This window comes from Nonomuraea monospora, from assembly GCF_039531895.1.
Classification (GTDB): Bacteria; Actinomycetota; Actinomycetes; order Streptosporangiales; family Streptosporangiaceae; genus Nonomuraea; species Nonomuraea monospora.
Window position 1 is genome coordinate 299,081 of sequence record NZ_BAAAQX010000001.1, and the last position, 56,114, is coordinate 355,194.

A 56,114-nucleotide genomic window follows, 5' to 3' on the forward strand; every position below is an offset into this window, starting at 1 on the left:
ACGTCTCCGGCGTGCACGAGGACGCGTTCAAGTGCTATCCGCTGCGCGGCGACTCGCTGTCCTTCTACAGCCAGCTCTACGCCAAGCGGCTGCGGATGAAGTGGCTCTACCTGACGCCTTCCGAAGCGTTGTGCATGATGTCGGAGCACATCAGGAACGAACCGGTCAGAAGCCCCACGGGGCCCGTGAAGATCACCCGGCGGATGCGGTGGGCGGCGCGGCTGCTCGGGGGCTGGCCATGGCCGTTCCGGCTGCCGGTCGACAAGGTGTTCCACCGCTTCCTGTCCGAGTTGTCCGACTGGGACACGCCGCCGTTCTTCAAGCAGTTCCTGCACGCCACCGTGACCCCCGGGGAGCTGACGTTGCGGTGCTTCGCGGCCACGGGGTGCCTGGCGCAGGAGCTGGAGCCGCCGCTGGAGGACGAGGTGCGGATCAGCCTCGCCTGACCTCGTGCTTTTTTGTCGGACGGGTTTGGCACCCTTGACCACGTGTATGTCGTGGTCGCAGGGGAGACGGTGCTCCCGGTCGGCGCCGCGGGCGGTGGCCCCGGCGACGGGGAGACGGCGCTGCCGGTCGATGACGCGGGCGGCCGGGAGACGACCCCTCCGGTCGGCGGCGCGGGCGGCCGTCCCGGCGATCGGGAGGCGGGGCTGCCGGTCGGTGGCGCGGCCGATCGTTCCGGCGGCTTGGGGGCGGGGCTGCCGGTCGGTGGTCCTGACGGACTCGCGCGTGCCGTGAGGGAGCTGGAGGAGGCCGAGGGGCCGCGGTGGGTGTGGGCGGACGCGCGGGAGACGTACCCGCCGCTGCTGGAGCGGGGCGTGCGGGTGGCGCGCTGCCACGACCTCGCGCTCACCGAGGGCCTGCTGCTCGCGTACGAGGGCCGCTACGGCGAGCCCCGCTCGGCCAGGGCCGCGCACGCCAGGCTGCACGGCCTGCCGGTGCCCGACGAGCAGCCGAACGCGCCTGGCACGCTGTTCGCGCCCGAGCCGCTCGGCGCGCGGGAGGTCGCCGAGGTGCTGACCGACCAGCTCAGGCGCATCGCCGCGCTGCCCGAGCCCGGCCGGTTCCGGCTGCTGGTGGCGGCCGAGTCGGCCGGTGCGCTGGTCGCCGCCGAGATGGCGCACGAGGGCATGCCGTGGCGCAGGGACGTGCACGACGCGCTGCTGACCGAGATGCTCGGCCCGCGCCCGGTTCACGGCATGCGCCCGGCCCGGCTGCAGGCGCTGGCCGACGAGGTGGCGGCCGCGTTCGGGCACCAGGTCAACCCCGACTCGGTGCAGCAGCTCGTCAAGGCGTTCAAGGGCGCGGGGGTGGCGCTGAAGACGACCAGGCAGTGGGAGCTCAAGCAGATCGACCATCCGGCGGTGGCGCCGCTGCTGGCCTACAAGGAGCTGGCCCGGCTGTTCAGCGCGCACGGGTGGACGTGGGCCGACCAGTGGGTGCGCGGCGGGCGGTTCAGGCCCGAGTACGTGGTGGGCGGCGTCGTGTCGGGGCGGTGGGCCACCCACGGGGGCGGGGCGCTGCAGATCCCCAAGGTGATGCGGCGGGTCGTGATGGCCGACGACGGGTGGATGCTGGTCGTCGCGGACGCCGCGCAACTGGAGCCCCGGGTGCTGGCGGCGATGGCCGGCGACGTGGGGCTGGCCAGGGCGGCGGGGGAGATCGACCTGTACTCCGCGCTGGCGCAGTCGTTCGGCGGCGAGCGGGCCAACGCCAAGATCGCCATGCTGTCCGCGATGTACGGCGGCACCAGCGGCGACGCCTCCAAGCTGCTGGCGGTGATGCGGCAGCGCTTCCCGAAGGCCTACCAGTTCGTGGAAGACGCGGCCAAGGCGGGGGAGGAGGGGCGGCTCGTGCGGTCCTGGCTCGGGCGCACCAGCCCGCCGCCGTCCGAGCGGTGGAAGGAGCTGGTGTCAGGGCCCGAGGGCGGCAGGGCGGCCAGGGATCGCGGGCGGTTCACGCGGAACTTCGTGGTGCAGGGGACGGCGGCGGAGTGGGCGCTGTCGTTGCTGGCCGTGTTGCGTGGGCGGCTGCCGGAGCCTGCGCGGCTGGTGTTCTTCCAGCACGACGAGGTGATGGTGCACTGTCCGGCCGAGCTGGCCGACGAGGTGATCGCGGCCGTGGCGGGCTCGGCTGCGGAGGCCAGCCGGTTGTTGTTCGGGGGGACGCCGGTGCGGTTCCCGATGGAGGCGGTGGCGGTCAAGTCCTACGCCGACGCCAAGTGAGCCCGCCCACCGCGCGGGGTGCGGGCCGGGCGGTCGGCATGGCGTGCGGGCTGGGCGGTCGGCATGGCGTGCGGGCCGGGCGGTCGGCATGGCGTGCGGGCCGGGCGGGCGATACGGCGTTCGGCCTAGGCGGTCGCTAAGGAGTGCGGGCTGGGCGGGTGGTACGGCGTTCGGCTGGGCGGTCGCTAAGGAGTGCGGGCTGGGCGGGTGGTACGGCGTTCGGGCTGGGCGGGGGTCAGGGGGTGCGGTGGCGGACGGTGATCAGCCAGAGGCCTGACAGGGCGACCATGATGCCGACCATGAGCCCGAGCATGCCGTAGCCCAGAAGCCCCACGATCGCGCCCGCGACGATCGTCCCCGTCGCGCCGCAGACGTTCATCAGCAGGTCGGACAGCCCCTGCACGGCAGGGCGGCGCTCGATCGGCACCGACTCGGTGACCAGCGCCGAGCCCGCCACCAGGCCGCACGACCAGCCGAGCCCGAGCAGCACCAGCGCCGCCGTCACCTGCCACACCCGGTGGCCCGCCGTCCCGGCGAGGGCGGCGGCGCTGAGCAGCAGGGCGGAGCCGAGCACCAGCACCGGCACCTTGCCCGCCTTGTCGGCGAGCCAGCCCACGACGGGCGAGAGCACGTACATGCCGGCGATGTGCAGGCTGATGACGAGGCCGATGACGTCCAGGTTCGAGCCGTCGTGGTGGAGTTTGACCGGAGTCATGGACATGACGGACACCATCGCCGTGTGGCTGACGGCGATCATGACCAGGGCGCGGCGGGCCATCGGGGTGCTGCGGAGCGTCTGCCAGGCGGTGCGGATGGTGCGGTTGCGTCCCGAGTCGGCGGCGGGCGCGCCGGCGCGGGCGAGGGTGAGCGGGTCGGGGCGCAGGAAGCAGAGGATGACGACCACCGCGAGCGCGAAGGCCAGGGCGGCGAACGCGAACGGCCCCGCCTTCTCCACCAGTCCGAGGCTCATGCCGATGCGGTCGGCGGGCTCGGCCAGGTTCGGGCCGGCCACGGAGCCGATGGTCGAGGCCCAGACGACCAGCGACAGGTGGCGGGCCGAGCGGTCCTTCGGCGACAGGTCGGTCGCCGAGTAGCGGGCCGCCAGGCTGCCCGCGCTGCCGCCGCCGACCAGGACGAGGCCGGCCAGCAGCAGCGGCCAGGTGTGCAGGCTGATGGCCAGCACCGAGATCGCGCAGCCCGCCAGCGCCGCCGTGTAGGCGAGCGACAGCCCGGCCCGGCGTCCGCCCCGGCCGGACGCCTTGGCGGTGGGCAGGGCCAGGAGTGCCGCGCCGAGCACGGTGGCCGTGCCCGCGAAGCCGCTGATGACCGTCGAGCGTGACAGCTCGTCCACGACGACCGAGCTGAGCGCCAGCCCGACGGCCACGCCGACGCCGCCCACGATCTGCGCCGCTGAGAGCACGACCAGGGTCCGGCGTTGGATGCGCTGAATGAGGTCGGGAGGCGAGACAGCGGGCTTGGTGGGGGCACTGGTCACCCGTGAAGTCTCGCATAATCGCTAACAACGCCCCAAAGGGGACGGTGAAATGATTTTTCGGGAAATAGGGATTTTCAGAGCAGGATGACGGGATCCCCTTGAGCGATGCGACCGTACGTGCCCGGAATCAGGTCGGGGATCAGATTGATGCCGAACCACACCTTGCCGTCACGCTTGCGATGGCGGGCGAGCGTCCTGAGCGGCTCCTTGCCTTTGCGATAGGTCGTGGTGTCGACCGTGGTCAGCACGCAGCGATCGCACCCCTTGGTCACGCGGAACTCCACCTCGCCGATGCGCACGCGCTTCCACTCGTCCTCGGCGAACGGCTCCTCCACGCCGTCGATCACCACGTTCGGCCGGAATCTGCGCATGGGGAGCGCCTGCGGCTCCTCGCCCAGCTCCCGCGCGGTCTCGGCGATCCAGTCGTTGAGGCGGGCGAGCGAGGCGGTCGTGGTGAGCAGCAGCGGGAAGGCGTCGGCGAGGCTGACGCGGTCGTCGGGGCGGCCGTAGAGGGGGTTGACCGGGCGGCGGGTGGGGTCGTCCAGCCACATGAGCCGGACGGGGCGCTCCACCAGCGCGCTCAGCCACCCGGCGGCGGCGTCGCCGCAGTCGGTGAGCCGCACCTCGGTGCTCGGCAGCCGCACGGTGGACAACTCGGCGGCCGGGCCGCTCACGGGGGCGTCGGCAGGGACTCCGACAGGGGCGCCAGCAGGGGCGCCAGCAGGGGCGACGGCGGGGACGCCGGCGCGGGTGACCGTGAGCGGTGCCGCGTGCGGGCCCGTCAGGGTGAGCGTGTCGCCGTCGAGCACGGGCACGCAGGCCAGCAGGCGCGGCTCCTGGCGGGCGGTGAGCACCGCGCCGCGCTCGTCGGCGACGAGGTAGCGGCGGTCGCCGGCCAGCCCCCACGGCTGCACCTCGGCCGCGGCGACCTCGTGCCCCGAGGTGGACTTGACGGGGTAGTAGGAGATGCTCGCCAGCTTCATACGGCAGACCGTATCTCACGGGTTTCGGCCGGTTCGCCGGCCACCGCGCCCCTGCGGTGCAGGCTCGCGCCGAGCGCCACGGCGGCCAGGCCCGCCACGCCGATCGCGGCGCCGATCCAGGCGACGGAGGCGTAGCCGAGCCCCGCGCCGATGGCCAGGCCGCCCACCCAAGGGCCGGCGGTGATGCCGACGTTGAAGGAGGCCACGTTCATGCCGGCGGCCAGCGTGGGTGCGTCCTTGGCGAGGGCGAAGGGGCGGGCGTTCAGCGCGGGGTTGGTGCCGAAGCCGAACGCGCCGAGCAGGAAGATCAGCGGGACGGCGAGCAGGGCCACGGAGGCGGACGCGGCCAGCGCCGCCGAGGTCACGACGAGGCCGGTGACCCCGGCGAACAGCAGCGGGTACGGCCGCGCGTCGGCGATCCGGCCGCCGATGGTGATGCCGATGAGGGCGCCCACCCCGTACAGGCCGAGCACGGCCGGCACCCAGGCCGGGTCCAGGCCGGTGACGTCGGTCAGCAGCGGGCTGAGGTAGCTGAAGGACGACAGCAGCGCGCCGGTGGTCAGCGCGGTGGTGCCGTAGGCGAGCCAGAGCGCGGGCCTGGCCAGCGCGCGCAGCTCGTCGGAAACGCGGGGCGTGCTCGCCCCGTCGGGCCGGCCGCCGGGGATGGTGGCGAACACGCCGATCCCGGCCAGCGCCGACAGCGCGGCCACCGCCCAGAACGCCGCCCGCCAGCCCAGGTGCTGCCCGATCACCGTGCCCGCCGACAGGCCGATGACGGTGGCCACGGTGAGCCCGCCGGCCAGCACGCTCATCGCCTTGGCGCGGGCGTTCGCGGGCACCAGGCCGATCGCGGTGGTGGCCGCCACGGCCCAGAATCCGGCGTAGACGAACGCGCCGGCCACGCGGGTGGCGAACAGCACGCCGTAGCTCGACGTCAGCGCGCCCGCGACGTGCGTCAGGGCGAAGAGCCCCAGGAACGCCAGCAGCACCGTACGGCGCGGCCACCGCAACGTGACGACGGCCAGCACCGGCGCGCCCACCAGCATGCCGATCGCGAACGCCGAGATCAGCAGCCCCACGTCGGGCACCGACACCCCCAGGTCGCGCGCCATCTCGGGGAGCAGCCCGGCGAGCATCAGCTCGGACGTGCCCTGAGCGAAGATCGACAGCCCCAGTATGTAGACCGCCAACGGCATGGCGTCCTCCTTTTTAGATTGATCGGTTCAAAACGTGGGCACGAAAAAATCAGTAGAGGGCCAGCGCGGTGTCCGCGATCGACTCGAGCGTGGCCCTGTCGGCCCCACCGCGGGCCGCCACGCGCAGGCCGCTGACCGTGGTGGTCAGGAAGTGGGCCAGCGCGAGCGGGTCGTGGTCCGCGCTCAGCTCGCCGCGGGTGCGGGCGGCCTCGATGGCGGTCCTGACGATCCGGACCCGCGTCTCGGTGTCGCGGCGCAGTATGTCCGCGATCTCCGGGTCGCGCGGGCCCAGCTCGACCAGGGAGTTCACCACCAGGCAGCCGGCCGGGTCGGCGGGGTCGGGCTCGACCGACCACCACAGCACGGTCCTGATCTTCTCCTTGATCGGCAGCCCGCCGTCCATCAGCTCGGCGAGCCGGGCGTTGCGCTCGTCCATGTAGTGCCGCAGCGCCCGTTCGAACAGGTCGCGCTTGCTCGCGAACGTGTTGTAGATGCTGCTGCGACCCAGCCCCGTGGCGGCGCACAGGTCCTGGGTCGAGGTGGCCTCGTAGCCCGCGTCCCAGAACGCGCGCATGGCCGCCTCGACCGCCCGGTCCTCCTCGAACTTCCTCGGTCGCGCCATGACGGGCACGCTACACGTTTTGGAACGGTCAGTGCAATACCGGTCAGGTGGCCTGCCGGAACGTGTTGAGGAACACCTTCCTGGTGTCGGCCTGGTCGTCCCACTTCAGCTCGGGCAAGTCGATCGTGATCTTGAACGCGGCGGTGTCCATGGAGACGTACCTGGTCAGCGCGTGCATGGGGACACCGTTCGCGGTGGTGTAGGTGTACTCCCAGTCGGCGGCCTGCCAGTCGCGGTAGTCGACGGACTGGAGCTGCACCTGGATGTAGCTCTCCAGGCCGCCGTCCGCCTCCAGCCTGCCCAGCTCCGACAGCCCGCCGTCGGCCTGCGGCGCGCCGCGCTCGACCAGGATCCGCATGCCCGAGTCCTTCGGGCCGCTGAACGTGGCCACGCCGCCGGACGTCGCGAGCTTCCAGTCCTCCGGCACGGCGGCCGAGAACCCGGGGCCCGTGTGCTCCTTGTACCCCTCGGGGATGATCGACGGCTCGGTCACGTCCTCCGTCGTGGCGCTCTCCGAGACGGTGGCCGAGGTGGTGACGGGGGCCGGCGAGGAGCCGCCCGTCAGGACGATCCACAGGGCGCCCGCCACGACCACCACGGCCACCAGGGAGCTGACGATCATGAGCACCGTGGGGCGGCCGTCGCGGATCCAGGCGCCGTCCTCGTCCTCCACCCGGCGGCGGCTCTTGCCCGAGCGCGGCGCGCCGGCCGGCAGGGAGGCCAGGCGGCTGCGGGAGATGTCGTGCGACAGGTCCCGCGACTGCTCGCGCAGGTCGTCGGGGGAGGCCAGCGGCCACGGGGTGGCGGCGGACGAGGTCCGGCTGTCCGTGGTCAGCGGCAGGATCGGCTGGGGGTGCGGGCCGCTCGGGTCGTCCAGGTCGTCGAGGCCGCGGCCCATCCGCTGGCCGGGGGGCGCGCCGAACGGCGGCTGCGGGCCCGACGGGGCGGCCAGCGAGTCGTACGGACCCGAGCTGCTGCTCAGTGAGTCGTACGGGCCTGAACTGCTGCTCAGCGAGTCATACGGGCTCAGGGAGTCATAACCGCCTGACGAGCTGGCGAGCGAGTCGTAGGGGCCGCGCTGCTGCTGGGGTGTGGGCGGCAGGGGCGGGAGCTGGTCGGTGCGGTGGCTGCCCGACGGGCTGGTCAGCCCGTCGTACGGCATCGCGTGGCCGCCGGACGGGCTGTTGAGCGGGTCGTACGGCACCCGTACCGGACCGGACGGGGTCTCCACGATGCGCGACGGCATCGGCCCCGACGGCGTGTCCAGCGGCGGCAGCAGCCCGGCCGGGGTCGGGTCGCTCTGGCTGGGCAGCGTCTCGGGGGCGCGCGGCCTGGGCGAGCCGTGCGCGCGCAGCACCGCCTCCAGCATCTCGATCACCTGGACGGCGGTGAGCCGCTCGGCCGGGTTCTTGCGCAGCAGGCCCTCGATCACCGGCATCAGCGAGCCGGCCCGCTGCGGCCTGATCGGGTCCTGGGTGACCACCGCGCCGAGCACCGCCACCGGGTCGGGCCCCTCGTAGGGCGGCCTGCCCTCGACGGCGGCGTACAGCGTCGCGCCGAACGACCACAGGTCGGCCGCCTGCGTGATCGGCTGGCCCGACAGGCGCTCCGGCGGGATGTACGCCGGCGAGCCCATGAGCAGCCCCGTCTGGGTGATCGTGACGTCGCCCTCGATGGCCGCGATGCCGAAGTCGGTGAGCACCACCCGGTCCTGGGTGAGCAGCACGTTGCCCGGCTTGATGTCGCGGTGCAGGATGCCGGCGGCGTGCGCGACCATGAGCGCGTCGAGCACCCGGATGCCGATCTCGGCCGCCTGGATCACCGGGAGCGGCCCGCTCTGGCGGACGGCCTGCTCCAGCGACCACGCCCGGACCAGCTCCATCACGATCCAGGGCCGGCCGTCCTCCTCCACCACGTCGTGCACGGTCACGATGCCCGGGTGCGTCAGCCTCGCGGCCGATCGGGCCTCGCGCAGCATGCGCCGGTGGGCCACCTGCTTGCCCGCGTGGTCGAGGCCGTAGGGCAGGATCAGCTCCTTGACGGCCACGTCCCTGTCGAGCAGCACGTCGTGGGCGTGCCACACCATGCCCATGCCGCCCCTGCCGACGGGCGACATCAGTCGGTAGCGCCTGCCGATCAGGCGTCCCTGGCTCTGCGGAGCGCCCCCCGTGGCACCTCCCTCTGAGCCGGGCCCGCTGAGCAAGCGGTCGGCTGCCATGTCTACGCCCCCATCTCGCCTCATCCGTCACGTGCGTTCTTCACGCTACTTGCAGATTGTGAGGATCGTTACGATATCGGCGACGAATCTGCAAGGGAAGGCGACAAAGTCTTACTTTGCTACTGACATAGGGATATGTCTGCATTAAAATGGATCACTTACTCTCAGCCGCGAGAGCCGCCAAAGCGCTGGTGAACGCCTCGACAGGCGGCTCCACGAGGCCCGCGCCGACCTGACCCGTCCCCGCGACCCGGCCCGCGATGCCCGTGTTCACCACGGGGAGCAAACCCGTCCGGGCCACCAGCGTGACGTCGACGCCGACCGGCGTGCCACGGAAACCGAGACCCGGGATCTGGTAGACGGGGTGCTCGGCCAGCGTGATCTCGTACATGGAACGGGTGGCCCGCACCGCGTCCGACACCTCGCCGCCCACGAAGCGCACGATCGCCGGCGACGCCGCCATCGCGAAGCCGCCCAGGCCCGACGTCTCCGTGATCGTCGAGTCGCCGATGTCCGGGTTGGCGTCCTGCGGGCCGTACGAGCCGAGGTAGAGCCCGTCCGGCACCCCGGCGGGGCCCGTGAACCAGCGCCCGCCCAGCCCCGACACCTGGACCCCGAAGTCGGTGCCGTTCCTGGCCATCGCGACCACCAGCGACGAGCCCGGCACGTCGCGCGCCGCGTCCGTGGCGGCCTTGCCCGCCGCCATCCCGACATTCAGGAAGAAATGGTCGTTGCCGTTGATGAAGCGCAGCACCTCGGCCGCCACACCCGGCGCCGACTCCACCACGGCGGGGGCCAGCTCGCGCAGCAGCAGCGAGGTGGCGGCCCTGTTGCGGTTGTGCAGCTCGTCGCCCATCTGCAGGGCCTGCGCGATCAGCGAGCGCAGGTCGATCGGGCCCGTCCGCTCCAGCGTCGCCGCCAGCGCGGGGCCCAGCACCCGGTCCATCCAGCGCAGCCGCTCCAGCACCTCGGGGCCGTACGCGCCGTACCTGAGCACCTTGCCCAGCCCCTCGTTCAGCGAGCAGTACGCGGTGCCGCCGTGCTCGTCGTCGCGCACCTCGAACAGCCACATCGACGGGCTCACCACGCCCGCCATCGGGCCCACCGCCGCGTTCTCGTGACAGGGACGCCACGCGACCGCGCCCGCCGCCAGCCTGTCCGCGGCCTCGTGCTCGTCGGCGGCCCTGCCCTCCAGGAGCATCGCGCCGATCAGCGCGCCGCGCATCGGGCCCGAGGCGCGGTCCCAGGTGATGGGCGGGCCCGCGTGCAGGAACGTGTCCGCGTCGAGCAGCTCGGACGCGCGCCGGACGCCCACCAGGTGCGGGCGGGCCGAGGTCAGCCTGCTCACGGCCAGGGCGTTGGCCTCCTGGCGGCGGGGGTCGGCCAGCACCGTGGCCAGGGCTTCCGCGGTGCCGGGCAGGGGCGGGCGCCAGGCGACCGGCTCCGTGGGGACGGCCTGGGCGCGCAGGGCCTCGTCGAGCAGGCCCGCGCCTACGGTGATCACGCGTGGGGAGGAGTTCAGCAGGCTCGTCACGATGACTCCGTCGGGCGGGGCTTACGGCGCGCCGGGCTGGGCTCCGCGTGAGGCGGGCGGGGGTCGCGGCGCGCCGGGCTGGGCTCCGCGTGAGGCGGGCGGGCCTTACAGCGCGTTCGGCTGGGCTGCGGGTGCGTCACAGCAGGCTCCTGGCGTGGCGGGCGGCCTGGGCGTTCGAGGTGAAGACGGACGCGCCCGCCTCGCGGAAGGCCGCCACCTGCCGGTGCAGGTCCTGCGGGTCGCCCTCGGTGCCGATCAGGGCGACGACGACCGTGGCGGGCGTGCCGGCGATCGCGGGCGCCAGCGAGGCGGCCGGGTCGGGGTCGGCGCCGTGGCCCAGGACCACGTCCATGAGCGCCACGTCCCGCTCCCCCGCGCGGGCCAGCGCCTCCACCCGCAGTGTCGGGTCGATCATCGGATGGGCCCGGCCCCTGGTGAAGGCGTCGTCGCCGTAGTCCACGAAGTCGCCGTGCCCGGCCAGCAGCGCCGCCTCCACGCCCAGGGTGCCGCCCGAGTACAGGCCCTTGATCCGCTTGGGCGCCGGACGGGTGCCCGGCGGGGCGAGCCAGGACGGCCACTCGGGGACGGGCCTGCCCAGGGCACGCAACGCCTGCTCGGCGGCCTGCGTCAGGTCACCGACCGGTAGCCGGCCGGGAGCCGGTGAAGGGCCCGCAGTGTGGCCGGACGCTTGTGAGGAGCCGCCTGCGGCCGTCCGCGCGTCGGCGGGTGGGCCCAGCAGGACCGGCACCACCGGTTTGCGGAGCGGCTGGCCCAGCACCGCCTGTGCCACCTCGGGCGCGGGCGGCTTGGAGATGAACACGATCAGCTCCGTCGCCGGGTCCTCGTCCAGCATGCGCAGCGCGCGCCGCGCCGACAGGCCGCCCACCTCGGCCGACAGGTCCCTGCCGCCCACCCCCAGCACGTGGCTGACGCCGACGCCGGCCCGGTCGAGCAGGCACGTCACCTGCTGCGCGCCGGTGCCCGACGCGGCGACCACGCCGACGGGGCCGGGGGTCAGGACGTTGGCGAAGCCGAGGCCCGCGCCGCCGATCGCGGCGGTGCCGCAGTCGGGGCCCATCACCAGCACGTCCCTGGCCTCGGCGAGTTCCTTGAGCCGGCGTTCCTGGGCCAGGGTGACGCCGTCGCTGAAGATCATGACAGGCAGCCCGGCCTCGATGGCGTCCAGGGCCTCGAAGAAGGCGTACTCGCCGGGGGTGGAGACCAGGACCAGGTCGGCGGGGCCGCGGGTGGCGGCCGAGCGGGTGGTCAGCGGGGGCTGCTCGTCGGGGGTGGCGCGCGGCCGGTCCACTTCGGTGAGCAGCCGTTCCGCCTGCCCGGCGGCGGTGTCGGTGTCGTGGGCGCGGACGGCGATGAGGAGGTCGCCTGGGTCGGAGGCGGGGACGTCGAAGCCCATCTCGCGCAGGATCGAGACGTTGAGGTCCGTCGCCATGGCCACCATGGCGGCTTGCACGCCGGGCAGCTCCGACAGGGCCCGGCTGACCCGCATCAGCGTGACGGAGTCGTGGTAGGCGCCCCGCCGCACCAGCACCACCTGCGGCACGCCGGTCGCCGCACTTTGCTCGGCACCGCCGGTCGCCGCACCCTGCTCGGCACCGCCGGTCATCGCGCTCCGCTCAGCGAGCGCACCGCCGTCACGCCGATGGCGATGCCCTGGGCCAGGTCGGCGCCCGACGTGTGGCCGAGCCGGTGCAGCCGGCGCAGGGCCGGTTCGAGCGGCTGGCGCCCGGCCACGCCGCGCAGCACCCCGGTCACCTCAGGGCTGGCCTCGCCCCTGGCCGCGCAGTGCAGCAGCGTCGCCGAGATGGGCGTCGTACGCGTACGCGCGTCGAACGTCACGGCCGCCGCCAGCCAGTCGGCCAGCCACACCGCCCGCTCGCAGGAAGCGGCGGCGCCCAGCCGCCGCAGCGTCACCAGCAGCCCCGCCAGCACGTCGTCGCCGCTCGGCGTCAGCCCGGGCCCGAGGCCCACGAGTTGCTCGGCCGCCGTCACGGCCCCCAGCAGCCACCCCTTGGCGCAGCCGGAGGCGAGCATGTCCACCGCGCCGTTGCCCGCGAGCCCCGCGCCGGGCGGGTCGTGGGGCAGGCAGTGGTCCAGCCGGGCGGGGTCGAGCCGGCCGAGTGGCGGGGCGGGATCCCACCAGCGGCGCACGCCGAGGCTGAGGGGGCCCAGCTCGATCGCCCGGTCGCCGACCGTGGCGTCGTCACCGACGGTGAGGTGCGGCAGCGGGCCGGTCAGGAGCACGGAGTTGGGCAGCCGGGTGGCCTCGCCGGTGATGACGGCGATCACCGCAGGCTCCAGGTCGGTCCTGACCTCCAGGTACACGCCCGCGGGGAAGGCCGCGAGCACCCGCGCGGGACGGCGCTGGGACTCCAGGACGGGGCGGACGGCGGTGCTGGCCGCGCCCGTGACGTGGACGCGGGTACGCCGCGCGGATGTACTGACGGTCACCGGACCTCCCAACCGACCTTGGACCTGACCGTAGAACGGCCGCCGAACCCTCCGTACGGGTAAATTTGCCAACAGTCAGCGGGTTGGTTGGCTCTTCCTGACAGACGGCTTCTGGGTTCACAATCTCCCCATGGAGCCCCCCGTCCGTCTCGCCAGCACCGGCACGATCATCCACGGCGTGTCCGTGGGAGAGGTGCTCGGCGTGTCCACGCTCGCGGAGGCCAGGCTGATCGCCGGGGAGAGCGGGCTCGGCCGCATCGTGCAGCGGCTCAACGTCATGGAAGTGCCCGACATCCTGGCCTGGGTCAAGCCGCACGAGCTGCTGCTCACCACCGGCTACCCGCTGCGCAACACGCCGCAGTCGCTCGGCCGGCTGGTGGCCGACCTCGACGAGCGCGGGCTGGCGGCGCTGGCGATCAAGCTGGGCCGCTACGTCGACGAGCTGCCGGGCGAGATGGTGGAGCAGGCCGACCGGCTCGGCTTCCCGCTCATCCTGCTGCCGAACGACGTCGGCTTCGACGACATCCTCAACCAGGTGCTGACCGACATCCTCAACCGCCAGGCCGCCGTGCTGGCCCGCGCCGAGGAGGCGCACCGGGCGCTGGTGCAGGTGGTGCTGGCGGGCGGCGGCCTGGACGAGGTCACCGCGGAGGTGGCACAGCTCCTCGACGTGGCGGTGGCCGCCGTGGACGGCACGGGCCGCGTCCTGGCGACGGCAGGGCCCGGCGACCACGTGGCGGTCCTGCGGGAGTCGATCGGGCGTGAGGGCCCGCCGTCCTCGCAGGCCCGCACGCCGGCGGCGCGCGCCCGCTCGTTCGCCTCGGTGCCCGTGCTCGCCGGCGGCCACCACCACGGCAGGATCGTCGCCTACAGCCCGGCCGCCGCGATCAGGGACAGCGACGTGGGCATCCTGGAGCGCGCCGCCACCGTCGCCGCCCTCGTGGTGACCCGGCAGGAGGCGGTCAACGCCGTGGAGAGCAAGTACCGCGCCGACTTCCTGCGCGACGTGCTCACCGGCCGGGCGGGCACGGCCGAGCGGGTGACCGCCCGCGCGCGGGCGTTCGGCTGGGACCTGTCGCGGCCGGTGACTGTCCTGGTGGCCGAGCTGGACCCGGACGGCGACGAGCGCAGCGCCCAGGACCGCCTGGTCTCCTGCTGGACGGCGGCGATCAGGCGGCACGACCCGCAGGGCGCGGTGGCCGGGTTCTCGCACGAGGTGGTGGCCGTGGTGGACGCCGCCATCGACGCCGCCCGCGTGGCCAAGGACGCCGCCTCGGCCTTCGCCGACGTGCCGCCCGCCACGTTCTCCACCGGCACCTCCCGGCCGAGCCCCGGCGCGGAGACGCTGCCCGAGGCGTACTCGCAGGCGCTGAAGGCGGCCAGGGTGGGGCGGCAGCTCCACGGGCCGGGCGCGGTGGCGCACTTCGACCAGCTCGGCGTCTACCGGCTGCTGTCGCTGGTCAACGACACGGAGGAGCTGCACGCGTTCGTCAGGGAGACGCTCGGCCCGCTCGCCTCCGACGACGACGCCGAGAACGCCGACCTGCGGCGCACGCTGCAGTCGCTGCTGGAGACCAACCTGAACGTGGCGGAGACGGCCAGGCGGTTGCACTTCCACTACAACACGCTGCGCTACCGCATCGGGAAGCTGGAGCGGCTGCTCGGCAACTTCACCGACGACCCGCACCTGCGGCTGAACCTGACGCTGGCCCTGCACGTGCTGCGCATGCGGGGCATCTAGGCTGCTGCCTTGTGGAATCTCTGGAATTCGAGCTGCGCGACGACTACATCCCGCTGTGCGACCTGCTGAAGTACTGCGGCATCACCGAGACAGGGGGGATGGCCAAGCAGCTCATCGACGAGGGCCTGGTCCAGGTGGACGGCGAGGTCGAGCTGCGCAAGCGGGCCAAGATCAGGGCGGGGCAGGTGGTCAGCGGCGACGGGTTCGAGATCCACGTCGCCTAGCCGGTGCGCGTGCACCCCGGGGCACCCTCTATTGTGCTCTCCAGCATCAGACAGGAGACATACCCGCAGTTCAGGCGGGAGATCGAGGTGTGTTCGTGGCGCTGGGGTGGAAGGTGCACGGCGATGGTAAGCGCCTGACGCCGGGTGAGGTGGTCAAGCCGGACGAGCGGCTGAGCTGGCCCAGGATGGTGGGCATCGGGGCGCAGCACGTCATCGCGATGTTCGGCGCGACATTCGTCTTCCCGCTGGTCATGGGGCTGGACGCGAACCTCGCCGTGATGATGTCCGGCGTCGCGACGATCCTGTTCCTGCTGATCGTGAAGGGCAAGATCCCCAGCTACGTCGGGTCGAGCGCGTCGTTCGTGGGCGCCGTGGTCGCGATCAGGGCGGCCGGCGGCGGCGACGCGACCGTCACCGGGGCGCTGCTCGCCGTCGGCGTCGTGCTGGCCGTGTGCGGGTTCGCCATCCACAAGCTGGGCGTCGGGGTGATCCACCGGGTCTTCCCGCCGATCGTGACCGGCGGGGTGGTGATGCTCATCGGGTTCGGCATGGCGTACGTGGCGGCGGACGTCTACTGGCCGAAGGACCCGTGGGTGGCGCTGCTGACGATGGCGGCCACGTTCGTCTTCATCGGGGTCTTCAAGGGCTTCCTCGGCCGGATCGGGGTGCTGCTCGGCCTCGTGTTCGGGTTCGCGCTGTCCTGGGTGTGGGACCTGGTGGGCGGGCCGATCACGGCGCCCGACGACAGCGGGAAGGTGACCGAGCACTTCCGGGTCAGCCTGGACGCGGTCGCGCAGGCCGACTGGATCGGGCTGCCGTCGCTGCACGGCCCCGTGTTCGAGGCGTCGGCCATCGTGCTGGTGCTGCCCGTGGTGATCGCGCTGATCGCGGAGAACGTCGGGCACGTCAAGGCCGTGGGCGAGATGACGGGCGCCGACGTGGACGGCTACATGGGCCGGGCGGTCATGGCCGACGGCATCGGCACCGTGGTGGCCACGTCCGTGGGCGGCTCCGCGACGACCACGTACGCCGAGAACATCGGCGTCATGGCGGCCACCAAGGTGTACTCGACCGCCGCGTACTACATCGCGGCGGTCATCGCGATCCTCTTCGGGCTCTGCCCGAAGTTCGGCGCGCTCATCGCGGCCACCCCCGGCGGCGTGCTGGGCGGGGTGACGACCATCCTGTACGGCATGATCGGCCTGCTCGGCGCCAAGATCTGGATCGAGAACAAGGTGAACCTGTCGGAGCCGGGCAACCTGGTGCCGACCGGCGCCGGGATCATCTGCGCCATCGGCCCCGTCGCGTTCCCGATCACCGACACGTTCGCGCTCAGCGGCATCGCGCTCGGCACGATCGTGCTGCTCGCCGGCTACCACCTGCTGCGCGCCGTGCGCCGGTAGCCCGCTCACATCCGCGGCCCCGCCGTGTGCGCGAGGTTCTCTCTGGTCGGCCGGTCAGATTTGGCAGATCATGCCCGTGTAGGAGCGTGCCAGCGGGCCTAATGTGCCCGCAAACGGCACGTCCAGGCGCCCGGCACAAAAGGGGCTCGCATGGCTTGGGGTTGGACAAAGCACGGTGACGGCAAGCACCTGGCCCCCGACGAGGTGGTCAGGCCCGACGAGAGGCTGAGCTGGCCCCGCATGGTGGGGTTCGGGGCGCAGCACGTGATCGCGATGTTCGGGGCGACGTTCGTCTTCCCGCTGGTCATGGGGCTGGACCCGAACGTGGCCGTGATGATGTCGGGCGTCGCGACGATCCTGTTCCTGCTCATCGTGAAGGGAAAGGTGCCCAGCTATCTGGGCACCAGCGCGTCCTTCGTCGGCGGCGTGTTCGCCATCAGGGCGGCGGCGGGCGGCGACACCGCCGGCGCGGACGCGATCGTGACCGGCGCGATCCTGGTCGCCGGGCTCGTGCTGGCGCTGGCCGGGCTGGCGATCCACTTCCTCGGCGTGCAGGTCATCCATCGGGTCTTCCCGCCCGTGGTGACCGGCGCGGTGGTGATGCTGATCGGGTTCGGGCTGGCGTTCGTGGTGGCGGACGTCTACTGGCCGCAGGACCACTGGGTGGCGCTCGTCACGATGCTGATCACGTTCGTGGTGATCGTGGCGTTCAAGGGGTTCGTCGGGCGGATCGGGGTGCTGGTCGGGCTGGTGGCCGGGTTCGTGCTGTCGTGGCTGCTTGACCAGTTCGCCGGGCCGGTCACGTCCGTGCTGCCGAGCACGAACCTGCGGGACGCGGCGGGCAACCCGTGCCCGGCCGAGGGCACGTACTGCGTGGCGACGGCCTTCCCGCACGACCGGGTGAGCTTCCAGTCGGTGGCCGACGCGCCGTGGTTCGGGCTGCCGAGCTTCCACGCGCCCGACTTCAGGACGTCCGCGGTGCTGCTGGTGCTGCCCGCCGTGATCGCGCTGATCGCGGAGAACATCGGGCACGTCAAGGCCGTCGAGGAGATGACCGGGACGGACGTGGACCCGTACGTGGGGCGCGCCGTCGTGGCCGACGGCGTCGCCACCGTGGTCACCAGCGCCGTCGGCGGCTCGCCCACCACGACCTACGCCGAGAACATCGGCGTCATGGCGGCCACCAAGGTCTACTCGACCGCCGCCTACTACATCGCCGGCGTCATCGCGATCCTGTTCGGGCTCTGCCCGAAGTTCGGCGCGCTCGTCGCGGCCACGCCCGGCGGCGTGCTCGGCGGCGTCACCGTCATCCTGTACGGCATGATCGGCCTCCTCGGCGCCAAGATCTGGATCGAGAACCGGGTGAACTTCGCCGATCCGGTGAACATGGTTCCGATCGGGGCGGGCATGATCCTGGCCATCGGACCTGTGAAGCACGCCATCGGCGGCGATTTCACCCTGGAGGGGATCGCGCTCGGCACGATCGTGGTGCTGGGCGGATACCACCTGCTGCGAGCCATCGCCCGGCGCGACCCCGAGCCCGTCAGGAGCGAGGCCGGGTGAAGCCGCCGCCGTTCACCTACCACGCGCCCCGCGACCTGCCCGCGGCGCTGCGCACGCTGGCCGGGGTCGGCGGGAAGGTGCTGGCCGGCGGGCAGAGCCTCATCCCGATGCTCAACATGCGGCTGGCCGCGCCCGAGCACGTCGTGGACATCAACCGGGTGGCGGGGCTGGACGGCGTCGAGGCGACCCAGGCGGGCGTGACGGTGCACGCGCTGGCCAGGCACGCGGACGTGGAACGGGCCGGGGTGCACCCGCTGCTCACCCGGGCGCTCAAGCTGGTCGCCCACCCGGTGATCCGCAACCGGGGCACCGTGGTGGGCAGCCTCGTGCACGCCGACCCGGCCGCCGAGCTGCCCGCCGTGCTGGCGGTGCTGGGCGGGAGCGTGCGGGTGGCCCGCTGGGACGGCGGCGTCAGCGTGCGGGAGGTCCCGGCGGAGGAGTTCTTCGTCGGGCCCATGGAGTCGGCGGTCGGGCCGGGCGAGCTGGCCGTGTCGGCGTTCTTCCCGGCGCTGGAGGAAGGGGCCGGGGTCGCGTTCGAGGAGATCGCGCGCAGGCACGGCGACTACGCGCTGGCCGGGGTGTGCGCCGTGGTCACCCCCGGCAGCGCCAGAGTGGCCTGCATCGGGGTCGGCGCGCGGCCCGTCGTACTCGATCTGGGCGGGAACGACGACTGGGGCGCGGCTGCGGCCCTCGTGCGCGACGCGACCGAGCCGGAGGGCGACATCCACGCCACCGCCGCCTACCGCAGGCACCTGGTGGGCGTGCTGGCCGAGCGGGCGCTGCGCCACGCGGCGCGGGAAGGGGCGGCGGCCCGTGGAGCATGAGATCACCCTCGTCGTGAACGGCACCGCCAGGCGGGCCCGCGTACCCGGGCGGCGGCTGCTGTCCGACTGCCTGCGCCACGACCTGGGCCTGACCGGCACGCACGTGGGCTGCGAGCACGGCGTCTGCGGCTGCTGCACGGTGCTGCTCGACGGCCGGCCCGTACGGTCGTGCCTGACGTTCGCCGTCACCGTGGACGGCGCCGAGATCACCACCGTGGAGGGGCTGGCGGAGCGCGACGGCAGGCTGTCGGCCGTGCAGCGCGCGTTCGCCGAGTGCCACGGGCTGCAGTGCGGCTTCTGCACGCCCGGCTTCCTGTGCACGGTGACGGCGCTGCTGGAGGAGAACCCCGCGCCCACCGACGAGGAGGTGGTCGAGGGCGTCTCCGGCAACCTGTGCCGCTGCACCGGCTACCAGAACATCGTCAAGGCCGTCCACAGGGCCGCTGAGCTGCTGGCGGAGGAAGCATGACGACCAGGTTGTTCGGCGAGTCCGTCCAGCGGCGCGAGGACCCCAGGCTGCTCACCGGGCAGGGCCGCTACCTCGACGACCTCGGCCGCGAGGCGCTGGCGGCGGCGTTCGTGCGCTCGCCGCACGCGCACGCCCGCGTCCGCGACGTGGATGTGACGGCCGCGCTCGACGTGGAGGGGCTCGTCGCCGTCTACACCTGGGAGGACCTGCCCGAGCGGGTCGGCCGGGCGCTGCCGCTGCTCATCCCGCACCCCGCGCTCACCCACGGGCGCACCGCCTACCCGCTGGCCAGGGACGTGGTCAGGCACGTCGGCGAGCCGGTCGTCATGGTGGTGGCCGCCGACAGGTACGCCGCCGAGGACGCCTGCGCGCTCATCGAGGTCGACTACGAGCCGCTCAAGCCCGTCGTCGGCATCGAGGAGGCCGTCCAGGGGGCGCAGCTCGTGCACGAGGACGTGCCGGGCAACGTCGGCGCGCACCTCGTCCAGGAGGTCGCGGCGGCAGACGGGCGCGGCGCCAGGGAGGCCATCGAGACCGCGCCGCACACGCTCGCCTTCCGGCTCGACATCGAGCGCAGCGCCAGCATGCCGCTGGAGGGCCGCGGCGTGTACGCCCGCTGGGACGGCCGCGACCTGCGCGTCTACTCCAGCACCCAGACCTCCACCAGCGTGCGCATGGCCGTGGCCGCCGCGCTCGGCCTGCCGCTGCCGCACGTCGAGGTGATCGCCCCCGACGTGGGCGGCGGCTTCGGCGTGAAGATCGTGCACCCGTGGCCCGAGGAGGTGCTCGTCCCGTGGGCGGCCATGACGCTCGGGCGGGAGATCAAGTGGACCGAGGACCGCAGGGAGCACTTCATCTCCTCCGCGCACGAGCGGGGACAGGTGCAGTACGTGCGCGTCGGGTTCGACGACGACGGGCGGGTGCTCGGGCTGGACGTGACGATCCTGCACGACCACGGCGCCTACACCCCGTACGGGATCATCGTGCCGATCGTCACCTCCACGCAGTTGCTCGGGCCGTACAAGCCGGGCTCGTACCGGGTCGAGTTCACCGCCGTCTACACCAACACCGTGCAGGTCACGCCCTACCGCGGCGCCGGGAGGCCGCAGGGCGTGTTCTGCATGGAGCGCACCATGGACAAGATCGCCCGCTACCTGGGCAAGGACCGGACGCGGGTGCGGGAGGCCAACTTCATCCGGCCCGAGGAGTTCCCGTACGACCAGGGCATGACCTTCCAGGACGGGCGGCCACTGATCTACGACAGCGGGAACTACCCCGAGATGCTGCGGATGATCAAGGAGTTGATCGGCTGGGACACCTTCGAGCGCAGGCCGGGGCTCGGGATCGGGATCGGGTGCTACGTCGAGGGCACCGGCGTGGGGCCGTACGAGGGCGGGCACGTCCAGATCACCTCCGACGGGCGGGTGCACGTCTCCACCGGCCTCACCTCGCAGGGGCAGGGGCACGAGACGGCGTTCGCCCAGATCGCCGCGACCGAGCTGGGCGTGCCCATCGAACGGGTCAGCGTCGTCACCGGCGACACCCGCAGGTTCGGCTACGCCGTCGGCACCTTCGCCTCCAGAGCGGCCGTCGTCAGCGGCAACGCCATCGCGCTGGCGTGCAGGAAGGTGCGCGAGAAGGCGCTGCGCATCGCCGCCGACGCGCTGGAGGCCGACCCCGGCGACCTCGACATCGCCGAGGGCATCGTGCACGTGGCCGGCGCGCCGTCCGCCTCCATCCCGCTGTCCACGGTGGCCGTGCTGGCCAACCCGCTGCGCTACGCCTTCGACGAGGAGACCGCCAAGGCCACCCAGTTCGCCGCCCCCGCCGCGCCCGACCGGCCGCCCGTCGCGGAAGGGGAGGAGCCGGGGCTGGAGGGGCGCGACTACTACTCGCCGATCAGGTCCACGTTCGCGGCCGGGATGCACGCCGCGATCGTCGAGACCGACCCCGACACCGCCGAAATCAGGATCCTGCGGTACGCCGTCGTGCACGACTGCGGGCGGCTGATCAACCCCATGATCGTGGAGGGGCAGATCCACGGCGGGGTGGCGCAGGGCATCGGCGGGGCCCTGTACGAGCGGATGGTCTACGACCAGCACGGGCAGCTCGTGAACGCCTCCTTCATGGACTTCCTGATGCCGTACGCCACCGAGATCCCGCACATCGAGACCGGGCACCTGGAGACGCCGTCGCCGCTCAACCCGCTGGGGATCAAGGGGGCGGGGGAGGCGGGGGTGATCCCTGTCTCGGCGGTCGTCGCGTCGGCGGTGGAGGACGCCGAGGGGATCGAGATCGACCGCATGCCGATCTCGCCGTCGGAGCTGTTCGAGCTGCGCATGGGATGATCGGCGGCATGCGCGCCCCCGACTCCGGCCCTGCCGCGTCCGATCGCGGCTTGGTCGCCCCCGACCGTGGCCTGACCGGCTTTCCCGACGTGCCCGCCGACGCCCGGATCGTCGACCTGGCCTGGAACGCGATCACCGAGGTGCCCGAGCGGGTGGCCGGGCTGGCCGCGCTGGAGGAGCTGCGGCTCGACGGCAACCGCCTGCGCGAGCTGCCCGCCCTGTCCGGCCTCACCACGCTGCGCGCACTGCACCTCGACGGCAACGAGCTGACCCGCCTGCCCGCCCTCCCCGCCGCCCTGGAGACCCTCTTCCTGTACGGCAACCGCGTCGCGGCCCTGCCCGACCCGCTGCCCCCGGCCCTGCGCCACCTGGCCGCCGGAGGGAACGGCCTCAGCGGCGTACCGGAGTCGTTGTGGAAGCTGACCGGCCTCGAATCACTCAACCTGGCCGAGAACGCCCTCACCGCGATCCCCGCCGCCATCGGCGGGCTGACCCGGCTGCGCATGCTCGACCTCGGCCACAACCGGCTCACCACGATCCCGCCCGAGCTGGGCGACCTGCCGCTCACGGACTACCTCTACCTGAGCGACAACGCGTTCACCGAGGTGCCGGAGTCGATCGGGCGTCTGGACCGGCTGGCCTACCTCAACCTGACCGACAACCGCCTGGAGCGGCTGCCCGACGCGATCGGCTCGATGGCCGCACTGGTCGAGCTGCGGCTGTACAACAACCGGCTGGAGCGGCTGCCCGGCTCGCTGGGGCGCCTGTCGCGGCTGCGCGAGCTGCACCTCCAGGGGAACCGGCTGCGGGAGCTGCCGGAGACGCTGCCCGGCGGGCTGCGGCAGCTCGACCTGCGCAACAACCTGCTGCGTGCGCTGCCCGCGAGGTTGCCCGCCGGGCTCAAGCAGCTCGACCTGCGCAACAACCGGCTGCGGGAGCTGCCCGCCGACCTGCCCGATCTGGACAAGCTCGACCTGCGGTGGAACAAGCTCGACGGCGAGCCCGAGGTGCTGCGCCGCCTGGAGGCCCGGGGCTGCGTCATTCTGCGGTGAACCGGGCCCGGTGGCCCTGCGTACCCTCGCACATGACGACATTTCCACGTCTGGCCACAATTGCGCTGCTGGCCGGACTGGTCGCCGGCTGCTCCTCAGGAGGCGGCTGGAGCGACTACGTCGCAGCAGGCAACTCCCAGCCCCCCACCGCCTCCCCCATGTCGGTCGAGCAGATCTCCAAGAAGGTCGGCTGCAAGCCGAAGATGCAGGTCGACGCCGACGAGATCAGGACGGCGTACTGCAAGACGCAGGACGGCGAGTTCTTCGTCAACACCTTCAAGACCGAGCAGCTCAAGAACGAGTGGATGGACCGGGCACCCGAGTACAACCCGCACCTCGTCGGGCCCAAGTGGACCGTGCTGGGGCCGCTGAAGGTGCTGGAGGCGCTGCGCGGGCCGCTCAACGGGGACCTGCACCTGACCGATCACCGGGTCTCGATGACACCCCAACCGAACTCGTAGGTGTCTGAACTCCCGGCGCGGGGACTGCGTACCTCCGCACATGACGACGATTCCACGTCTGGCCGCTCTCGCGCTGCTCGCCGGGCTGGTCGCCGGCTGCTCCTCAGGGAGCGGCGGCGGCTACCTCGCGGCAGCCGGGCAGGCCGGCGCCGCCCCCCTCACGGTCGAGCAGCTCTCCGCGAAGGTGGGCTGCTCGCCACGCATGCAGGTGAACGCCGCCGAACTCCGTACGGGCTACTGCAAGACCCCGGACGGCGAGTTCTTCGTCACGACGTTCCAGAGCCAGGCAGGCAAGGACGCCTGGATGGACGCCGCTCCCGAGTACAACCCGCACCTGGTGGGACCGCTGTGGACCGTGCTGTCCAGCAGGAAGGTGCTGGATCTGCTCAAGGAGCGGCTCGGCGGGGACCTGCACCTCACCGACCATCGGACGAAGAAGATGAAGGTCGTCGGCTGACACTCCCGCCGTACTTCGGCGAGGTCCCTTGAGGGGCCGGTGTGCCCGGGGCGGGGCCCGGGCACGACGGCGGTCAGCGGTGGCGCAGCAGTTCGTACTGGGCCCTGATCTCGCCTGGGGTGGCGACCCGGTCCAGGAAGAGCAGCCCGTCCATGCGGCAGTCGCAGGGGTTCTGCTCCCTGGTGTTCTGCGGGTAGCTGCCGCCGAGCTTGATGCCCCGGGGGTCGGTGGGTGAGGTGAGGTCGGGCTCCGGGGCGCCCGCCAGGCCCCAGGGGTCGCCGGTGACCGTGTACGAGCCGTTCAGGGCACGCCCGTCGCGGTACAGGCGCATCGCGCCCGTGTCGAAGTCGAAGGTGGCCGCCAGGAACACCCACCGGTCACGGGGCAGGATGCGCTGCCACGGCAGGTCGGCGGCGAACGTCTGCGAGGCGGACCCGTCCACCCTCCTGGCCAGCGCCACCACCCGCAGCTCGCCGTTCACCGTGATCAGCTCCAGCAGCGCCCGCACGTCGTGCCCCTGGGAGTTGCCGCTGAGGACGCCCGCCAGGCCGATCGCGTTGTAGCGGTCGGCCGGGTCGGGGGTGGTGGAGTTGAGCGCCGGGCCGTCGGTCATCAGCTTGAACCAGCCCATGACGGTGGTTCCGGCGACCGCGTTGAGCGAGCGCAGCGTGGGCACGCCCTGTTCGGCGTACACGCCGGCCTTCCAGTCGTCGTTGCCCGCCGTCGCGGGCTCCACCTGGCGGGTCTGGAGGGCGTGGCCGCCGCCCCGGTACGCGGCGTCCTCGACGCGCATCGCCGCTCCGCCGTTGACGAGCGCGAGGTCCGTGCCGGACAGGCCCTGGTCCTGCTCGCGGGCCGGGTCGCCGGGCAGCGGGTGCTCGAAGTCGTAGGCGGCGACCAGGTCGCGGCGCAGCGACGGCAGCACCCCCGCCGGGGCGTAGGCGGCCCTGGTGACCTTCCAGATCTTGCCGTTCGCCTTGGACAGCACGTACAGCTCGCCCGCCCTGTCCATGCCGAAGCGCAGGTCCACGCGGGTGTCGCCGGCCAGGCCCGCCATCGTCACGGCGTTGCCGGCCGCGTCCACCAGGCGGGGGCGGTAGATGGCGGCGCGGCTGAGGCCCTCGCGCAGGTGGGCGGCGGTGGCGGTGAAGATCTGGCCGTCCACGATGTCGCCGAACACGTACGTGCCGGACAGTAGCGGCAGCCGGTCGCCCCGGTAGACGAAGCCGCCGACGATGGCGTGGCCGCTGTCGGCGGTGCAGGGGTGGCCGGGCGGCGGGTCGTGGTCGTAGGCGGCCACCGGGTAGGTGTAGCCGAGGCTGGCGTCGTCGTCCGGCAGCGTGTAGAGGTTGCAGCGGTCGGCCCGGTTGAACACGAAGGAGCCTTCGCGTTCGCTCCAGCCGAGGTTGTCGCCGGGGCCGACGTCGTAGACGGCCTCGATGGCGTGCTCGCCGATGTGGCCGAGCAGCAGGCGGTCGCCGTCCCAGGCGAAGCGGTGGGGGTCGCGCATGCCGTACGCGTAGATCTCGCCCAGTCTGCCTTCCTGGCCGGCGAAGGGGTTCGCGGGCGGGATGTCGTACTTGCGGCCGTCCGTGCCCGCCGGGTCGATCCTGAGGAGCTTGCCCTGGGGGATGGCCAGGTTCTGCGGGTCGTCGCTGGAGGCGCCCCTGCCGCCGTCGCCCGCCGCGATGTAGAGCATGCCGTAGTCAGCGTCGCCGGGGCGGGCGGAGGGCTTGAAGGAGATCTGCTGGATGCCGTGGATCTGGCCGGAGAAGCCGAGCCTGAGCACCTCCCTGCGGGTGCCGGAGAACACGCTCGCGCGCGGGTCGGCGGCCGTCCACTCGGTGATCACGCCGTGGAACCTGGTGCCGGGCTGGGGCGGCAGGTCGGGGGTCTTCGTGGTGAGCGCGGCGCCCCACTCGGTGTGGACGGTGTAGAACCGGCCGTTCCCGCCGAAACCCGGGTGGAAGGCGGCGAAGCCGAACCCGCTGCCCAGGCCGCGCCCGGAGACGAAGTCGGGCGCGAACGCGGCGGCCACGTCCAGGTACTTCTTCGGCTGCCGGTCCCCGCCGAGCAGGTAGAGCCTGCCGTTGAGGTCGTTGACGTACAGGCGGCGGGAGCCGTCGGGGATCTCGCCCAGGTAGTTGATCCTGGCCTGGCGCACCAGGCGCGGGTCGTTGCTCGGCGGCGGGATCGGCTCGCTCTTCGGGAAGGCGGCGAACTCCTCCAGGGTGAGGGTGAGCGGCGACGGGATCGGCTTCTCGGGGATGGGGTCCGCGACGGGCACCGGCTCCGCGAGGGCAGGGGTGACCGGCGTGCACAGCGCGGTGATCAGGAGGACGGCGGCGACGGTGCGAAAGGTCGGCATCGGGGTCCTCCCGCGGGCGCCCCGGAGGGCGAAAGCGCTTTCGGGACCCCCGGATCGTAACCCGGCTCCGGATCATGTCAAGGGGGCGGCGGGGCGGTGGAGGCGCGCACCACCAGCTCGTGCCGGGTACGCCGCCGCCTCGGCCGCGACGCCGGCGGCCTGAGCACCAGTTCGAGCGCCTGCTTGCCCATCCCCACCATCGGCAGCCGCACCGTGGTCAGCGCCGGGTAGACGTCCTGAGCCACCGGCACGTCGTCGAACCCGGCGACCGAGATCTCGTCCGGCACCCGCCGCCCGTGGTTGAGCAGCCACGACAGCGCCCCCACCGCCATCGGGTCGTTCAGCGCGACCACCGCCGTCAGGTCGGGGCGGGCCCGCATCAGCCGCGCGGTGGCCGCCGCGCCGCCCTCCCTGGTGAAGTCGCCGTGCACGACGGGCACGGCCGCCCAGTCGAGCCCTGCCTCGCCGGCCGCCGTGCGCAGCCCGGCCAGCCGGTCCTCGACCGTGGTCAGGCTGGCGGGCCCGCCGAGCACCCCGAGGCGGCGGTGCCCCAGGCCGAGCAGGTGACGCATGAGCGTGACGCCGCCGGCGGCGTTGTCGGGCAGCACCGCGTCCACCGGCAGGTGGTGGCGGCCGATCACCGCGACCCGGCCGCCCGCCGCCGTGAACGAGCGCATCTCGGCCGCGAGGTCGGTCTCCGTGCTCGCCTCGACGTAGCCGGACCCGGCCAGCACGATCGAGGTGACCCGGTGGGCGCGCAGGGCGCGGATGCGGGCCAGCTCCGCGCGCGGGTCGCGCTCGGTCTGGCTGATCAGCGCCAGGTAGCCGCGGCTGTCGGTCTCGCGCAGCACGCCCCTGGCGATCTCGCCGAAGTACGGGTCGCCCACGTCGTGCACGATCAGGCCGACCATGGACGCCTGCCCGCCGGCCAGCGCCCGCGCGTGGCTGTTGGGCACGTACCCGACCTGAGAGGCGATCGCCTGGACGTGCGCCGCGACCCCGGCGCTCACCCCGGTGCTGCCGTTCATGGCCCGTGAGGCCGTCGCGAGGGAGACGCCGGCGGCCTTGGCCACGTCCACGAGCCGGGGCGGGGAGGGCGGGGAAGGCCGCTTCGCCATGTCGTGCGAACCCCCTTGTCCGGGGCGGAAACCCGTGTAATCGTAACCGAAAGCGCTTGCGAAAGCGCTTTCGCTCAGCCTCTTCTGACGGGGGTCTCCTCGATGGCAAGAGTTCGCAAGGGCCTGACGATCATCTCCATCTGCGCACTGGGGCTCACCGCGTGCGCGAAGACCGACGAGCCCGGCGCCGCGCAGCCGCCGGGACAGCAGCAGGGGCCGGTCAAGATCGGCATCTCGCTCCCGCTCACCGGCGACTTCTCCGAGCCGGGCAAGGGCATCCAGGAGGGGTACCAGGTGTGGGCCGACCAGGTGAACGCCAAGGGCGGCCTGCTCGGCAGGAAGGTCGAGCTGATCTTCCGCGACGACGCCTCCGACCCCAACCGGGTCAGCTCCGACTACGAGTCCCTCATCACGCAGGACAAGGTCAACCTGGTCTTCGGGCCGTTCTCCTCGCGCCTGGTGATCCCCGCGGCGAAGGTCGCCGAGTCGTACGGCATGCTCTTCGTGGAGCCCGCGGGAGCCGCGGCCGAGGTGTTCGAGCAGGGCTTCACGCGCCTGTTCTACGCCGCGCCCGCGATCGCCGGCGACCACTACAACTATCTGGCCGACTACCTCGTCAAGCTGCCCGCCGACCAGCGGCCCAGGACGGCGGCGTACGCGAGCCTGGACGACCCGTTCGCCCAGGGCACCGCGTACGGGCTGCGCGACAAGCTGGCCGCGGCCGGCGTCAAGACCGTCGTGGACGAGGTGTACCCGCCGGAGACCACCGACTTCGCCCCCATCGCCGCCAAGATCGCCGCCGCCAAGCCGGACCTGGTCGTGGGCGGCACCCAGTTCGAGGACTCGGTCGGGCTGGTGCGCGCGCTGCAGGAGCTGAAGGTGCAGCCCAGGCTGGCGGCGTTCTCGACGGGGCCGACGCTGGCCGAGTTCCCCGCCGCGGTGAAGGGGGCGGCCGAGCACATCCTCTCGCCCGTCGGCTGGTCCGCCACCGCGACGTTCACCGGCAACCAGGAGATGATCAAGCGCTACAAGGAGATGTTCGGCGGCGACGCCAACGAGGACGCGGCCAACGGCTACACCGTCGGCCAGGTCGTCGAGGCCGCCGTGAACGCCGTCAAGTGCGTCGATCCCACCAAGGAGTGCCAGGACAAGCTGACCCAGCACATCAGGCAGGGCACGTTCGACACCGTCGTGGGCCCGCTCTCCTTCGACGACAAGGGACGCCCCGAGCAGGCGCACATGATCCAGCAGTACGTCAAGGGCAAGATCGAGATCGTCCTCCCCGAGCAGGCCAAGACCGCCGACCTCGTCTACCCGAAGCAGGACTGGTGAGCCTGCTCCTGCAGGGGCTGGCCCTGGGTGCGCTGACCGGCGGGCTGTACGCCCTGCTCGCCTCTGGCCTGTCGCTGTACTTCGGCGTGATGCGGGTGGTCATGGTGGCGCACCCGGCGTTCCTGTTCCTGGCCGCCTACCTCACCTACACCGTGCACACCTCGCTCGGCGTGGACCCGTTCCTGGCGCTGCCGCTGACCGTGCCGCTCTTCTTCTGGTTGGGCGTGGCGGTGCAGCGGCTGCTCATCGCCAGGCTCGCGCCGGACAGCCTGGCGATGATGTCGGTGCTGCTCACGTTCGGGATCGCGCTGGTCATCGAGGGGCTGCTCGGCACGTTCTACACCGGCTCCTACAAGTCGGTCAGCATGGACTACGCCACCCGGTCGCTGACGATCGGCGGCGTGCACCTCCCGTACGACAAGATCATCGCTTTTGGGGTGGCCGCGCTCACCCTCGCCGTGCTGTTCGCGGTGCTGGTCAAGAGCCGGTTCGGGCAGGCGCTGCGGGCCACCGTCCAGCACCGCGAGGCGGCCAGGCTGGTCGGGATCAGGACCGAGCGCGTCGCCGGGTACGGCTTCGGCGCCGGCCTGGCCACCGCCGCCGTGGGCGGCACCGTGCTGGCCCTCATCACGCCGTTCTTCCCCGCCTCGCACTGGGTGTGGATCGGCAAGCTCATGGCGATCATCGTGGTCGGCGGGCTGGGCAGCGTGATCGGCGCGGCGCTGGCCGCCGTGCTGCTCGGCGTGGTCGAGGGCGTCGTGCTGGTCACCGTGGACGCCACCTGGGCCACCATGATGTTCTACGTCTTCCTCTTCCTGACCCTGCTCGCGCGTCCCCAGGGGTTCTTCGGAGGCCGGCTTGCGCACCGTTTCTAGGGGCCTGCCGCGGCTGCTGGCCGGCACCGTCTCCAGGGGTCTGCCGCTGCTGCTGGCCGCGCCGGCGATCGCCTACCCCTGGCTGGCGCCCAACTACTACCTGGTGTACGCGGGCGCGCTGACCGTCATGTACGCCGCCATGGCCACCTCCTGGAACCTCCTGGGCGGCTTCACCGGCTACGTCTCGCTCGGCCACTCCGCGTTCTTCGGCCTCGGCGCGTACGGCACCGGGCTGCTCGTCGTCCGCCTGCACGTGCCCTGGGCCCTGGCCCTGGCGCTCTCGGCGCTGCTCGTCACCGTGTTCGCCGTCGGCGTCGGCATCGCCGCGGTCCGCGTCCGCGGCGCCTCGTTCGTGATCGTGTCCATCGCGCTGGTGTCCATGATGAACCTGATCGTGCAGGGCTGGCGCTCGCTGACCGGCGGCTCCACCGGCCTCCAGGTGCCCTCGCCGTTCCCCGGCCTGCACCGCGGCCAGACCCACATGGTGTTCTTCTACCTGTTCCTGGCGCTGCTCGTGGTCGCGCTGCTGTCCTGGTGGTACGTCTCCCGCTCGCGCTTCGGCGCCGGCCTGCGGGCCATCAGGGAGGACGAGGACAAGGCCGAGTCGCTGGGCGTGCCCACCGGGGCGTACAAGGTGGCGGCCTTCGCCCTGTCCGCCCTGTTCGTGGCGCTGGCCGGCGGGCTCTACGCGCTCTGGTTCGGCAGCCTCGACCCGATCTTCGTCTTCTCCATCCTGATCGCCTCGTACATGGTGCTCATGAGCCTGCTCGGCGGCGTCAGGCACCTGTACGGGCCGCTGCTCGGCGCGCTGATCGTGGCGCCGGCGGGGGAGTACTTCCTGATCGCGCTGGGCGAGACGCAGATCCACCTGACCGCGACGGGGCTGGTGCTGGTGCTGGTCGTGCTGTTCATGCCGGACGGCATCCTCGCCCGCTTCACCAGAAGACGGGCAGGGCCCTCCATCCCCGACGAGACGGCCGACCAGCGACTCGAAGGAGTGGCCCCATGAGCCTGCGGACCGAAGGGCTGACGAAGTCGTTCGGCGGGGTGCTGGCCGTGAACGGCGCCTCCGTCGAACTGCGCGACGGCAAGATCAACGGCCTGATCGGGCCGAACGGTTCGGGCAAGACCACGTTCTTCAACATCGTCACCGGCATGATCAAACCGGACTCCGGCCGCGTCCTCTACCGCGATCGCGACCTCACCCGGCACTCGCCGCACCGCGTCGCCCACGCCGGCATCGGCCGCACCTTCCAGCTCTGCCGGATCTTCCCCCGCCTCAGCGTGCTGGAGAACATGCTGGTCGCCGTCCGCCGCACCCGCCTGCGCGAACTGCTGGCGGGCCTGCGCGACACGGGCGAGGTCGAGCGGGCGCGCCACTGGCTGCGCCGCATGGGCATCGAGCACCTGGAGGACGCCGAGGCCCGCGACCTGTCGTACGGGCAGCAGAAACTGCTCGAACTGGCCGCCGTGCTCATGGCCGAGCCGGACCTGGTGCTGCTCGACGAGCCGGCCGGCGGCGTCAACCCGGCGCTGATCGACCGCATCATCCACCTCGTACGCGACCTCAACGCGGAGGGCCGCACCTTCCTCGTCGTCGAGCACAACATGGACATGGTGATGGGCATGTGCGACCACGTCATCGTCTTCGACCGCGGCGCCCCCATCGCCGAAGGCCCGCCCGGCCTGGTCCGGGAGGATCCGCGCGTGCTGGAGGCGTACCTCGGTGTCTGAGACGGTGCTGACCCTGGAAGACGTCGTCGCGGGCTACGGGCGGGCGGCGCCGGTGCTGCGCGGCCTGTCCGTCACCGTCCGCGCCGGCGAGGTCGTCTGTCTCGTCGGCCCCAACGGCGCCGGCAAGTCCACCGCGCTCAAGGTCGCCAGCGGCCTGCTCACCCCCCGCTCCGGCCGGGTCCTCCTGTCCGGCCAGGACGTGACGGGCCTGTCACCGCAACGCCTGCTCGCCCTCGGCCTGGCCCACGTGCTCCAGGGGCACAGCGTCTTCCGCGAGATGACCGTGGCCGAGAACGTCCGGCTCGGCGGCTTCACGGTCCGCGACCACTCCCGCCTCAACGCGCGCATCGCCGCGGTCAAGGAGCTGTTCCCCGTCGTCGGGGAGCGGTGGGGGAGCATGGCGGGGCTGCTGTCGGGCGGGCAGCAGAAGCAGGTGGAGTTCGCGCGGGCCCTGATGCTGGAGCCCCGTGTGGTGTTGCTGGACGAGCCGTCGATGGGGCTCGACCCGCGCAACACCCAGGTCGTCTTCGAGCAGATCGACCTCATGCGGAGGGCCGGGGTGGCGGTGCTGCTGGTGGAGCAGAACGCGCGCAGGGCGCTGGAGATGGCCGACGTGGGGTGTGTGCTGGACTTGGGGCGGGTGCACATCTCGGGGGTGGCGCGGGAACTGGCCGCCGATCCCCGCCTGGGACGGCTCTACCTGGGTGGCGCTCCGGCCACCTGAACCGGCCGGGTCATGAGCCGGCGACCAGCACCCGCTTCCTGAACACCCAGTACGTCCACCCCTGATAAACCAGCACGAACGGCAACGCGATCAACCCGATCCACGTCAACATGCTCAACGTGTACGAGGCCGAAGCCGCCTCGGCCAAGGTCAGCCCCGGCAGCGGCCGTACCCGCAGCTCCATGAACACCGCCAGCGTCGCCAGCACGATCGAGCCGGCCGTGGCCGCGAACGCCCAGCCCTCCCTGCGCCGCCAGATGAGGGCGGTGGCCGCGGCGAGGGCGGCCATGGAGGCGAGGGCCGGGATGGTGCCGAGGCTCGACAGGGCGGCGACGGCGACGGGGATGGTGACGCCACCGGCGATCATGGCGGCGACGCGGGCGCGGCGGCGTACCGGGCCGGTGGTCTTGAGTGCGAGGAACACCGCGCCGTGCAGGACGCACACCGCCAGTGTGAACGCGCCGCCCACGAGGGCGGCGAGGGGGCTGTTGAAGAGCAGGTCGGCGAAGACCGAGCCCCACAGGAACGCGGGCAGCGCGCTGCCCACCACGATGCCCAGGTCGCACCAGAGCGGGTTGCCGACCTTGCCGCGCCACTCCAGGCCGACGCCGCGCACGATGAGGCCGACGAGGATCAGCGTCACGGGCAGGTAGAAGGAGCTGAAGACGCCCGCGTACCAGGCGGGGAAGGCGGCGAACATGGCGCCGACGGCGGTGATCAGCCACACCTCGTTGCCGTCCCAGACGGGGCCGATGGTCTGCAGGGCGGCGCGCTGCTGGGCGGCGTTCCTGCTGACGAGGGGCGCCAGGATGCCGACGCCGAAGTCGAAGCCCTCCAGGACGAAGTAGCCGGTCCAGAGGAAGGCGATGATGACGAACCACAACTCGATCATTGGGGGCAGCTCCTCAGTACATCAGGGACGGCTCGCGCGGCGCCTCGGCCGCCTGGACCGGCGCCTGCTCCTCGGCGCCCTTGCGGACGTGCCTGGCCAGCAGGACGACCTCGGCCACGGCGAGCGCGCCGTACAGGAGCGTGAAGATCGTCAGGGAGGTGGCGACGGCGGCCAGCGACACGTTCGGCGACACGCTGGAGGCGGTGAGCAGCTCGCCCGCGACCGTCCAGGGCTGGCGGCCGATCTCGCTGAGCAGCCAGCCGGCGATCACCGCGAGGAGCGGGAGCGGCAGGGCGAGCAGCATGGCGCGCGACAGCCAGGCGGGGAACGGCCGTCTGCGGCGGGTCAGCCACAGGCCGAGCACCGACAGGCCGACCGTGGCCAGGCCAAAGACGATCATGACGCGGAAGGACCAGAAGACGACGGCGCCGTCGGGGCGGTAGTCGCCGGGGCCGAACTGCTGCTCGAAGCGCTGCTGCAAATCTTCGGTGCCCTGGACGGGGGCCTCGAAGTCGTTGGTGGACAGGAAGCTGAGCAGCTTCGGGATCTCGATGCCGGGGACGACGCTGAACCCGGCCCCCTCGGTGGTCCGCTCCAGGCCCTCGGCGGCGGCCAGCTTCATGGGCTGCTGCTCGTACATGAGCTTGGCCGAAAGGTCGCCGGTGCCCGCGACGACCGCCCCCGCGACGGCCGTCATGAGCAGCGCCGCGCGGGCGGCGCGGCGCCACATGTCCGCGCGCGTCCGCAGCAGCCAGTAGCCGCACACCGCCAGGACGAAGCCGCCCGCCACCACGAACGAGCCGGCGATCACGTGCGGGACCTGGGCCAGCGCGGTGGAGTTGGTCAGCACCGCCCACAGGTCGGTCATCCTGGCCTTGCCGTCCACGACCTCGTAGCCGACGGGGTGCTTCATCCAGGCGTTGGCGGCGAGGATGAAGTAGGCCGAAAGGTTGGACCCGATGGCCGCCGCCCAGATGGTCGCCAGGTGCGCCTTCTTCGGCAGCCGGTCCCAGCCGAAGATCCACAGCCCCAGGAACGTGGACTCCATGAAGAAGGCCAGCAGCGCCTCCATGGCCAGCGGCGCCCCGAAGACGTCGCCGACGAACGTGGAGTACTCGCTCCAGTTCATCCCGAACTGGAACTCCTGCACGATGCCGGTCACCACGCCCATGGCGAAGTTGATCAGAAACAGCTTGCCGAAGAACTTCGTGAGCTTCAGGTACTGCTCGTTGCCCGTGCGGTGCCAGGCCGTCTGCAGGCCGGCGACGAAGATGCCCAGGCCGATGGTCAGCGGTACGAACAGAAAGTGGTACACGGTGGTCACCCCGAACTGCCACCGCGCAAGGTCAAGTGCGTCCATCTTCCCCGTCGTCTCCCTGAGCTCTACACGCTGTAGTACATCTACTCAAAGTAGTACTACAAGCTGTAGAGCATCGCGATGCGAGCTTGGTCACATCGTCTGTGCTGGTTGCCCTGTCGAGGATCGCGTGCGGGGGCCCGCCGACGCGTCACCCGCCCGGCTGATCGTCGCGTACGCCGCCCGGCGGAGTCAGCGCGGCAGCGCCGCCTGAAGGTAGGCCTGGAGGTCGCCCAGCTCGTAGCCGCGGCGCTTGATCTTGTTCACCAGGACGCGGAAGTCCCTGGCCAGGTTGGGCCGGAAGTGCAGGAGCAGGATGTCGCCCGGGCGCAGCTTCTTGTCGGGCACCTGGTAGGCGATCTTGCCGCCGGGCTGGACGGTGGCGGTCCACAGCAGCACGGCCGACATGCCGCAGCTCTTGGCGGCCCTGAGGGTGTCGGTGTTGTAGTTCCCGAACGGCGGCCTGAACAGGGTGGGGCGCGTGCCGATCTCCTTGGCGATCAGTTTCGACGCGCCGCAGATCTCGCCGCGCTGGGCGGGGTGGCCGAGCAGGCGCAGGTTGGGGTGGGTGAGGGTGTGGTTCTCGACCGGTACGCCGGCGTCGCGAAGCTGCCGGAAATATCCCCATTTACCGGCGCCCACGTAGCGGGCCTCGCCGCCCGACTCGTCCGGGGTGCCCTTGGCCTCCACGGCGTCGCGCATGGCGAAGGCGGTGATCGGGATGCGCTGGTCGCGTACCTGCCTGACGAAGCCGGGGTCCTGCTCCCAGCCGTCGTCGATGGTCAGGAAGACGACCTTGCGCCTGGTCGGGATCGAGCTGATCACCGGCGGGAGGCCGCCGGCGCGGGGGATCGGCCGCACCTCGCCCTTGCGCGGCTTGACGCCCGCAGGCCCCTTCTCGGCGGGGCTCTGCGCCGGCGCCGGAGTCGTGGCCTTGGGCGCGGGGCTTGAGGACGCGGTCCCGGCAGGGGCGCACGCGGCCAGCGACAGAACGCACGCCACGCCGATCACCCGGTGTCCCCTGAACATGGGGCACCATCTTGCCAGCCTTCCTGAGGTGTTGCCCTTATCCACGCGCCCCGCGCTGCCTAAAGTGGCGGCATGAAACTGGCGGGCAGCGCCGAGATCGGCGTGGACAGGCAGCGGGTGTGGGCGGCGCTCAGGGACCCGGAGGTGCTGGTGCGCACCCTGCCCGGGTGCGAGCGGCTGGAGGAGACGGGGCCGGACGCGTACCGCATGACGATCAACGCGGGGGTGGGCTCGATCAAGGGCGTCTACCAGGGAGAGGTGGCGCTGTCCGACCCGCTGGAGCCCGAGAGCTTCACGCTCAAGGCACGCGGGCAGGGCGCGCCCGGCACTGTGGACGCCACCGTCCTCGTGCGGCTGAGCGAGCACGACGGCGGGACACGGGTCGACTACGAGGCCGAGGCCGTGGTCGGCGGGATGATCGGCGGGGTGGGGCAGCGCATGCTCGGGTCGGTGGCCAAGCGGACGGCCGGCGAGTTCTTCTCGGCGGTGGAGCAGCATCTGACGGCACCCGCCGCCCCCGTACCAGCCACCGACCTCGCCACAGACCTCGCCACAGCGCCGTCCGAGGTGCCCGCCGCGCGAGGCGGGCTGTACGAGCGGCCCCCCAAGCAGCACACCGAGACCCGCCCATGGGTGATGCTGGCGTCCTTCGGCATGGGCGCGGGCGTCGCGCTCGCCGGAGCCACCCTGGGCTGGCTGCTGGGACGCGGCTCACGCCGGCGCGGCGCATGAGGTTGATGGCCTCCTGGACTCTCGCGGAAAAGGATCTCCCGGCGTAGCGTGGCAATATGCGGCAGGCACACGCTGAAGACGCAAGAACCGAGGCCAGGCGAGTCGTGCGCAACCTCCTGGGCGAGGAGCGTCCGACAGCCGAGATACTGATCGGCGACGTGCGCCCCGTGCTCGGCGACGAGCGTACGGACCGCACGCTGGAGCTGGCCCTCGGCGCCCAGCTCACCAGGCGCTCGGCCGAGCTGGCCGCCATCGCCGCGCTGCTGGTCGGCACCCGCGAGGTGGGCGAGAGCTGGTGGTCCACGCCCAGGGGCGGCAAGCTGCCCGCGCCCGACGAGGTGGTGCGCACGGCCGTCGCCATCGAGCCGTGGACCGACCTGACCGCACTGGAGATGCTGGCGGCCTGGGTGTCCGACGACGCCGCCGACCAGATGTGGGGCGCGCCCGTCGCGCAGGTGGACCTCAACTCCTGGCAGGCTGAAGACCGCTTCGACCTGCCGCCGGGCGTCAAGCCTGGCCAGCGCCTCGTCGTGCACTTCGACGCGGGCGGGCGGCTAGACGCGGTCGTCGCCCGCCGGGCCGACGAGGAGCTCGGCTCCAACCTCGACTTCCAGTCGCTGCGCTACTCCCGGCCCGCCGAGGCGCAGTGGAGCTGGGGGGTGGCGGCCGGGCTCGGGCCGCACCGGCTGCCGGGGGAGAGCCCCGACCCGTACGCCCGCGAGGTGCCCGCCGAGGCCGTCGACATCCTGCGCACGTGGGCGATGCGTCACGGCGCCTCGCCCGAGCAGCTCGGCGAGCGATGGGTCACGGTGGGCGACGTGGTGGCCGCGATCGAGCGGGTCGACTGGATGTGGCGCAGCGGCGAGTGGTTCGGCTGGTGGCGGGGCGCTTCCGCGCTGGTGGACGACTCGGCGTACCTGCCGTACCGGCTGGAGGAGCTGGCCAGCGGCTGAACCCGGAATCCCGGTGGGCGCGGGCGGGTTGTCCACCGGTATGAAGGTCGAGATTTTTTCGGATGTCGTGTGCCCCTGGTGCTACATCGGGCATGCCCGGTTCGCCAGGGCCGCCGAGAGGTTCAGGGCCAAGGGCGGCACGATCGAGGTGACGATGCGGCCGTACCAGCTCAATCCGGACGCGCCGGTCGAGGGTGAGCCGCTGATCCCGGCGCTGGAGCGCAAGTTCGGCCCGAACGCGCGGCAGATGGTCGAGCGGGTCGTCGGCGCCGCCACCGCCGAGGGGCTGGAGCTGAACTACGACAAGGCCGTCAACGCCGCCACGTTCGAGGCGCACCGCCTGATCGAGGTCGCCACCCGGCAGGGGCTCGGCGGGGAGATGGCCGAGCGGCTGTTCCGCGCGTACTTCGCCGAGGGGCGCAACGTGGCCGACCCCGGCGTGCTCGGCGAGCTCGCCGCCGAGGTGGGCGTGCGCGACTCCGGCGAGGGCGGCGAGGAGGTGCGCGAGCAGCTCGCCAGGGCGCGCTCGCTGGGCATCTCCGGGGTGCCGCTGTTCCTGTTCGAGGGCAAGTACGCCGTGTCGGGCGCGCAGCCGGAGGACGCGTTCTCGGCCGCGATCGACGAGGTGGCGGAGCGTACCGGGCAGACGCCGATCACCCGGCTCGGCGCGCAGGGCGACGGGTGCGACGACGACGGGTACTGCGCGGTCTGACTGATTTTCCGGAATGGGAGAATCACAGGGTGTCCAGTCGCAGCCTTGCCTACCTGCTCAAGCACGCCAACCAGCGCCTGTCCGACCTGATGGGGCCGGCGCTGGAGCCGTGCGGCATCGACGGCAGAGAGTTCGGGGTGCTGTCGGTGCTCGGCGGCTCCGAGCCGCTGTCACAACTGGAGGCGGCCCAGCGGATGGGCATCGACCGGACGACCATGGTCGCCATGGTCGACGGGCTGGAGCGCAAGGGCCTCGTCGGCCGCCGGCCGCACCCCGCCGACCGGCGCAAGAACATCGTGGAGCCGACCGAGCGCGGCTGCGAGGTGCTGGCGGAGGCCAGGCGGATCGTGGCGGGCGTCGAGGACGAGTTCCTGGCGCCGCTGCCCGAGGGCGACGTCAGACTGTTCAGGGACGCCCTGGAGCTCCTGGTCCCGCCCCGCTCAGGCGGCTGACCCCTCGTCCGAACTCATCACGCCCTCGCCGAGCTGGCCGTTGCGGTGGTGGCGGCGGCAGAGCACCTGGTAGCGCACGGGCGCGTCGTCGGTGTCCCCGATCACGACCTGCTCGCCCGTACGCGCCATCGTCCCGCCCACGATCCTGGCGTTGAGCTGCCCCGGACGCCCGCACCAGCACAGCACCTCGACCTGCAGCCGGCACACCTCGTCGGCCAGCTCGAACAGCCGCTGCGCCGCAGGGAACATCACCGACCTGAAGTCGGAGGCCAGCCCGAACGCGTAGACGTCCACCCCGTAGGCGTCCACCAGGTCGGCGAGCTGCTCGATCTGCTCGACGGTGTAGAAGCAGGCCTCGTCGCAGATGAGGTAGTCGACGCGGTCGTGCGCGGTCACCAGCCGTACGAGATCGAGGGAGTCCTCCACCTCGATCGCCTCCAGCCCCAGCCCGATCCGGCTGGTGAGCTTCGGCCCGCCCGATCGGTCATGCTTGGTCAGCACCAGGCCGCGCCTGCCCTGCCGTCCGTGGTTGTAGTTCATCTGCAGCGCCAGGGTGGACTTCCCGCAGTCCATGGGGCCGAAGTAGAACTTCAGTACGGCATCTCGCGCGCTGGACGGCGCGGCAGACAAGGCAGACAGTTCGGTCACGGGCCGCCAGCTTAGTGGCTTGGCTTGTTCCATGACCTCGTGGGACATTTCTCCCCTGTAGTTGTTCAGGAGGAATCTGTGGTCACCGACAAACCACCGTCCAGACCATCGTCCGAGCCGTCGCCGCTCGAGGCGTTGATGAGGCAGGACGATCTCACGGCGGCCCAGGCGGACGCCACCCGCTGGCGTTACGGCTTCCTGGTCGTGGTGGCGGGCATCATCGCGCTGCTCATCGCGTTCGGCGCCGCCGTGTTCGCCACGGGGGAGCTCGCCGCGTTGTTCGCCGGTGTGGCGGGGGTGATCGGTACCATTATCGGGGCTTACTTCGGAGTCCAGGCCGGCCAGTCGGGCAAGGCCAGGGTGGAGGCCGAGCTGGCCAGGACACAGGAGATGGTGGTGCGCCTGGCGGCGTACGTGGGCCCCACGAACGCGCCCCGAGTCATCGACGAAGTGCTCGGCCGTCGCCGGAGCTGAGGAGCCATGCGTAGCGTGCGTATCGGAGTGGACACCGGCGGGACCTTCACCGACGTCGTGGCGGTGGACGAGGCGACCGGTGAGATCCACACCACGAAGACCCCCTCGACCCCGGCGAACCCGGCCGACGGCTTCCTGGCGGGCGTGGAGAAGCTCGGGCGGCTGGACGTCGCCGCCATCGTGCACGGCACCACGGTGGCCACGAACCGGCTGCTGGAGGACCGGATCGAGAACCTCGGCTTCATCACGACCGAGGGGTTCGAGTTCGTCCTGGAGATCGCCAGGCAGAGCGTGCCCGACGGCTACGGCAACTCCTACTTCTGGGTCAAACCGCCCAGGATCGTCCCCGTGCACCAGGTCAAGACCGTCGGCGGGCGGCTCGACCACCTCGGCGACGAGGTGCGGCCGTTCTCCGACGAGCAGGCCGTGGAGGTGGCCCGCTGGTTCCGGGCCAGGGGCATCACCGCGATCGGGGTCTGCTTCCTGCACTCCTACGCCAACCCCGAGCACGAGCGCCGTATGCGCGAGGTGCTCTGGCGCGAGCACCCCGAGGCGGTGATCTCGCTGTCCAGCGACGTGCTGCGGGAGTACCGCGAGTACGAGCGCTCGGTCACCACCCTCGTGGACGCCGCCGTCAAGCCCGCCATGCGCAGCTACATCGCGACCCTGTCGAACCGGCTCGGCATGCCGTTCTCGGTGATGAAGTCCAACGGCGGCGTGCTGTCCGCCCGCGAGGTCGTCAACCAGCCCATCACCACCGTCCTGTCGGGCCCTGCGGCGGGCGCGCTGGGCGCGGCGCTGATCGCCTCCACCGCAGGCCACGAGTCGGTGATCACCCTGGACGGCGGCGGCACCTCGACCGACGTGGCCGTGGTGATCGACGGCGAGCCCTCCATCACCACCGAGGGCGCCGTCGGCCGCTACCCGTGCAAGATCCCGATGATCGACATCATCACGGTCGGCGCGGGCGGCGGCTCGGTCGCGTGGATCTCGCCCGAGGGCACGCTCAAGGTGGGGCCCCGCTCCGCCGGCGCCGACCCCGGCCCCCTCTGCTACGGCAAGGGCGGGACCGAGGTGACGGTGACGGACGCGCACGTCTTCCTCGGCCGGATCCCGCCGCACCTGCTCGGCGGGGAGATCCCGCTGGACGTGGAGGCCGCCGGGACCGGCGTCAAGGCTCTGGCCGACAAGCTCGGCCTCACCCCGGAGCGCACGGCGACCGGCATCCTGGAGATCAGCGCGTTCAACCAGAGCAACGCGATCAGGCAGCTCACCGTCAAGCGCGGGCTGGACGTGCGGGACTTCCCGCTGGTGACGTTCGGCGGGTCGGGGCCGCTGCTGGCGTGCCGGCTGATCGACATCCTCGGCCTGCCGTCGGTGATCGTGCCGCGCGACCCGGGCAACGTCTCGGCGTTCGGGCTGCTCACGGTGGACGTCAAGAACGACTACGTGCGGACGTACGTCACCCGCGACCTCTCGCTCGGCAAGGCCGTCGAGATCTTCCACGACCTGGAGCATCAGGCGGGCGAGGCACTCGACCGCGAGGGCTTCGACGACCCGGTCTACCAGCGCAGCGCCGACCTGCGGTACTACGGCCAGGCCTACGAGGTGCGCGTGCCCGCGCCCGCCGGGGAGATCGACGACGACTGGCACGCCGAGGTGGTCTCCCGCTTCCACGACGCCCACGAGAAGCTGTACGGCTACGCCTACCGCGACGACCCGCGTCACGGCGTCGAATGGGTGAACCTGCGCGTCTCCGGCATCGGCCCGATCAACCGCCCGGTGATCCGCCGCCTGGACAAGGCCGGCGAGGGGGCCACGTCGGTGCGTCCCGTGCACTTCGACGAGACCCGCGACACCCCGATCCACCAGCGCGCCGCCCTCGGCCCCGGCGCCACGGTGCAGGGCCCGGCGGTGATCGAGGAGTACGGCTCGACGATCCCCGTCCACCCCGGCTTCACCGCCAAGCTCGACGAATACGGAAATGTGGAGATAAGCCGTGACTGATCCCATCCTGGTGGAGATCGTCGAAGGGACCCTCGCCTCCGTCGAGAAGGAGGTCGAGACCGCCATCGCCCGCACGGCCCGCTCGCCGATGATCCGCGACGCGCACGACTTCCGCGCGGGCATCCACGACGTACGGCTGCGCAAGCTCACCGGCCGCTCCTACAGCGCGCTCGTCCAGCCCGTCGTGCGCGACTTCCCGATCGAGACCATGCAGCCGGGCGACGTCTACTTCCACAACGACGTCTACCTGTCCGAAGGCGGCATCGGCCACCTGCCCGACCTGTGCGTCACCGTCCCGGTCTTCCACGAGGACACCGTGGTGGCCTTCGTGCAGGCCTTCGGCCACCACGACGACATCGGCGGCTCGGTGCCCGGCTCCATGCCCTCCCACGCCCGCTCGGTCTACGAGGAGGGGCTGATGGTCCCGCCGATCAAGCTGTGGGACCAGGGCGTGCCCAACGAGGCCGCGCTGCGCATCATGACCCGCAACTCCCGCATGCCCGACTCCCTCGCCGGCGACCTCGACGCCGAGTGCTCGGCCTGCCTCATGGGCGCCCGGCGGCTCGGCGAGCTGTTCGAACGGTACGGCAAGCAGGCCGTCGAGGAGTGCTTCGACGCCATCATCGGCAAGACGACCGAGACGTTCCGCAGGGAACTCCTCGCGAAGATCCCCGAAGGCTCGTACGTGTGGGAGGACTACGCCGAACACGACGGCGTCGACGAGCCCCGCCTGCACGCCCAGCGCATCACCCTCACCGTCGACCACGCCGCCGACGCGCCACTCACCATCGACTTCACCGGCACCTCCCCCCAGGCCAAGGGCCCCATCAACCACGCCGGCGACTACGCCGACGGCGTGTTCCTGAAGAAGTGGCTGGCCCCCGTCCTGCGCAACCTGGCCGACACCCCGGAACGCATGGCCGAGCTGGACGTCAACGAGGGAGTGGTGCCCCTCATCAAAATGATCTTCCCCGAGAAGGGCACCCTCCTCACCCCCGTCTTCCCCGCCCCGACCAACGCCCGAACGTTCGTCATCCTCCGCCTTCTCGGCGTCCTCGCCGGCGTCCTCGCCAAGGCCACCGGCGGCCGCATGCCCGCCGACCAGGAGACCATCCGCTACACGGGCGTGTACGGCGCCGACGCCGACGGGCAGCCGTACCTCATGCGCGAAGTGCTCGGCGGCGGCTCAGGCGGGCGCTGGTACGCCGACGGCGAGGACACCATCCACGTCGTGCCCGACTCCCGCAACATCCCCGTCGAGTTCGCCGAGGCCCGCTGGCCCTTCCGCGTCGAACGCCTGGCCCTGGCCTGCGACTCCGGCGGGCCTGGCATGTACCGGGGCGGGCTCGGCTACGACAAGCACATCCGGATGCTGCGCGACGCCTCGTACATGTCCATCGCCGACCGCTCCATCCTGTCCTGCTGGGGCGTCAACGGCGGGCTCGCCGGACGGCCGTTCCGGGTCGAGATCGCGGGCAAGGAGATGGAAGGGCTGGTGGACGACCACCAGGTACAGGCCGGCGACCTCATCAGGATCCGCACCACCGGCGGGGGCGGGTGGGGCTCGCCGTACGACCGGGATCCCCGGGCGGTGGCCGCCGACGTGCGCGACGGGAAGGTGTCGATCGCGGGGGCGCTGGGGGATTACGGGGTGGTGCTGGACGGGGATCGGATCGATGAGCGGGGGACGGCGGAGCTGCGGGAGCGGCTGCGGCCGCCGGGGGATCGGTTCTTCGATCGGGGGCCGGGGTATGCGCGGCTTTCGGGGGGGAGGGGGTATGCGGAGGTGGACGAATTGTGAGGAGTTGAACACGCTTCGTATTCGGGAGGGCTAGCATGATCCCTCGTGATCCTCCCGTTCTCGGCTTATGTCGATGAGTCCATGGTGCTCGCACGAAGCGTGTACCTGTTGGCGGCGGTGCTGGTAGCGCCGCACCAGGCCGACCGTTACCGTACCGAGCTGCGCGCTCTGCTGCTACGCAGGCAGCCCCGCTTGCACTGGCGTGACGAGAATGACAAGCGCAGGACCCAGCTCGTCGAGGCGGTCGCGGCGTTGCGACCCTCAGGCATCGTTGTGGCCGGGTCCGGTCTCGACCCGAAGCGACAGGAACGGGCTCGCCGGAAGTGCATGCAGTGCTTGCTCTGGGAACTGGGCGACCACCATGTGGTGGACGTGGTCTTCGAGCGCCGGGACCGCGAGCTCGACCAGAGGGATCACGAACTGGCGGTCGCTCTCAAGGGCCGTCACTCGATACCGCCCAGGTTGCAGCTGTCGTGGTGCGACCCCAAGTCGGAGCCGCTGCTGTGGCTGCCGGACATCATCGCCGGAGCGAAGTCGCTCGCCGAGCGCGGTGACGACAGGTTCTGGAGTCAGCTGGAGGTCAACATGCTCGTGCACAGCGTGGAGATCCGCTGAAAAGCGCGAAGCCCGGGCTCCTGTCAATTCCGGCAGTACACCCGGGCCCACTTCCATCCCCCCCGCAGGAGGGCGGCCTGCTCTCACTGTACCCGGTCGCACACGAATAGTCACCCGGAAAGCGCGAAGCCCGGGCTCCCGTCGTCCGGCGGTCCACCCGGGCCCACTTCCATCCTCCCCGTAGGAAGGCGGCCTGCCACGAACCCTAACGCCTACGCCTCGTCGAAGCTCGCGAAATACGTAGCCGCCATGTCCTCATCCCCATGCCCCCCAGCCTCCGCCCGCCGCAACCTCTCCCCGGCCGCGGCCACCACATCCATCCGCACCCCCACCCCTTGACCGGCCTCCCGGATCAGCCGCGTGTCCTTCTCGGCGTTGCGCACGGTGAAGCTGGGCGTGAAGTCGCCTGACAGGATGGCCGCCGCCTTGGCCTGGAAGTAGGCGCTGTCCATCGGCCCGCCTGTGATCACCTGCCGCACCAGGTCCGGATCGAGCCCGAGACCATGGGCGAGCGCCAGGGCCTCGGCCACCACGGCCGTCAGCGAGATGCCGTAGCTGACGGTGGCCATCTTGAGCCGCGTGCCGGCCCCGGCGGCGTCGCCGACCCAGAGCGTCCGCTGCCCGAGCGCCTCGAACACCGGCTCCAGCGTTTCCCGCGCCGGCGGAGGGCCGGAGGCGAGGATGACGAGCGTGCCCTGTTCGGCGGGCTGCCGGGTGCCCTGGACGGGCGCGTCCACGAAGGTGAGGCCGTGCTGGGACGCCAGCGCCGACAGGCGGTCCACGGCGGCCACGCCGACCGTGCTCATCTGCGCCCACACCTGCCCCGCCCTGAGCCCAGGGGCGGCGGCCGTGACGGCCTCGTGCACGGCGTCGCCGTCGCTCAGCATGGTGACGACCACGTCGGCGCCCTCGACGGCCTCGGCGGGGGAGTGCGCGACGGCCGCGCCGTCCGCCTCCAGCGGGAGGGCCTTGTCCCTGGTGCGGTTCCACGCCGTCACCCGCAGGCCGGCCCTGGCCAGGTTCCGGCCCATGGGCAGCCCCATGAGCCCCGTTCCGAGTACTGCGACAGAAGTCATGCCCCCACCGTACGATCGGCGCATGGGCCCCGAACGGATCATGGCGGTGCGGCACGGCGAGAGCGAGGCGAACCTGGCGCACCGGCAGGCGGGCGAGACGCCGCTGGTCTACGAGCGGGGCGACGACGAAGTGACGCTGACGGAGCTGGGCAGGGCGCAGGCGGCGGCGCTCGGCGGGCTGCTGGCGGCCCTGCCGGGGGACGAGGCGCCCGAGCTGGTGTGGTGCTCGCCGTACCTGCGCGCGCTCGACACCTGGAGGCTCGCCCAGGAGGCGTGGGGCGCGGGGCCGTTGCCCGTGAGCGTGGACGGGCGGCTCAGGGATCAGGAGCCGGGCGCGTTCGCGCAGCTCAACCTGGCGGCGATCAGGGAGCGGCATCCCGGGGAGCTGGCGCGTCGGGAGGCTGAGGGCGCCTACGCGTACCGTCCGCCCGGTGGCGAGTCGCTGGCCGACGTCGTGGTGCGGCTGCGCGGCTTCCTGCACGACCTGGACGGGCGGGCGAGCGGGCGGCGGGTGCTGATCGTCGCGCACGACTCGGTGGTGCTGGCGCTGCGCCACGTCCTGGACGGCAGGCCGGACGCGGAGCTGGCGGCCGTGCTGGAGTTCGCGCCGGTGCTGAACGCCTCGGTGTCCGTGTGGCGCGCCGGCGAGCTGCTCAGCTTCAACGACGTCGGCCACCTCGCGTCGTGAACAGAGCTGCCTCACGTCGTAATCAGAACCGCCTTACGTCGTGACCACCAGGTCGGCGCGTTCCCGGGTGTGGTCGGCGGCGAACCAGGCCCGTTCGGCCGCGAACCACTCGCGCCAGCGCGGCTCCAGCGCGGCGCCGTCGCGGGCCAGGACCCGCCGCAGGCGCACCGGCTCGGCGGCCTCAACCCAGACGGTGTACGCGAGCAGCTCCGCCACCGAGGCCCGGGCCGTCCCGACGCCCTCGATGACGAGGACGGGCGCGACCGGCACGGCCACCTGCTCGGCGTAGGCGCCGCGCACCCAGTCGTACCTGCGGAAACTCCCGGGGAGCCCGCGCTGGAGCGGGCGCAGGACCTGGGACTCCAGGGCGTGGAACCAGCCGCCGGGCCCCGCCTCCCACGGCACGGGGAAGTCGTCGCTGTGGATCACCTGGCAACCCAGCTCCGCCGCCAGCCGTCCCGAGTAGGTCGTCTTGCCCGATCCGGCGGGACCGTCCACGGCCACCAGCCGGACGGGGCCGCAGGAGGGGCGCAGCCGGGAAATGCGAGAGGCCAGGTCTTTCACCGACCCAGGGTAGGTGACGGGAGACGCCCGCCTGAGAGAATGTTCTTTCACCCCGAACGCAAGCAGGAGGTTGGATCTTGCTCGGACCCCTCGGTGACATCGTCGTGCTCGATCTGTCCAGGGCCCTGGCCGGGCCGCACGCCGCGCAGATGCTCGGTGACCTGGGCGCTCGGGTGATCAAAGTCGAGCATCCGGACGGGGGCGACGAGTCACGCGGCTGGGGGCCGCCGTTCGTCGGGCCGGATCACGATATTTCGACTTACTTCCTGGCGGCCAACCGCAACAAGCAGTCCATCGCCGTCGACCTCAAGTCCGCTGAGGGCAAGCAGCTCATCGAGCGGCTCGTACGCCAGAGCGACGTCCTCGTGGAGAACTTCCGCACCGGCGTGCTCGACCGCCTCGGCTTCACCGTCGAGCGCCTGCACGAGCTCAACCCGCGCCTGGTCGTCCTGTCGATCACCGGTTTCGGCCACGACGGGCCCGAGGGCGGCCGGCCGGGCTACGACCAGATCGCCCAGGGCGAGGGCGGCCTGATGTCGCTGACCGGCCCCTCGCCCGACGAGCCGTACCGCGTCGGCGCCTCCATCGGCGACCTGCTGGCCGGCATGTACGGCGCGTACGGCGTCGTCGCCGCGCTGCACGAGCGCGCCCGCACCGGCAAGGGCCGGGTCGTGCGCACCTCGCTGCTGGCCGCGATCACCGGCGTGCACTCCTACCACGGCACCGCCTGGACGGTCGGCGGCAAGGTGCCCGCCGCGGGCGGCAACCACCACGCCTCGATCGCCCCCTACGGCGCCTTCCGCTGCTCCGACGGCATGCTGCAGATCGCCGCCGCCAACGACGGCCAGTGGCGCAAGGTCGCCGCGCTCCTCGACCTCGATCCTGAGCAGCCCCGCTACGCCACCAACCGCGACAGGTTCGCCCACCGCGACGAGTTGATCGCCGACATGGAGAAGGCCCTGGCCGCCCACGACCGCGACCACTGGCTGGCGAGGCTGGCCGAGGCGGGCGTGCCCGCGGGCGCGATCAGGACGCTCGACGAGGTCTACGCGTGGGAGCAGACCCGTTCGCAGGGCCTGGTCGTCGAGGTGGAGCACCCGGTGCTGGGCACGATCGAGCTGCCGGGCCCGCCGCTGCGCTTCGACGGGCTGACCGGGTTCGAGCACACCGCGCCGCCCGCGCTCGGCCAGGACGGCGAGGCCGTGCTCGGCTGGCTGGAGGAGCGCGAAAGATGATCGCGAACAGGCGGCACCGGCCGGGGCGCTCATGCGTCAACATTGCAACGTTGGCTGACCTCTAGGGAGCGATAGTGAGCCGTCCGGACGCGCGCACACTGATCGAAACGATCCTCGACCGGGGGTCGTGGAAGTCGTGGGACGCGCCGCCCGCCGATCCGGCCGAGCCCGGCTCCTCCTACGCCGACGAGCTGGCCGCGGCCCGCGTCAAGTCCGGCTACGACGAGGCCGTGATCACCGGCGAGGGGCTGCTCGACGGGCGCAGGGTGGCCGTCGCGGCGTGCGAGTTCGCGTTCATGGCGGGCTCGATCGGGGTGGTGGCGGCCGAGCGGTTCGTGACCGCGGCCGAGCGGGCCACCCGCGAGCGGCTGCCGCTGCTGGCCCTGCCCGCCTCGGGCGGCACGCGCATGCAGGAGGGCGCGCTCGCGTTCGTCCAGATGGTGAAGATCACCGCGGCGATCCAGGCGCACCGGGCGGTCGGCCTGCCGTACCTGGTGTACCTGCGGCATCCGACGACCGGCGGGGTGTTCGCGTCCTGGGGGTCGCTCGGGCACGTCACGGTGGCCGAGCCGGGAGCGCTGATCGGGTTCCTGGGGCCGCGGGTGTTCGAGTCGCTGCACGGCTACAGGTTCCCCGAAGGCGTCCAGGTGGCGGAGAACCTGCACGGCAAGGGCCTGCTCGACGCGGTGGTCTCGGCCGAGGAGGCGCGGGAGGTGGCGGTCAGGGCGCTGACCGTGCTCGCCGCCGACCGCTCGGCCATCGAGGCGGGCGAGCCGCCCGAGGAGGACCTGCGGCCGGTGGAGGCATGGGAGGCGATCACCAGGTCCCGGCGCGACGATCGGCCTGGCGTGCGTACGCTGCTCAAGCTCGCCGCCACCGAGGTGACGCCGCTCAGCGGCACCGGGGAGGGCAAGAACGAGCCGGGGCTGCTGCTCGCGCTGGCCAGGTTCGGCACCGCGCCCGCGGTGGTGCTCGGCCAGGACCGGCGGCTGCAGCGCACCAACTCGCCGCTCGGCCCCGCCGGGCTGCGGGTGGCCAGGCGCGGCATGCGGCTGGCCGCCGAGCTGGGCCTGCCCCTGGTCACCGTGATCGACACGGCCGGAGCCGACCTGTCGAAGGCGGCCGAGGAGGGCGGCCTGGCCGCCGAGATCGCCCGCTGCCTGGCCGAGCTGCTCACGCTCGACGCGCCGACCGTCTGCCTGCTGCTCGGCGAGGGCGCGGGCGGCGCGGCGCTGGCGCTGCTGCCCGCCGACCGGGTGCTGTGCGCACAGCACGCCTGGCTGGCGCCGCTGCCGCCCGAGGGCGCCTCCGCGATCCTCTACCGCTCGGTCGACTTCGCCCCCGAGATCGCCCAGGCGCAGCACATCCGCGCCACCGACCTGCGCCGCGACGGCATCGCCGACCGGGTGATCCCCGAGCTGCCCGACGCCGCCTACGAGCCCAGGCAGTTCTGCGAGCGGGTGGGGCGGGCGCTGGAGTACGAGATCGCGGGGCTGCTGCGGGTGAGCCCGGCCGACCGCTTCGCGGCCCGCCAGGCCCGTTACCGCAACCTGGGCTAGTACTTCCAGAGCTGCCGGCCGCCGGCGTCGAAGCCCTTGATGACCATGCCGGCCGACAGCTCGCCGCCCTCGGGGATCGGGGCGGCGAACAGCGTCACGCCCTGCCCGAACCGGTCGGGCACGGCCTCGGCGGTGCCGGTGAGGCCGTTGGAGGTGACCAGCTCGACCCTGGCCGTGCCGGCGGGCGCGTAGCCGTACCAGGTGCTCGTGCCGCGCCCCCACCGCACCGGCTGGCCGGCGCCGAGCAGGTCGCTCAGCTTCCCGCCGGGCAGCGGCCCGAACATGGAGGTGTCCACCTGGCCGCCCTCGAAGAAGAAGGCCAGGCAGGAGGGCTCGGCCACGGCGGCGCTCACGCCCGCCGCCAGTGGCTGGCGCTCGACGCTCACGGCTCTGCGCCCGCAGGTCCTGTCCGGCTCCGGATGCCGCTCCAGCGGCCCGTCCTGCGGCCGCACGGTGAAGCCCGCGACGGTCACGCCGCCGTTCGGGATCGTCAGGTGCCAGATCGGCGCGGGAGTGCCCGCGCCGCGCAGGAACGCGGCCTCGACCCGGCGCCCGTCCGAGAGGACCGCCGTCACCGACTTCCACTCCTCGCGGGCCACCCCGAGGTAGGTGACGGTGCCGGGCTCCGGCAGATATCCGATCGTCTTGTACGCGGAGAACGGGCGCTCCAGCCTGTCACCCGAGCACACCGTGCCGCCCAGGTGGTGCGACCGGCACAGCGTGATCGCGTCGCCGCGACCACCCTTCATGGTGATCCTGGCGAACCAGGCGCGCACCGGCTCGCCGGAGCCCTCGGTGCCCGGAACGGTCATCACCTCGCCGACCGGCGGGAGGTTCTCCGCGCCCTCGTCCCGCCAGATCTCCGCACCGGACACGTCGTAGGCGATCGTCGTGAAGCGGCCCCGCAGGCCGGTGGCCGCCGCGGCGAACACCCTGAGGCCCAGGTTCCACGGATCCGGCGTGGCCTCGGTCTCGGCCGTCGTCCCGTCGGCGAAGACGAAGCCGACCTTGGCCACGTTCTCGCGGGCCAGGCCCACGATCGCGTCCCCGCCCCGCATCGCGGACACCGGCTCGTTCAGCTCGGCGGCGCTGGAGACGAGATGCGCGCCCTGCCGCGTCCAGAGGATCGTGGTGACCTGCGCCGACCGCCTCGCGTGCGCGGTGACGCCGCCGGGCAGCTCCAGCGACGGGCCGAGGTCCTCGCCCGCCTCCTGCCCCTCCATCAGGGCGCGCGGCGACGAACCGATCGCCCTGCCCTCGCCGTCCGCCAGCTCGATCGCCGACATCGCGTGCCGGGCGGGATAGGTCACGGTCCAGATCGCGTACGGCGCCCCGGCCGGCCTCAGCAGCGTGCCGGGGAAGCGCTGCCCGTCCTTGGCCACCCCGGTGATCCCGCCGACGTCCCGCACCGCCACGCCCCAGTCCATGGCGGTCTCCGCGCCGCCGCGCAGGGTGCTGCCGGCGAACCAGGCCTCCGACCCGGTCTCCTCCGTGACGGCGGAGCAGTTGCCGTCCGCCTGCGCGCCCGCCCGCTCCAGCACGAAGCAGAGCTCGGGATGGCCTGACCCGGCCTTGGCGAACCAGAGCCGCAGCGGCTTGCCCTCCGTCGGGTTGTCCACGCTCACCTGCTCCCCTGCCGGGGTCCTGTCCCGCATGAGCTGCTGGTAGACGGCGTCGGTGTCGGCCGCGGTGTTCCTGCCCAGGCCCCCGTCGAGCAGGACGGGAACGAACACGGCCAGCAGCGCCACCGGCAGCGCCGCCGCGGCCAGGCGCAGCGCCCGGTACCGGCGCGGCCGGCGCTCACGCGTCCGCAGCCAGGCGTCAGGGCTGGTCTCGAAGGTTCTGGCCCGGGCGTCGAACGCGGCCCGCAGGCGCTCTTCCAGGTCGTTCACCGTTCCTCCTCCTTCAGCGCCCTGCCCAGGGCCGCCAGCGCCCGGCTGGCGTGGGTCTTCACCGATCCGGGCGAGACGCCCATCGCGTCGGCGATCTCGCGCTCCGACAGGTCCAGCCAGTACCGCAGGACGAGGGCCTCGCGCTGGCGGCGCGGTAAGCGGCTCACGGCCGCGAGCAGCTCGCGGTGCTCCTCGGAGACGAGCACGGTGTGCTCGCTGCTGCGGACGGGCTCGGGAGGGTCGGGACGGCGCAGCCTGATCAGGCGCAGGTGCCGCAGGCGGTTACGGGTCAGGTTGCAGACGGTGGCGCGGAGGTAGGCCATCGCGGCCCCGTCGTCGCGCAGCCGCCGCGAGTGCAGCCGGGCGAACGCCTCCTGGGCGATGTCCTCAGGATCGTCCGCGCCGAGCAGCCCGGCCAGGCGTACCAGCGAGTGGTACTGGGCCGCGAACAGCTCGGCGAACGACGGCTGCGCCATGGTCGCTGTTTCGGTCACATCCCTTAGGACACGCGGACGCGCCGATCGTTGACTAAGGGACCGGAATCCTTTCGACGCGGATGGAGAAGACCTCCTCGCGGGGCACCACGACCTCGTACGCGCCGTGGTCGACCATCCAGTAGCCGAGCGCCTCGGCCTTCATCCCGCTGTGCCCGGTGTAGGCGATGTGCAGGCCGTCGTCGTCCTCGTCGAGCACGATGCACGGCTCGCCGCCGAACGCGCCCACCGTGCGGATCAGCACCAGCCACTCGACCTGCGAGCGGGGCACCACCCGCCGCCAGTAGCCGGACGCGGACTCGAAGCCCTCCAGCTTCTCCTCGCTGAACAGCACGACCTGGTCGTTGTCGGGGCCGAGCGCGGCCGGCAGGGTGCGCTCGCCGAAGCGGGCCACGAAGCCGGAGGCGACCGGCGCGATCTCGTCGCTCATGCGGCCGGCCGCCAGGTCAGCCCGTCGTAGTCGGCGTAGGGCCGCTCGCCCTCGCCGGTGACGTGCACGATCTCCGCCCCGGCCGGGATCGGCATCGGGACGGTGTGGAACTGCGGCACCACGTGCTCCGACGACGTGGTGAACCCGTTGCCGGCGAACGGCGGCGCGTCGCTCCAGTCGCCGCCCATGTGCGGCCCGTACGGCACCGCGTAGGTGTCGACGTCGCGGGCGAACCAGCGCATCATGTACAGCTCCGGTACCTCGGCGAACAGCTCGGAGCCGTCGAAGGACAGGTCGAGCCCGTAGTAGAGGGCCTCGGGGGTGGTCAGCCTGACACAATCCTGCACCCGGTAGACGTAACCCGAGATGACCGTGCGCTTGCCCGACAGATATGGCACGAGCAGACGCGGCGGGACCACCTTCTGCATCTGCGTTCCGCTCACAGTCCTACTTTACGATCGCTTGACCCTCGGATGGACCGCGCGGGGGTCACAGCACCCGGTGTTCGAGGCACGGCAGCGTCGCCCTGGCGGTGGCCGTCCACTCCTCGTCCACCTCGACGATCCGCACACCGGGGCCGGTGCCCAGGTCGGAGCGCACCACGCCGAGCGGGTCGACCAGCATGCTGCGGCCCACCCCGAAGCCGTCGGACGACTCGGCCGGGTTGGGCGCCTGGCCGACGGCGGCCGTCCACATGGTGTTCTCCAGCGCCCGCGCCCTGACGAGGGTCACCCAGTGGTCCTCCTTGAGCGGCCCCGAGCCCCACGCGGCGATCACCGCGAACAGCTCGGCTCCCTGGTCGACCAGCGCCCTGGCCAGCTCGGGGAAGCGGATGTCGTAGCAGGTGATCAGCCCGACCCTGACGCCCGCCAGCTCCACCACCGCTGGCTCTGCGCCGGGCGCGACCAGGTCGGACTCCTTCGCGCCGAACGAGTCGAACAAGTGGATCTTCCGGTACGCCGCCTTGATCTCGCCCTGACCGTCGATCGCCACCGCCGTGTTGTGCACGCGATCCTCGCCGGGCTCGAACACGCCCGCGATCACCGCCAGCCCGTGCTCGCGGGCCGACTCGGCCAGCCCCGACACGAACGGCCCGTCCAGCGGCTCGGCCAGCGTGGTGATCCGCCGGCCGTACCGGGTCAGCGTGGCCTCGGGGAAGATCGCCAGATCGGCGCCTTCGGCGGACGCGAGTGCTTCCCTGACCCTCTTGAGGTTCGTGGACGGGTCAGGGGACACCGGGATCTGGCAGAGGGCGATTCTCGTCACGGCCCGACTTTAACCGGTTGGGCACCAGTCGAAACCAGGTCAGGCACCGCCAGGTCCATTCGAGCGGGCCGTACCTGAAGTTCGCCAGCCACCACCTGCTGAACAGCACCTGCGCGAGCAGCGTGACCGCCGTCAGCCCGACCACCGACCACCGGGTGCGGTCGGCCTCCAGCAGCGGCAGCGCCAGGACGATGACGGCGGTGCCGGAGACGTAGTTCGTCAGCGCCATCCTGCCCAGCGGCTCCAGGATCGCCGACAGCCACGGCCGCAGGATCAGCAGCAGGCCCAGCGAGTACGCCGCCGCGCCCGCCAGCGCGGCCACGCTGTAGACGGTCCAGTCGTTGGTGCTCGCCCACGCCATCGTCAGCAGCACCGAGGCCAGCGCGGTGACCGCGAACGCGGGCAGCAGCAACGACCTGGGCGGCCTTAGCTGCCACAGGCCCATGCCGACCAGGAACAGGCCGGGGATCAGCAACGGCCCGCCGCGCACGCCGGGCATCAGCGCCCATCCGACCCCAGCCACGCCCAGCAGCAGCACGGGCAGCCCCTCGGCCAGGAACGAGGCGGGCAGCAGCACCAGCGCGCCGTAGAAGGCGTAGTCGGTCAGCACCTCGCCCTCGTAGAACTGGTGCTGGATCACCCCGAAGCAGAACAGCCAGAACAACCTGCTCAGCAGCGCCCACCGGCTGTTGCCCTGGAGGAACAGCAGGAAGCTGATGCCGAACAGCAACGAGAAGATCGGATAGAACCGGCTCTGGAACAGGCCCTCGACGAACCAGTCGAGCCCCACCGGGTGCGCCTTCTTGACCTCGACGTGCTGCCAGGTGTTGACCAGCATGATCCCGCCCACCGCGAAGCCGCGTAGGGCGTCGAGCTCACGAATGCGCGTCTTTACAGGACCCAGGTGAACCACCATACGAGGAATCCGCCACTGATGACGGTTGCCGCGATTTGCGGCCATCTGCGGTCTCTGAACAGGGCCGCAGCGGTCAGTATGGCGGATATCACCGCGATCGAGCTGTAGGGCACCACCAGGTCGGGCAGGCCGACGGCCAGCGCGGTCTCGTTCCTGCCGAGCAGGGCGACGACGGACTGGGCGACGACGCCGGCGAACGCCACGCCCGCCAGCCCGCCGAACGCGGGCAGCGCCCGGCCCTTCAGCGCGGCCGTGACGAGCTGGACGAGGCAGGCCAGCGCGAACAGGCCCAGGGGCGCGGCCGTCCACGGGGACTGGGAGATCCGGTATGGCGCGGCGGTCACGTGCAGGCCGCCCGGCTGGATGTCCGGCGCCGGGCACGGGGTGAGCGCCTGGTGGGCGGGGTCGGCGAGGAACGCGGCGATCCGCTGACGGGCGCAGGCGCCGGACAGGAAGACGGCGTGGGAGAGGCCCGCGAGCTGCTGGAAACGGCCGTCGGGCAGGGACTCGGCGGCCGGGCCTGAGGTTCTCGGGGGCGTGGTGGGATCGTACTGGCCGCCGAGCACGTAGACGGGGGCCTTGGTGGTGGCGTTCACAGCCGCGCTCTTCGGCAGCCGCCACGCCTCACACATCGCTTTATCCGCATTTATGGTGAAAAGTCGTGATTTTTGCTGGAAAGTGTTGAACGGGACCTCGTCCTGGCACTGCACCGCGTGGTACAGCCCGAACTCGTGCGAGGTCAGCCCCTCGCCCACCGCGTCCGCCAGCGGGCGCAGCAACTCGTCGTGCCCGGTGGCCAGCGCCCTCACCATCGCCGGCGCCACGGCGGCGACCTCCGCCTCGTGCAGCGCCTCCGCCAGGATCGCGGCCACGTCGTCGCCGCGCATCCGCGCCGCGAACTCCCGCCCCGCCAGCGGATCCAGCACCGGGACGACGGCGGGCGCGCGGTTGAGCCGCGCCACCATGCTCTCGTACGCCTCGCGCACCCCCAGCAGCGCCATCGTGTCGCCCAGGTTCCGCTCGGCGTCGTCGTACCAGGCGACGCCCTCCGGCAGGTACGAGTCGAGCACCACCGACCGCACGCCCTCCGGGTCGGCCGCGGCCGCGTCCATCATGACCCTGGTCGAGTAGCTGACGCCGAACAGGTTCCACGACGCGTACCCGAGCCGCCGCCGCAACGCGACGACGTCCGCCGCGATCTCCTTCGTGTTGTAGCCGCGCAGGTCGACGCCCCGCTCGGCGAGCCGCTCGCGGCAGCGCCGCGCGGCGTCCGCCACGTCCGCCCGCGGCTGCCTGAGCTGCCCGAGCAGCGCCTGCGCCGTCTCGGGGCAGGCCAGCCGCGGCTCGGAGTACCTGCTGCCGCGCTGCTCGACGGTTACCACGTCCCGGTCCGGGAACATCTGGCTCAGGAACGCCGTGAGCTGCATCGACGCCGATCCAGGGCCGCCGCTCATGTACACGACGGGGTCGGGCTTGCGGTCGGCGGCCGTCGACAGGTGCACGGCGTACCCGACCTTGATCTTCCGCTCGGGGGCGTCCCTGCGCTCGGGAACCTCCAGGAAACCGCAGCTCGTACGGACGGGAACGGGGACGGGGCAGGGGGCCGACGGCGCCGCGGCCGAAGTCATGACGGGAGGCACGGACAGGGCGAGGGCGAGCACGACCCGAATGATCACGGGACGAGACTAATAGTGTGGAGCCGTGACCGAACCACTTGTCAGCAGGATGCGCGCCTTCGGCACGACCATTTTCGCGGAGATGAGCGCACTCGCCGTCCAGACCGGATCGATCAACCTCGGGCAGGGCTTCCCCGACACCGACGGTCCGGCCGCCATGCTCGACCGGGCCGTCCAGGCCATCGGCGCGGGCGCCAACCAGTACCCTCCGGGGCCGGGGGTGCTGGAGCTGCGGCAGGCGGTGTCGGAGCACCGGGCGGCGCACTACGGGCTCACCTACGATCCGGTCGGCGAGATCATGGTCACGGTGGGCGCCACCGAGGCCATCGCGGCGAGCGTGCTCGCGCTGTGCGAGCCGGGCGACGAGGTGATCGCCTTCGAGCCCTACTACGACTCCTACGCCGCCTCGATCGCGCTGGCCCAGGCCCGGCTCGTGGCCGTCACGCTCAGACCGGTCGAGGGGCGCTTCACCTTCGACCCCGACGAGCTGCGCGCCGCCGTCACCCCGCGCACCCGCGCCATCCTGGTCAACTCGCCGCACAACCCCACCGGCACCGTCTTCACCCGCGACGAGCTGACCGTCATCGCCGAGCTGTGCCAGGAGCACGGGCTGATCGCGATCACCGACGAGGTGTACGAGCACCTCACCTTCGACGGGATCGAGCACGTGCCGATGGCCACGCTGCCCGGCATGCGCGAACGCACGCTCATGATCTCGTCCGCGGGCAAGACGTTCTCGGTCACCGGGTGGAAGACCGGCTGGGTGTGCGCGCCTGCCTCGCTGATCACGGCGGTGCAGACGGTCAAGCAGTTCCTCACCTTCACCGCCAGTGCGCCGTGGCAGCTCGCCGTCGCCTACGGGCTGCGGCACGAGATGGAGTGGGTGGCCGCCCTCGCCGCCGGGCTCCAGGACAAGCGCGACCGGCTGATGGAGGGGCTGTCGGCGGCGGGCTTCTCCGTGCTGCGGCCCGCGGGCACGTACTTCGTGCAGACCGACATCCGGCCGCTGGGCTTCTCCGACGGGCTCGACCTGACGCGGCGGCTGCCCGAGCTGGCGGGGGTGGTGGCCATCCCGACGCAGGTGTTCTACGACCACGCGGAGCGGGGGCGGCACTTCGTGCGGTTCGCCTTCTGCAAGAAGGACGAGGTCATCGACGAGGCGGTGACCCGGCTCAAGCGCCTGTCCTCCTGACCCCGCCGCTCAAGGCTGG

52 protein-coding genes (1 of these 52 cut by a window edge) are annotated in these 56,114 nt (G+C 72.1%); 29 read left to right on the forward strand and 23 right to left on the reverse strand.

The window, feature by feature from the left end; all coding sequences use genetic code 11:
* Nucleotides 1–446, forward strand: the 3' portion of a protein-coding gene (locus ABD331_RS01400) for a metallophosphoesterase family protein (RefSeq protein ID WP_344470740.1). It extends 826 nt beyond the left edge of the window; 446 of the gene's 1,272 nt are visible here — the last part of the coding sequence; its start codon lies off the left edge, out of view; its stop codon occupies nucleotides 444–446.
* Nucleotides 447–650: 204 nt separating this feature from the next.
* Complete coding sequence (locus ABD331_RS01405) at nucleotides 651–2,225, forward strand: bifunctional 3'-5' exonuclease/DNA polymerase (protein ID WP_425565929.1); 1,575 nt, start codon at nucleotides 651–653, stop codon at nucleotides 2,223–2,225.
* Between the two features lie 235 nt (nucleotides 2,226–2,460).
* On the opposite strand, the gene ABD331_RS01410 is transcribed toward ABD331_RS01405, so the two are convergent.
* The 8 genes from ABD331_RS01410 to ABD331_RS01445 form a co-directional block, all read right to left on the reverse strand.
* On the reverse strand, nucleotides 2,461–3,720 hold the full coding sequence (locus ABD331_RS01410; protein ID WP_344470291.1) for an MFS transporter: 1,260 nt from the start codon (nucleotides 3,718–3,720) through the stop codon (nucleotides 2,461–2,463).
* A 74-nt stretch (nucleotides 3,721–3,794) separates the two neighbouring features.
* Entirely contained in the window at nucleotides 3,795–4,703 is a 909-nt protein-coding gene (locus ABD331_RS01415; protein WP_344470292.1) for an MOSC domain-containing protein, read from the reverse strand.
* A complete protein-coding gene (locus tag ABD331_RS01420; protein WP_344470293.1) occupies nucleotides 4,700–5,899 on the reverse strand; it encodes a Cmx/CmrA family chloramphenicol efflux MFS transporter in 1,200 nt (399 codons plus the stop codon). Before ABD331_RS01420 ends, ABD331_RS01415 begins: the two co-directional genes overlap by 4 nt.
* A gap of 49 nt (nucleotides 5,900–5,948) precedes the next feature.
* A complete protein-coding gene (locus ABD331_RS01425; RefSeq protein ID WP_344470294.1) occupies nucleotides 5,949–6,521 on the reverse strand; it encodes a TetR/AcrR family transcriptional regulator in 573 nt (190 codons plus the stop codon).
* A gap of 43 nt (nucleotides 6,522–6,564) precedes the next feature.
* Complete coding sequence (locus ABD331_RS01430) at nucleotides 6,565–8,739, reverse strand: serine/threonine-protein kinase (RefSeq protein WP_344470295.1); 2,175 nt, start codon at nucleotides 8,737–8,739, stop codon at nucleotides 6,565–6,567.
* 154 nt (nucleotides 8,740–8,893) lie between these two features.
* Complete coding sequence (locus ABD331_RS01435) at nucleotides 8,894–10,273, reverse strand: YlbE family protein (protein WP_344470296.1); 1,380 nt, start codon at nucleotides 10,271–10,273, stop codon at nucleotides 8,894–8,896.
* Between the two features lie 136 nt (nucleotides 10,274–10,409).
* Nucleotides 10,410–11,897 (reverse strand): AllF/FdrA family protein, encoded by a 1,488-nt coding sequence (locus ABD331_RS01440; protein WP_344470297.1) that lies wholly within the window; start codon nucleotides 11,895–11,897, stop codon nucleotides 10,410–10,412.
* Nucleotides 11,894–12,742 carry an oxamate carbamoyltransferase subunit AllH family protein gene (locus ABD331_RS01445; protein ID WP_344470298.1) on the reverse strand — a complete coding sequence of 283 codons (849 nt, stop codon included), beginning with the start codon at nucleotides 12,740–12,742 and terminating at the stop codon, nucleotides 11,894–11,896. The genes ABD331_RS01440 and ABD331_RS01445 overlap by 4 nt, the downstream gene beginning before the upstream one ends.
* A gap of 130 nt (nucleotides 12,743–12,872) precedes the next feature.
* On the opposite strand from ABD331_RS01445, the gene ABD331_RS01450 reads away from it, so the two are divergent.
* The 10 genes from ABD331_RS01450 to ABD331_RS01495 all read left to right on the forward strand — a co-directional run bounded on the left by ABD331_RS01450 (nucleotide 12,873) and on the right by ABD331_RS01495 (nucleotide 23,284).
* Nucleotides 12,873–14,483: a PucR family transcriptional regulator ligand-binding domain-containing protein gene (locus tag ABD331_RS01450; protein ID WP_344470299.1), complete on the forward strand. Its 1,611-nt coding sequence runs from the start codon at nucleotides 12,873–12,875 to the stop codon at nucleotides 14,481–14,483.
* Between the two features lie 11 nt (nucleotides 14,484–14,494).
* Nucleotides 14,495–14,707 carry an RNA-binding S4 domain-containing protein gene (locus tag ABD331_RS01455; protein ID WP_344470300.1) on the forward strand — a complete coding sequence of 71 codons (213 nt, stop codon included), beginning with the start codon at nucleotides 14,495–14,497 and terminating at the stop codon, nucleotides 14,705–14,707.
* A 95-nt stretch (nucleotides 14,708–14,802) separates the two neighbouring features.
* Entirely contained in the window at nucleotides 14,803–16,110 is a 1,308-nt protein-coding gene (locus ABD331_RS01460) for a uracil-xanthine permease family protein (protein WP_344470301.1), read from the forward strand.
* Nucleotides 16,111–16,260: 150 nt separating this feature from the next.
* Nucleotides 16,261–17,673 carry a uracil-xanthine permease family protein gene (locus tag ABD331_RS01465; RefSeq protein WP_344470302.1) on the forward strand — a complete coding sequence of 471 codons (1,413 nt, stop codon included), beginning with the start codon at nucleotides 16,261–16,263 and terminating at the stop codon, nucleotides 17,671–17,673.
* A complete protein-coding gene (locus tag ABD331_RS01470; RefSeq protein WP_344470303.1) occupies nucleotides 17,670–18,497 on the forward strand; it encodes an FAD binding domain-containing protein in 828 nt (275 codons plus the stop codon). The genes ABD331_RS01465 and ABD331_RS01470 overlap by 4 nt, the downstream gene beginning before the upstream one ends.
* Nucleotides 18,487–18,966, forward strand: coding sequence for a (2Fe-2S)-binding protein (locus tag ABD331_RS01475; protein ID WP_344470304.1), 480 nt, complete (start codon nucleotides 18,487–18,489; stop codon nucleotides 18,964–18,966). Before ABD331_RS01470 ends, ABD331_RS01475 begins: the two co-directional genes overlap by 11 nt.
* Nucleotides 18,963–21,314, forward strand: coding sequence for an aerobic carbon-monoxide dehydrogenase large subunit (gene cutA / locus ABD331_RS01480; RefSeq protein WP_344470305.1), 2,352 nt, complete (start codon nucleotides 18,963–18,965; stop codon nucleotides 21,312–21,314). The genes ABD331_RS01475 and cutA overlap by 4 nt, the downstream gene beginning before the upstream one ends.
* Nucleotides 21,315–21,322: 8 nt before the next feature.
* Nucleotides 21,323–22,366, forward strand: a complete 1,044-nt coding sequence (locus ABD331_RS01485) for a leucine-rich repeat domain-containing protein (protein ID WP_344470306.1) — start codon at nucleotides 21,323–21,325, stop codon at nucleotides 22,364–22,366.
* A gap of 32 nt (nucleotides 22,367–22,398) precedes the next feature.
* On the forward strand, nucleotides 22,399–22,827 hold the full coding sequence (locus ABD331_RS01490) for a hypothetical protein (protein WP_344470307.1): 429 nt from the start codon (nucleotides 22,399–22,401) through the stop codon (nucleotides 22,825–22,827).
* A gap of 40 nt (nucleotides 22,828–22,867) precedes the next feature.
* Complete coding sequence (locus ABD331_RS01495) at nucleotides 22,868–23,284, forward strand: hypothetical protein (RefSeq protein WP_344470308.1); 417 nt, start codon at nucleotides 22,868–22,870, stop codon at nucleotides 23,282–23,284.
* 73 nt (nucleotides 23,285–23,357) lie between these two features.
* On the opposite strand, the gene ABD331_RS01500 is transcribed toward ABD331_RS01495, so the two are convergent.
* Both ABD331_RS01500 and ABD331_RS01505 read right to left on the reverse strand, forming a co-directional pair.
* Nucleotides 23,358–25,652 carry a PQQ-dependent sugar dehydrogenase gene (locus ABD331_RS01500; RefSeq protein ID WP_344470309.1) on the reverse strand — a complete coding sequence of 765 codons (2,295 nt, stop codon included), beginning with the start codon at nucleotides 25,650–25,652 and terminating at the stop codon, nucleotides 23,358–23,360.
* 77 nt (nucleotides 25,653–25,729) lie between these two features.
* Nucleotides 25,730–26,770: a LacI family DNA-binding transcriptional regulator gene (locus ABD331_RS01505; RefSeq protein WP_344470310.1), complete on the reverse strand. Its 1,041-nt coding sequence runs from the start codon at nucleotides 26,768–26,770 to the stop codon at nucleotides 25,730–25,732.
* A gap of 102 nt (nucleotides 26,771–26,872) precedes the next feature.
* Here ABD331_RS01505 and ABD331_RS01510 point away from each other — a divergent pair, with 102 nt between their 5' ends.
* The 5 genes from ABD331_RS01510 to ABD331_RS01530 are packed head-to-tail and all read left to right on the forward strand — an operon-like array spanning nucleotide 26,873 to nucleotide 31,435.
* A complete protein-coding gene (locus ABD331_RS01510) occupies nucleotides 26,873–28,102 on the forward strand; it encodes an amino acid ABC transporter substrate-binding protein (protein WP_344470311.1) in 1,230 nt (409 codons plus the stop codon).
* Nucleotides 28,099–28,977: a branched-chain amino acid ABC transporter permease gene (locus ABD331_RS01515; protein WP_344470312.1), complete on the forward strand. Its 879-nt coding sequence runs from the start codon at nucleotides 28,099–28,101 to the stop codon at nucleotides 28,975–28,977. The genes ABD331_RS01510 and ABD331_RS01515 overlap by 4 nt, the downstream gene beginning before the upstream one ends.
* Nucleotides 28,961–29,986, forward strand: coding sequence for a branched-chain amino acid ABC transporter permease (locus ABD331_RS01520; RefSeq protein WP_344470313.1), 1,026 nt, complete (start codon nucleotides 28,961–28,963; stop codon nucleotides 29,984–29,986). The genes ABD331_RS01515 and ABD331_RS01520 overlap by 17 nt, the downstream gene beginning before the upstream one ends.
* The gene (locus ABD331_RS01525) at nucleotides 29,983–30,711 is read left to right on the forward strand and encodes an ABC transporter ATP-binding protein (protein WP_344470314.1); all 729 of its coding nucleotides are present in this window, start codon (nucleotides 29,983–29,985) and stop codon (nucleotides 30,709–30,711) included. The genes ABD331_RS01520 and ABD331_RS01525 overlap by 4 nt, the downstream gene beginning before the upstream one ends.
* Nucleotides 30,704–31,435, forward strand: a complete 732-nt coding sequence (locus tag ABD331_RS01530; protein WP_344470315.1) for an ABC transporter ATP-binding protein — start codon at nucleotides 30,704–30,706, stop codon at nucleotides 31,433–31,435. Before ABD331_RS01525 ends, ABD331_RS01530 begins: the two co-directional genes overlap by 8 nt.
* 10 nt (nucleotides 31,436–31,445) lie before the next feature.
* Here the strand turns inward: ABD331_RS01530 and cydB are convergent, their stop codons facing one another.
* The 3 genes from cydB to ABD331_RS01545 all read right to left on the reverse strand — a co-directional run bounded on the left by cydB (nucleotide 31,446) and on the right by ABD331_RS01545 (nucleotide 34,713).
* Nucleotides 31,446–32,327: a cytochrome d ubiquinol oxidase subunit II gene (gene cydB, locus ABD331_RS01535; RefSeq protein WP_344470316.1), complete on the reverse strand. Its 882-nt coding sequence runs from the start codon at nucleotides 32,325–32,327 to the stop codon at nucleotides 31,446–31,448.
* Between the two features lie 13 nt (nucleotides 32,328–32,340).
* A complete protein-coding gene (locus ABD331_RS01540; protein WP_344470318.1) occupies nucleotides 32,341–33,687 on the reverse strand; it encodes a cytochrome ubiquinol oxidase subunit I in 1,347 nt (448 codons plus the stop codon).
* Nucleotides 33,688–33,876: 189 nt separating this feature from the next.
* Entirely contained in the window at nucleotides 33,877–34,713 is an 837-nt protein-coding gene (locus tag ABD331_RS01545) for a polysaccharide deacetylase family protein (protein ID WP_344470319.1), read from the reverse strand.
* 72 nt (nucleotides 34,714–34,785) lie between these two features.
* On the opposite strand from ABD331_RS01545, the gene ABD331_RS01550 reads away from it, so the two are divergent.
* Genes ABD331_RS01550 through ABD331_RS01565 form a run of 4 tightly spaced genes read left to right on the forward strand, consistent with a single transcriptional unit; the run spans nucleotide 34,786 to nucleotide 37,562 of the window.
* Nucleotides 34,786–35,445 (forward strand): SRPBCC family protein, encoded by a 660-nt coding sequence (locus ABD331_RS01550; protein WP_344470320.1) that lies wholly within the window; start codon nucleotides 34,786–34,788, stop codon nucleotides 35,443–35,445.
* A 56-nt stretch (nucleotides 35,446–35,501) separates the two neighbouring features.
* Nucleotides 35,502–36,398: a hypothetical protein gene (locus tag ABD331_RS01555; protein WP_344470321.1), complete on the forward strand. Its 897-nt coding sequence runs from the start codon at nucleotides 35,502–35,504 to the stop codon at nucleotides 36,396–36,398.
* A 40-nt stretch (nucleotides 36,399–36,438) separates the two neighbouring features.
* On the forward strand, nucleotides 36,439–37,110 hold the full coding sequence (locus tag ABD331_RS01560; protein ID WP_344470322.1) for a DsbA family oxidoreductase: 672 nt from the start codon (nucleotides 36,439–36,441) through the stop codon (nucleotides 37,108–37,110).
* A 29-nt stretch (nucleotides 37,111–37,139) separates the two neighbouring features.
* Entirely contained in the window at nucleotides 37,140–37,562 is a 423-nt protein-coding gene (locus ABD331_RS01565) for a MarR family winged helix-turn-helix transcriptional regulator (protein WP_344470324.1), read from the forward strand.
* Here the strand turns inward: ABD331_RS01565 and ABD331_RS01570 are convergent.
* Entirely contained in the window at nucleotides 37,551–38,210 is a 660-nt protein-coding gene (locus ABD331_RS01570; protein WP_344470325.1) for a thymidine kinase, read from the reverse strand. The two genes, ABD331_RS01565 and ABD331_RS01570, sit on opposite strands and share 12 nt — an antisense overlap.
* Nucleotides 38,211–38,348: 138 nt before the next feature.
* Between ABD331_RS01570 and ABD331_RS01575 the strand changes: the two genes are divergently transcribed.
* The 4 genes from ABD331_RS01575 to ABD331_RS01590 are packed head-to-tail and all read left to right on the forward strand — an operon-like array spanning nucleotide 38,349 to nucleotide 43,107.
* The gene (locus ABD331_RS01575; RefSeq protein ID WP_262379463.1) at nucleotides 38,349–38,684 is read left to right on the forward strand and encodes a hypothetical protein; all 336 of its coding nucleotides are present in this window, start codon (nucleotides 38,349–38,351) and stop codon (nucleotides 38,682–38,684) included.
* Between the two features lie 6 nt (nucleotides 38,685–38,690).
* Nucleotides 38,691–40,691: a hydantoinase/oxoprolinase family protein gene (locus ABD331_RS01580; RefSeq protein ID WP_344470326.1), complete on the forward strand. Its 2,001-nt coding sequence runs from the start codon at nucleotides 38,691–38,693 to the stop codon at nucleotides 40,689–40,691.
* Nucleotides 40,684–42,492: a hydantoinase B/oxoprolinase family protein gene (locus tag ABD331_RS01585; protein ID WP_344470327.1), complete on the forward strand. Its 1,809-nt coding sequence runs from the start codon at nucleotides 40,684–40,686 to the stop codon at nucleotides 42,490–42,492. The genes ABD331_RS01580 and ABD331_RS01585 overlap by 8 nt, the downstream gene beginning before the upstream one ends.
* A 45-nt stretch (nucleotides 42,493–42,537) precedes the next feature.
* Nucleotides 42,538–43,107 carry a hypothetical protein gene (locus ABD331_RS01590; protein WP_344470328.1) on the forward strand — a complete coding sequence of 190 codons (570 nt, stop codon included), beginning with the start codon at nucleotides 42,538–42,540 and terminating at the stop codon, nucleotides 43,105–43,107.
* Nucleotides 43,108–43,319: 212 nt separating this feature from the next.
* Here the strand turns inward: ABD331_RS01590 and ABD331_RS01595 are convergent, their stop codons facing one another.
* The gene (locus ABD331_RS01595; RefSeq protein ID WP_344470329.1) at nucleotides 43,320–44,183 is read right to left on the reverse strand and encodes an NAD(P)-dependent oxidoreductase; all 864 of its coding nucleotides are present in this window, start codon (nucleotides 44,181–44,183) and stop codon (nucleotides 43,320–43,322) included.
* Between the two features lie 22 nt (nucleotides 44,184–44,205).
* On the opposite strand from ABD331_RS01595, the gene ABD331_RS01600 reads away from it, so the two are divergent.
* Nucleotides 44,206–44,871, forward strand: coding sequence for a histidine phosphatase family protein (locus tag ABD331_RS01600; protein WP_344470330.1), 666 nt, complete (start codon nucleotides 44,206–44,208; stop codon nucleotides 44,869–44,871).
* Nucleotides 44,872–44,904: 33 nt separating this feature from the next.
* Here the strand turns inward: ABD331_RS01600 and ABD331_RS01605 are convergent, their stop codons facing one another.
* Nucleotides 44,905–45,435: a uridine kinase family protein gene (locus ABD331_RS01605; RefSeq protein ID WP_344470331.1), complete on the reverse strand. Its 531-nt coding sequence runs from the start codon at nucleotides 45,433–45,435 to the stop codon at nucleotides 44,905–44,907.
* Between the two features lie 77 nt (nucleotides 45,436–45,512).
* Between ABD331_RS01605 and ABD331_RS01610 the strand changes: the two genes are divergently transcribed.
* Both ABD331_RS01610 and ABD331_RS01615 read left to right on the forward strand, forming a co-directional pair.
* The gene (locus ABD331_RS01610; protein ID WP_344470332.1) at nucleotides 45,513–46,670 is read left to right on the forward strand and encodes a CaiB/BaiF CoA transferase family protein; all 1,158 of its coding nucleotides are present in this window, start codon (nucleotides 45,513–45,515) and stop codon (nucleotides 46,668–46,670) included.
* A gap of 74 nt (nucleotides 46,671–46,744) precedes the next feature.
* The gene (locus tag ABD331_RS01615; RefSeq protein WP_344470333.1) at nucleotides 46,745–48,229 is read left to right on the forward strand and encodes a carboxyl transferase domain-containing protein; all 1,485 of its coding nucleotides are present in this window, start codon (nucleotides 46,745–46,747) and stop codon (nucleotides 48,227–48,229) included.
* Here the strand turns inward: ABD331_RS01615 and ABD331_RS01620 are convergent.
* From ABD331_RS01620 to ABD331_RS01650, 7 genes are read right to left on the reverse strand one after another with little or no spacing between them, the layout of a single operon-like run.
* Nucleotides 48,226–50,121, reverse strand: a complete 1,896-nt coding sequence (locus tag ABD331_RS01620) for a hypothetical protein (RefSeq protein WP_344470334.1) — start codon at nucleotides 50,119–50,121, stop codon at nucleotides 48,226–48,228. The two genes, ABD331_RS01615 and ABD331_RS01620, sit on opposite strands and share 4 nt — an antisense overlap.
* Nucleotides 50,118–50,615, reverse strand: coding sequence for a sigma-70 family RNA polymerase sigma factor (locus tag ABD331_RS01625; RefSeq protein WP_344470335.1), 498 nt, complete (start codon nucleotides 50,613–50,615; stop codon nucleotides 50,118–50,120). Before ABD331_RS01625 ends, ABD331_RS01620 begins: the two co-directional genes overlap by 4 nt.
* A 34-nt stretch (nucleotides 50,616–50,649) precedes the next feature.
* Nucleotides 50,650–51,045, reverse strand: a complete 396-nt coding sequence (locus tag ABD331_RS01630; RefSeq protein ID WP_344470336.1) for a hypothetical protein — start codon at nucleotides 51,043–51,045, stop codon at nucleotides 50,650–50,652.
* Nucleotides 51,042–51,488 (reverse strand): hypothetical protein, encoded by a 447-nt coding sequence (locus ABD331_RS01635; RefSeq protein ID WP_344470337.1) that lies wholly within the window; start codon nucleotides 51,486–51,488, stop codon nucleotides 51,042–51,044. Before ABD331_RS01635 ends, ABD331_RS01630 begins: the two co-directional genes overlap by 4 nt.
* Nucleotides 51,489–51,534: 46 nt before the next feature.
* Nucleotides 51,535–52,311, reverse strand: a complete 777-nt coding sequence (locus tag ABD331_RS01640) for a carbon-nitrogen hydrolase family protein (protein ID WP_344470338.1) — start codon at nucleotides 52,309–52,311, stop codon at nucleotides 51,535–51,537.
* The gene (locus ABD331_RS01645) at nucleotides 52,271–53,227 is read right to left on the reverse strand and encodes a DUF418 domain-containing protein (protein WP_344470339.1); all 957 of its coding nucleotides are present in this window, start codon (nucleotides 53,225–53,227) and stop codon (nucleotides 52,271–52,273) included. Before ABD331_RS01645 ends, ABD331_RS01640 begins: the two co-directional genes overlap by 41 nt.
* Complete coding sequence (locus tag ABD331_RS01650) at nucleotides 53,203–54,903, reverse strand: alpha/beta hydrolase (RefSeq protein WP_344470340.1); 1,701 nt, start codon at nucleotides 54,901–54,903, stop codon at nucleotides 53,203–53,205. The genes ABD331_RS01645 and ABD331_RS01650 overlap by 25 nt, the downstream gene beginning before the upstream one ends.
* Before the next feature lie 25 nt (nucleotides 54,904–54,928).
* On the opposite strand from ABD331_RS01650, the gene ABD331_RS01655 reads away from it, so the two are divergent.
* The gene (locus tag ABD331_RS01655) at nucleotides 54,929–56,095 is read left to right on the forward strand and encodes a pyridoxal phosphate-dependent aminotransferase (protein ID WP_344470341.1); all 1,167 of its coding nucleotides are present in this window, start codon (nucleotides 54,929–54,931) and stop codon (nucleotides 56,093–56,095) included.
* Nucleotides 56,096–56,114: the final 19 nt, after the last annotated feature.

What these genes read in the sequence shown, in the direction of transcription:
- ABD331_RS01415 (WP_344470292.1), bottom strand. Translation starts at nt 4,703, where the DNA reads ATGAAGCTGGCGAGCATCTCCTACTACCCCGTCAAGTCCACCTCGGGG.
- ABD331_RS01420 (WP_344470293.1), bottom strand. Translation starts at nt 5,899, where the DNA reads ATGCCGTTGGCGGTCTACATACTGGGGCTGTCGATCTTCGCTCAGGGC.
- ABD331_RS01425 (WP_344470294.1), bottom strand. Translation starts at nt 6,521, where the DNA reads ATGGCGCGACCGAGGAAGTTCGAGGAGGACCGGGCGGTCGAGGCGGCC.
- ABD331_RS01430 (WP_344470295.1), bottom strand. Translation starts at nt 8,739, where the DNA reads ATGGCAGCCGACCGCTTGCTCAGCGGGCCCGGCTCAGAGGGAGGTGCC.
- ABD331_RS01440 (WP_344470297.1), bottom strand. Translation starts at nt 11,897, where the DNA reads ATGACCGGCGGTGCCGAGCAGGGTGCGGCGACCGGCGGTGCCGAGCAA.
- ABD331_RS01450 (WP_344470299.1), top strand. Translation starts at nt 12,873, where the DNA reads ATGGAGCCCCCCGTCCGTCTCGCCAGCACCGGCACGATCATCCACGGC.
- ABD331_RS01465 (WP_344470302.1), top strand. Translation starts at nt 16,261, where the DNA reads ATGGCTTGGGGTTGGACAAAGCACGGTGACGGCAAGCACCTGGCCCCC.
- cutA (WP_344470305.1), top strand. Translation starts at nt 18,963, where the DNA reads ATGACGACCAGGTTGTTCGGCGAGTCCGTCCAGCGGCGCGAGGACCCC.
- ABD331_RS01485 (WP_344470306.1), top strand. Translation starts at nt 21,323, where the DNA reads ATGCGCGCCCCCGACTCCGGCCCTGCCGCGTCCGATCGCGGCTTGGTC.
- ABD331_RS01490 (WP_344470307.1), top strand. Translation starts at nt 22,399, where the DNA reads ATGACGACATTTCCACGTCTGGCCACAATTGCGCTGCTGGCCGGACTG.
- ABD331_RS01495 (WP_344470308.1), top strand. Translation starts at nt 22,868, where the DNA reads ATGACGACGATTCCACGTCTGGCCGCTCTCGCGCTGCTCGCCGGGCTG.
- ABD331_RS01500 (WP_344470309.1), bottom strand. Translation starts at nt 25,652, where the DNA reads ATGCCGACCTTTCGCACCGTCGCCGCCGTCCTCCTGATCACCGCGCTG.
- ABD331_RS01505 (WP_344470310.1), bottom strand. Translation starts at nt 26,770, where the DNA reads ATGGCGAAGCGGCCTTCCCCGCCCTCCCCGCCCCGGCTCGTGGACGTG.
- ABD331_RS01510 (WP_344470311.1), top strand. Translation starts at nt 26,873, where the DNA reads ATGGCAAGAGTTCGCAAGGGCCTGACGATCATCTCCATCTGCGCACTG.
- ABD331_RS01525 (WP_344470314.1), top strand. Translation starts at nt 29,983, where the DNA reads ATGAGCCTGCGGACCGAAGGGCTGACGAAGTCGTTCGGCGGGGTGCTG.
- cydB (WP_344470316.1), bottom strand. Translation starts at nt 32,327, where the DNA reads ATGATCGAGTTGTGGTTCGTCATCATCGCCTTCCTCTGGACCGGCTAC.
- ABD331_RS01540 (WP_344470318.1), bottom strand. Translation starts at nt 33,687, where the DNA reads ATGGACGCACTTGACCTTGCGCGGTGGCAGTTCGGGGTGACCACCGTG.
- ABD331_RS01545 (WP_344470319.1), bottom strand. Translation starts at nt 34,713, where the DNA reads ATGTTCAGGGGACACCGGGTGATCGGCGTGGCGTGCGTTCTGTCGCTG.
- ABD331_RS01550 (WP_344470320.1), top strand. Translation starts at nt 34,786, where the DNA reads ATGAAACTGGCGGGCAGCGCCGAGATCGGCGTGGACAGGCAGCGGGTG.
- ABD331_RS01555 (WP_344470321.1), top strand. Translation starts at nt 35,502, where the DNA reads ATGCGGCAGGCACACGCTGAAGACGCAAGAACCGAGGCCAGGCGAGTC.
- ABD331_RS01560 (WP_344470322.1), top strand. Translation starts at nt 36,439, where the DNA reads ATGAAGGTCGAGATTTTTTCGGATGTCGTGTGCCCCTGGTGCTACATC.
- ABD331_RS01575 (WP_262379463.1), top strand. Translation starts at nt 38,349, where the DNA reads ATGAGGCAGGACGATCTCACGGCGGCCCAGGCGGACGCCACCCGCTGG.
- ABD331_RS01580 (WP_344470326.1), top strand. Translation starts at nt 38,691, where the DNA reads ATGCGTAGCGTGCGTATCGGAGTGGACACCGGCGGGACCTTCACCGAC.
- ABD331_RS01595 (WP_344470329.1), bottom strand. Translation starts at nt 44,183, where the DNA reads ATGACTTCTGTCGCAGTACTCGGAACGGGGCTCATGGGGCTGCCCATG.
- ABD331_RS01600 (WP_344470330.1), top strand. Translation starts at nt 44,206, where the DNA reads ATGGGCCCCGAACGGATCATGGCGGTGCGGCACGGCGAGAGCGAGGCG.
- ABD331_RS01630 (WP_344470336.1), bottom strand. Translation starts at nt 51,045, where the DNA reads ATGAGCGACGAGATCGCGCCGGTCGCCTCCGGCTTCGTGGCCCGCTTC.
- ABD331_RS01645 (WP_344470339.1), bottom strand. Translation starts at nt 53,227, where the DNA reads ATGGTGGTTCACCTGGGTCCTGTAAAGACGCGCATTCGTGAGCTCGAC.